Source organism: Campylobacter sp. BCW_4323 (assembly GCF_001763115.1).
Classification (GTDB): Bacteria; Campylobacterota; Campylobacteria; order Campylobacterales; family Campylobacteraceae; genus Campylobacter_D; species Campylobacter_D jejuni.
Genome location: NZ_MJYC01000027.1, coordinates 1 through 57671 on the forward strand (window position 1 = coordinate 1; position 57671 = coordinate 57671).

The window sequence follows — 57671 nt, forward strand, 5'->3', positions numbered from 1 at the left end:
TTACTTGGTTTAGAGATTGGTTGCCTAATTTAAAAACTTCAGTAGAACTTGGAGCTAAGTTTAATATCAATCCTAAAGTAGAAGCTGAGGCTAGATTTGGAAATATAAAAGTAAGTGATGAGTTTGATTTACCAAGAATACAAAAATTTGTAAGCACTTCTTTTATCGTTCCTGTTAATGAAGCTTTCTATTTTAGTTTAAACTATAATGGAATGTTTGATAAAGATGGCAATACCCATACAGGATTTGCTCAGTTTAATTATCTTTGGTAATCTTATAAAAGATCATACCTTAGTTTAATTAGTTTTTACTCTCCTACTTGTTAAAATTTCATCCTGATAATTTTAAAATTATTAGGATGGATGTTTTTTTGGATAATTAAAAATTTAACCGTATATAATAAATGTGATTTTATTACTTCAAATTTATAAATTCAATTAATGAATAAAATTAAGAATGATTTTAAAAATAAAAATTAATATTACAGGGTTTATTAGAATTTTAAGAATTCCAAGATGGAATCTTGAAATTCTTACACTAAAAAATTAAAGTGCTTTTTTTGCGGCCTCTGCAATTTTTGCAAAAGCAGCAGCATCATTCATAGCTAAATCTGCTAGAATTTTTCTATCAAGTTCAATACCTGCTTTTTTAAGTCCATTGATAAATCTTGAATAACTTAAATCATTAAGCCTACAAGCAGCATTGATACGCACAATCCAAAGACGGCGAAAGTCTCTTTTTTTACGGCGTCTATCACGATAAGCATAGACTAGACTTCTTTCTAATTGTTCTTTCGCTTTTCTAAAATGTTTGCGGCGTCCACTATAAAAACCACGTGCTAATTTTAAAACTTTTTTGTGTCTGCGGCGTCTAACAACACCTGTTTTTACTCTTGCCATTTTTATTTCCTTTCATAAAGTGGCGTCCAAATTTGGAGCTTACCCTTGAAATTTTATCTCAGAGGGGAGTTTGAATGACTTTTAGTCAAAAACTTAAATTCCTAGCATTTTTTCAACAGCTTTTACATTTGTGCTATGCACATATTTAGCTGTGCGAAGATCACGCATTCTTTTTGCAGGTTTTTTAGTCAAAATATGACTTCTAAAAGCTGAGCCTCTTTTGATTTTATTTTTACCTACTTTGAAGCGTTTAACTGCGCTTTTAACGCTTTTCATCTTTGGCATACGCTTTCCTTATTTAGATAAATTTTCATTTTTCAAATTAAAAGAAAAGCTAAATACTATCAAATGTTTTCTAATTTTTGACTGAATTTAATTTTTAAAAAACTTGGCACACCTTTTGCTTATAAAAAATCAGCAATATTTTGGAAAGATTTAAAATGACTATAAATTCGGCAAATCCGTATCAAAATTTAACTTTATCTAATCCTTTACAGAATAACTCTGCTCTAAATTTGATTAAAGATAGCAAAGCTTTAGAACAAGAAGGAAATGAAAATAGCTTAGAACAATTAAGTTATATTTTTAATAATACCACTTATGCTAGTGAATTTGGATTTAGAATCAATGAAGAAGGTTTTTTCGATAAAGATTTAAATAAAATTGCCAATATACCAGAATCTTACGATATTAACATTAAAAGCGTTAGAAGTATAGCAAAAGAACTTGCAAAACAAGATGAAATTTTAAATTATAATAAAATTGATCTACCTTATCTTTTAAATAGCTATCATAGTTCATTAAAATCTATAAATTCAGAATTTTTACAAGATGATAATGCTTATTTAAATCGTGATTTTATTTCAAAACTATCATCAGGTTTTTCAACAGATAATGGAGAATTTTTGGGCCAAATTTCAAGAATTTACAACAATCAAGAAGAAATTGATTTAGCATTAAGCAATATCACAAATTTAAATACCTTAATGTTAGATAACAAAATAACTAATTTTCATTTTAATAAAGCCATAGAGAATACTTCTTCTAATGAAATTTTAAAACCTTATTTAACTAAAAATGCAGAAGTATCAAAATCTGGTCTTTTAATGAATTTTATTTACCATGATATAAAAACCCAAAATGAAAAAGAATTTAACTTTTTTATGAAACCTATCACTCTAGAACTGAGCTCTCATCAAAATTTACAAAAAATTCTTAAAGGCGAAATGGATATAGAAGATTACATTAAAAAAGAAAATGAAAAAAAGATGAGTTTTGATCTTTATCTTTATGTTAATGGTATAGATAAAAAAACAAGTACTCAAGACAAACTATCTGTATTTTTTCAACAATATATTAACTACCAAAAAGATATGGATTTAAGAGAATTTGCAAATTCAAGCTCAATATTTCAAATTTATATCGATCAAACTCGCAATGATTTTGATACTCTTAAAAAACAATATCAAAACCAAAGTCAAGACACGCAAAGATTAGAAGAAGTAAATCAACTACGCTCTAATTCTATAGAAAATTTTCTAGAACGTCGCCAAAAACAAGCAAATATAAATAAAATTCTAAACTCTTATATGTCTGTGATGGTTTAAAATAATTTTTATAAAAAATATATAAATTATAAATATTTCAATAATAATAATTTTTATATGAGTAATTAATAAAATTTTAAGTATTATAACATTATAATCCGCTCCCGAAAAAATATAAATATAAAAACAGTCAAAACCATGATTTATAGTGAAAAAATTATTTCAATGAATAATGATCTTTTAGATCATCAACATAAAGAACTTTTTGAAATTTCTAAAAAACTCTCTTTAATGAGCCAACGTCATGTTGAAACAAAAGAATTAAAAATTGTTTTAAGAGAGTTGTTGATAATGATCAATAGACATTTTTCAGATGAAGAAGCCTTTATGAGAGAAATAGAATATCCTTATATCAACCATCATACAAGAATTCACAGAAAAATTATCTTAGAAATTGAAGAAATTATCATCAGTGAAGCTAAATTTGTAAATATAATGACTGAAAAGCTAGATCTCGTTGTTCAAGATTTTATCTTTAAACATACAGTCAAAGAAGATTCAAAAATAGTAAAGTATTACGAAGAAAAATTTAAGAAATAACATTTCTCGTTTTTACTATATAAAATTCACAAAATATTTCACTTTAAAAATTTTACTTTAACATTTTATTTTTGTTATAATTTTTAACCTAATTTTTATAAATTTTTGTTATTATCCGTTTTCGAATAAAGATAAAAAATATCCTAATTAAAGTTAAGGATAAATTAAGGATTTTAAAGTGAAAGTATATTTAGATAACAATGCAACGACGATGCTTGATCCTAATGCTTATGAGTTGATGCTACCTTTTTTAAAGGATATGTATGGAAATCCAAATAGCCTTCATCAATATGGAAGCACAACACATCCTGCTTTAAGAGAAGCTTTGGACAAACTTTATGCAGGGCTTGGAGCAAATGACTTAGATGATATAGTTGTAACCTCCTGTGCAACAGAAAGCATTAACTGGGTGCTTAAGGGTGTGTATTTTGATCATATTTTAGATAAGGAACGTAATGAAGTGATTATTTCTAGCGTAGAACACCCTGCTGTTACTGCTGCTGCTTATTTTTTAAAAAGTCTTGGAGTAAAAGTCATAGAACTCCCTGTAAATGAAGAAGGGGTTTCTACTGTAGAAGATTTACGTAAAGTGATTAGCGATAAAACAGCACTTGTAAGTGTTATGTGGGCAAATAATGAAACAGGTATGATTTTTGATATTAAAGCGATGGCGGAACTTGCACATGAATTTGGCGCTCTTTTTCATACAGATGCTACTCAAGCAGTAGGTAAAATAAAGGTTAATTTAACTCAAGTAGGAGTTGATTTTGCTTCATTTTCGGCACATAAATTTCATGGACCAAAGGGTGTGGGTGGACTTTTTATAAAAAAAGGACTTAAACTTACTCCACTTTTACACGGTGGAGAACACATGGGTGGTCGTAGAAGTGGGACTTTAAATGTGCCTTACATAGTGGCTATGGGCGAGGCTTTGCGTATTGCAAATACTATGCTTGATTTTGAAGATTCTCATATACGCCGTTTAAGAGATAAACTAGAAGATCAAATTTTAGCCTTGCCTGATACAACAGTTGTTGGAAAAAGGGAACACCGTGTGCCTAATACAATCTTAGCAAGTATTAAAGGTGTTGAAGGCGAAGCAATGCTTTGGGATTTAAATAAAAATGGTATAGCAGCAAGTACGGGCTCAGCCTGTGCAAGTGAAGCTTTAGAAAGCAATCCTATTATGGAAGCTATCGGTGCGGAGCATGATTTAGCGCATACAGCTTTAAGACTTTCTTTGTCACGTTTTAACACTGAAGAAGAAATTGATTATGCAGCAAAACAAATTAAAAATGCAACACAGAGATTAAGAGCAATTTCTTGTACTTATGCTTATAATCCAAATAATTACAAATAAGGATGAAAAATGGGAAAAAATAGTTTAATTGGTGGATCCATTTGGGATGAGTATTCACAAAAAGTTCAAGATAGAATGAATAATCCTCAACATATGGGAGAATTTAGCGAAGAAGATGCTAAAGCACGCAATGCAAAATTGATCGTAGCTGATTTTGGTGCAGAAAGTTGCGGCGATGCAGTAAGACTTTTTTGGCTTGTAGATGAAAAAACTGATAAAATTATCGATGCAAAATTTAAAAGTTTTGGTTGTGGTACAGCTATAGCAAGTAGCGATACTATGGTAGATCTTTGCATAGGAAAAACTGTAGATGAAGCAGTAAAAATCACAAATTTAGATGTGGAATTTGCTATGCGTGATAATCCAGAAACTCCAGCTGTTCCACCTCAAAAAATGCACTGTTCGGTTATGGCTTATGATGTAATCAAACAAGCAGCAGCTCATTATAAAGGTATAAGTCCTGAAGATTTTGAAGATCAAATTATAGTTTGTGAGTGCGCTAGAGTAAGTCTTGGAACTATTAAAGAAGTGATTAAACTTAATGATTTGCATAGTGTAGAAGAAATCACACAATATACTAAAGCAGGTGCTTTTTGCAAATCCTGTATCAAGCCAGGCGGACATGAAAAAAGAGATTATTACCTTATAGATATTTTAGCTGAAACCAGAGCCGAGATGGATAGAGAAAAACTCAAAAATACAATGAAAAGTGATGTGGCTTTTGATGAAATGACCGTAGTAGGACAATTAAAAGCAGTTGAAAGTGTTTTAGATGCTGAAATTCGCCCTATGCTTCATAATGATGGTGGAGATTTGGAAGTGATTGATATACAAAAGGCTGAAGGTGCAGCAATTGATGTTTATATTCGTTATCTTGGTGCTTGTAGCGGTTGTTCTAGTGGAAGTGGTGCAACACTTTATGCTATTGAAACGATTTTACAAGAAGAATTAAGTCCAAATATACGCGTTATGCCAGTTTAAAAAATAGCAAGATAAAATCTTGCTATTTTATAGCTTTTGCTTGCAAATCAAGAGGTGGTAAATTTTCTATATAAATACTGCGACTTGGGAAAGCAAAAGTTAAGCCATTTTTTTCGATTATACGCATAAACTCAAGCATTAAGCTTTGTCTAGCTTCCCTAAAATCTTTTGCGCCTATTTTTTTAGTATAAAAATAAAGCTCTATATTAATACTACTATCTGCAAATTCACTTAAAGCCACATAACAAGCATTTTTATAGCCTTCTAAATCGTTAATAGATACAAGATTTTGACGATATTTTGTCGTATGATCACCATATTTTAATGCACTATCCTCATCGTGAGCTACCAAATCACTTGTATCCAAAAATTCTTTCAAATCTTTTACACATTGATCTAATTTTTCAGGAGTAGCATCATAACCAACACCCAAATACATTCTAACATGGCGACCCATGCGCCTTTTACTCCAATTTTTGATATTAGCCCCCATAATAGTTGAATTTGGTAAAAATACGAGACAATTATCAAAAGTTCTAATAGTAGTTTTTCTAAGTCCTATTTCAACTACTGTTCCTTCTATACCTGAAACCTCTACCCAATCTCCTTGATTAAAACTATTATCAAAAAGTAAGAGTATAGAAGCAAAGAAATTTGCAATTATATCTTTCGCTGCTAAAGCAACAGCTAAACCACCAATTCCCAAAGATGCAATAATAGCTGAAATATTAAAACCAAGCTGAGCAAGGATATATAATAAAGCTATGATAATAATAACAAAATATAAAATTTTAATAATTAAATTTACAACTTCTTTTTTTCCACTTTTTTGAGCAAGCTTAGAAACTAGTACCATTCCATAACCATCAAGCATTTTTAAAATAAGCCATGCAATCAAAACCGCATAAATTATGTGGAAAAAATTACTCAAATTAATACTTAAAGGTGCAGGATAAGTTGCTATAGTAAGACAAATCGAAATAGCATAAACGATGAGAAAAAAACTCACTGGTTTTTTAATATTCTCAATAAAAATAACTTTAATATCATCTACATCATTTTTATTTCTATAAAAAAGCCGAACAAGGAAAAAATATACTATATTTGCAAAAAAACGTCTTAAAGATATAAAAAATACTAAAACCAAAGCAGAAATTACTATTTTTCCGATATTAATAAAACCTACCCCAATTGCCTCGTTTATACGATCTATCCAAACTTGAAGCTCAAGTAGTGAAAAAATATAATTACTTTCAAGCAAATCTGCATTTGATCGTAAATACTTAAGAATTTCAGAATAAGAATCTAGAGCGTTACTAATATATCTTTCTTTTAGGGTAATTTTTTCCAATTCTTCTGGATTTGTAATTTTACTTTTAAAACTATCTAAATTTACACTAGAAGAATTTTGTAAATTTTCCATTGCCTTATCAACAGTAGCAATTAAATCTTCACTACTTGCTGTATTTTTAAAAAGTTTTTCCACTTCAAACAAAGAAGAATAAAAACTTTCCACAATGTTAAAATAAACTAGATTAAGAGTGGCATCTGTATAAATGTAAGGCTTATTAATATTCTTTTTTTGAACATCTAGTAATTTTTCTTTTGCTTTTAAAAATCTAACCACTGCCTCTTCATTAATCTTTTGTCCTACTATCATATCGGGTATTTTTGCTAAAATAGTCTTTTTGTCTTTTTCAAATTCACTTAAAATACCATTAAAAGTGCTTGAATTTTCATCATTGTTTTTCTTAAATTCTTTAATTTGATTGTTAAGATCAACATATTTTTCAACTAAAGCATAAATTCCTTCATCTTCTTTACTAATATTCGCATCAATAAATTTAAATTCTTGTGCTCCAAGGTATAAAATAAAAAAACATAAACTAAAAATAATTTTTTTCATTGAACTTTCCTATCTTGTATTAAAGTAAAAATTTTTGCTTTAAAATCATACTCATAAATTTCACCTGTCTCTATAATATAATACCAAGCATGTATTTCTATTTTTCCTTCATCTAAAGCTTCTTGCACGCCTGGATAAGTAAGTATATTTTGCAAAGAATTTACTAAATTTAATTTTTCTGTAAGCCATGAACGCATAGCCAAATCGTCTCTTGCAAAAATCATCACATCTTTTTTTATCGGATCTAACATAGTAAGCCATTTTTTCACGTTAGGAATTTGATTTAACTCTTCATCAGAATAATAAAGAGCATTGCAACCTCCACAATTACTATGGCCACAAACGACGATATTTTTAATATGCAATGAATTTAAAGCATACTCTATTGCTGAAGTTGTCGCCAAGTAATCTTCTCCAACGCGATAAGGTGGAACTATATTTGCAATATTTCGTATTACAAAAAGCTCACCTGGACCCGTATTAGTGATCAAATTTGGAATTACTCTAGAATCAGAACAACCTATAAAAAGAGTATGGGGATTTTGCTTATTTTTTAGACTTTCAAAAAGTTCTTCATGCTCCTTAAAGTCTTCTTGCATAAACTTAATCGCACCGCTAATAAGATTTTCCATAAAACCAACCTAAAACTAAAATCTTGAAATTATAGCAAAATTTCAGCAAAGATTTCATTTAAGCATTAAGATATTATATAAATTAACTTTTTATTTAGTCTAATATGTTAGATTTCGCTCAAGATTTTAAAAAATCTAACAATTTTGCAAGGAGAATTTTATGAGTCTTTATGATAGAGACTACTCAAGATCAAAAGAATTTGAAAATACACGCTCAAGCGAATTAAGTATTTTTATTAAACAAACTTATCAACTTTTTGCTGCTTCATTATTAGCTGCAACAGTAGGTGCGTATGTAGGAATTTTTGCTTTAGCATCATTTTTTATACAATCACAAGTAACTTTTTGGATCCTTTTTGCTGTTGAAATCGGACTTTTATTTGCTTTGCAATGGAAAAAAAGAGAGGCTCCATTAAATCTTGTTTTACTTTTTGGTTTTACTTTCTGCTCAGGTTTAACGCTTACACCTTTACTTATTTCAGTTTTAGCTCTACCAGCTGGAGGAATTATCATCGCTCAAGCTTTTGCTTTAACAACGGTTGCTTTTGCAGGACTTAGTGTATTTGCTATGAATACAAAAAAAGATTTTACTGTTATGGGCAAAGCTTTATTTATAGTATTAATCGTTATTGTAGCAGCATCTTTACTAAACCTTTTCTTCCAAAGCAGTATAGTTAATCTAGCTATTTCAGCAGTAGCTGCAATATTATTTTCATTTTACATTCTTTATGATACGCAAAATATTATCCGCGGAAATTATGAAACTCCAATCGAAGGTGCAGTAGCACTTTATCTTGATTTTGTTAATCTTTTCGTATCTTTACTTAATATCTTAAGAAGCTTCAATAGCAGATAAGTTTTTGTGGGATTTTTCTCACAAAAACTTATCAAGTTTCAAAACTTTTCAAGTTTTATTTAGCTAAAATAATCATTTAAAAATTAACTTTTAGGAATTTTCAATGATCACTCTTTTAATCATTTTACAATTTATCATCGTTGTAGTTATTTGTATAGCAGTTTTACTTCAAAAAAGTTCAAGTATAGGACTTGGAGCTTATAGTGGAAGCAATGAAAGTTTATTTGGCGCCAAAGGACCGGCTGGATTTTTAGCAAAATTTACCTTTGTTATGGGAATTTTACTTATTGCAAATACTATTGGTCTTGGTTATTTATACAATAAAGCTAGCAAGGACTCTCTAGCAGAGAAAATTAAAGTAGAAAACAACACTACTATTCCAAGTGCTCCTATTGCACCTGCTACCCCAAACACAAATTCTATCGCTCCAAGTGCACCACAACTTCCAAGCGATGTTAATTCAAGTAAATAATTAAAGGAAATGATAATGCTAAGTGAAATTTTTAACAAACAAAAAACCCAAAGTGAAAAATCTTTAGAAGCCTTAAAAAAAGACTTCACCACTTTAAGAACTGGAAAAGTTAATACCCATATTTTAGATCATATTACAGTGGATTATTATGGAACTCAAACTCCTTTAAATCAAGTAGCAACTGTTTTAGCAAGTGATGCTTCAACTATTAGCATCACTCCTTGGGAAAAACCTTTACTAAAAACCATAGAAAGCGCTATTGCAGCTGCAAATATCGGCGTAAATCCAAACAATGATGGCGAAAGTGTAAAATTATTTTTCCCTCCGATGACTAGAGAGCAAAGAGAAGAAAATGTAAAACAAGCTAAAGCTATGGGTGAAAAGGCAAAAGTTTCTATAAGAAATATACGCAAAGATGCCAACGATGCAGTTAAAAAACTAGAAAAAGATAAGGCAATAAGCGAAGATGAAGCAAAAAAAGCTTATGATGAAGTGCAAAAACTTACTGACGCCTATACAACAAAAATTGATGAGAGTGTAAAAAGCAAAGAAAGTGAACTTTTAAAGGTTTAACGATGAATTTAGAGCAAATTTATAAAGATTGTGGTGCTTATTTAGAAGGGCATTTTTTACTAAGTTCAGGTAAACATTCACAGTTTTATCTTCAAAGTGCAAAAGTTTTAGAGGATCCAAAATTAGCAGCAAAACTTTGTGATGAACTTGCAAAGATTATTGCAAGCTATAAGATAGAATTTGATAGCATTTGCTCTCCTGCTTTAGGTGGAATTTTAGCAGGTTATGAGCTTGCAAGAGCTTGCAATAAACGTTTTATCTTCACTGAAAGAGTAAATAAAGAAATGACTTTAAGACGTGGTTTTGAAGTAAAAAAGGGTGAAAAATTTGTAATTTGTGAAGATATCATTACTACAGGTGGTAGTGCTTTAGAGAGTGCAAAAATCATTGAAAGTTTAGGTGGCATTGTTGTAGGTTTTGCAGCATTAGCAAATCGTGGTTTTTGTGCGGTAGAAAATTTAAAATCTTCAAGAAAAGATAATGCGAAATTACCTGAAAATTTACCACTCTTTACTCTAGGAAATTTTGAATTTGAAATTTATGATGAAACAAATTGTCCGCTTTGTAAAAAAGGGAGCAAAGCCATAAAACCAGGAAGTCGTGGAAATTAAATGAAAACTAAAGCAAAAATTAGCTCTAGATGGTTAAGATTTAGAGCTTTGCTTATAGATATTTTTCTTATTTATGTTCCTATTTTGTATTTATTTTATTTTATATTAGGCTCTAAAGAAGCTTTTTTAAACAATCATTTTATCACAACTTTATGCACTTTTTTATTTGGTTTGATTCAAGCTATTTTTTTAACAAAAAAGGCACAAAGCCCAGGTCTTAAAGCATATGATTTATATCTTATTGATATAAAAACGGGAAAGAAACTAAGTTTTCTTAGAATTTTACTAAGATATGTGATATTTATTATAAGTTTTGGCTTACTCTTTGGTTTATTTGTCAGTTTTGTAAGAAAAGATCGTTTAAATTTACATGATATTTTAACTCAAAGTTGTATAGCCACCAAAGCATAAAGAAAGGTTAAAAAATGCAAAGAAAAAGAATTTACAATCCAAACTCAAACGAAACCCTAGGAGATCGTAAAGTTTTTGATGGTAACCCACATGGAATTTTAAATTTCACTAAGGCAAAATATACTTGGGCTTTAAAACTTTGGGATTTAATGGAGGCAAATACTTGGTTTCCAAAAGAAGTGGATACAACTAAAGATGCACTTGATTATCGCTGTAATTTAACTGCAGGTGAAAAAAGAATGTATGATTTGGTTTGGAGTCAGCTTATTTCTATGGATAGTTTTCAAACTAATAATTTAGCAGATAATATCAATCCTTACATCACAGCTCCTGAAATCAATGCGGTTTTAGCACGCCAAGCTTATGAAGAGGCAAACCATTCAAAATCTTACGCTGTTATGGTAGAAGCGATTTGCGATAATACAGATTTGATTTATGAAATGGAAAAGCATGATGAAACTTTGCGTGAAAAAAATGACTTTATTTCAAGCATTTATGAAGAATTAGCAGGCGATGTAGATGATAATAAACTTCTTTTGGCTATGGTGGCAAATCAAATTTTAGAAGGAGTATATTTTTATAGTGGCTTTACTGCTATTTACGCACTTGCACGTGCAGGAAAAATGCTAGGTTCAGCACAAATGATCCGCTTTATCCAAAGAGATGAAATTACACATCTTTTATTATTTCAAAATATGATCAATTCAGTACGCAAAGAAAGACCTGATTTGTTCCATGATGAAAATATCAATAAAATTTATGATATGTTTAAAAAAGCTGGAGATCTTGAGATTAAATGGGGTAAATACATCACTCAAAATCAAATCATGGGCTTTACTGATGATATCATAGAAGAATATATCCATTATCTTGTAGATCAAAGATTAAGCGCAATCAATTTAGACAAGTTATACAATGCAAAACATCCTATTAAATGGGTAGATGATTTTTCAAAATTTAACGATCAAAAGAGCAATTTCTTTGAAAGTAAAGTAACGAATTATTCTAAGGGTAGCATAAGCTTTGATGACTTCTAAAACTTCTTTAGCCTTGCTTTGTGATTTTTATGAATTTACAATGTCTCAAGGCTATTTCAAAAACAATAAAAAAGATCAAATTTGTTATTTTGATATATTTTTTAGAAAAATTCCAGATTCAGGATCTTTTGCTATTTTTGCAGGTCTTGAAGATATTTTAGACTTTGTTGAAAATTTGAGTTTTGATGCAGAAGATATAGAATTTTTAAGAAAACAAGGTATTTTTGATACAGAATTTTTAGATTTTTTAGCTAACTTTAAATTTAAAGGTGAAATTTATGCTATGCGTGAAGGAGAAGTGATTTTTCCAAACGAACCTTTGCTATGTATTAAAGCTACAACCATAGAAGCACAGCTTTTAGAAACTTTTTTACTTTTAAGTTTAAACCACCAAAGCCTTATTGCCACCAAAACTAATCGTATCGTGCGTGCAGCTAAAGACAGTAAAATTTTAGAATTTGGCTCACGCAGAGCGCAAGGAAGTGAAGCAGCCTTAAAAGGGGCAAGAGCAGCTTTTATAGGAGGTTGCATAGGAAGTGCTTGTACTTTAGCAGGAAAAATTTATAATATCCCTATCAATGGAACTATGGCACATTCTTGGGTGCAAATGTTTGAAAATGAACTTGAAGCTTTTAAAGCTTATGTGAAAATTTATCCAAAAAATCCTGTTTTTTTGATCGATACTTATGATTGTCTAAATAGCGGACTTAAAAATGCGATTAAAGTTTTTAAAGAATTTGGCATCCAAGAAGGCGGTGTGAGAATAGATTCTGGAAATTTACTTGAGTTAAGTTTGAAAATCAGACAAGAACTTGATCAAGCAGGACTTCAAAAATGCAAAATCATAGCTTCTAACGCCCTTGATGAATGGAGCATTAAAAAACTCAAAGAACAAAACGCACCTATTGATATCTTTGGTGTAGGCGAAAGATTGATCACTGCTTCAAGCGATCCTATTTTTAGTTGCGTTTATAAACTCGCAGCCTTAGAAGATCAAGGCATAAAACCTAAAATCAAAATCAGCGAAAATAACGAAAAATCAACCCTACCTCATTTTAAAAAGCTTTTTAGGGTTTATGATAAAAACACGCAAAAAATCCTTTTTGATGAGCTTTATGTTTTTGATGAAAACCCAAATCAAGATGAAAATTTAGAACGCAAAGAACTTTTAGAATTAGTCTACAAAGAAAAAAGACTTCTTAAAAAGTCATCTTTAAATACTATTCAAGATTATACAAAAGAGCAAATCTCAAAACTCGATGAGAGTTTTTTAGATCTTGATCGTTTTGTGAAATTTGAAGTAAAACTCTCACCTAAACTTCAAAATATCACTGAAGATCTTTTAAAAACTCGTTTTTAAAATCCACATAATTTAAAGCGGATTGTTTTAGAAAGCTTATTTCTTCATCGTTTAATTCACGCACAAATTTTGCAGGATTTCCAAGTATCAAAGAGCGTGGCGGAAATTTTTTACCCTTTGTTACAACGCTTCCAGCACCCACTATGCTATCTTCTTCTATCAAAGCATTATCCATGACAACAGCATTCATTCCGATTAAAACACGATTTTTTATCACACAAGCATGGATAACGCAATTATGTCCTATGGTTACATCATCTCCTATTATTGTAGGAAAACCAGCATCTTTTAACTTTCCTTTTTCATCAAATTCCCTATGCCAAACATGCACCGTGCTAAGATCTTGAATATTGGTTCTTTTGCCAATTTTTATAAAATTAACATCGGCCCTTAAAACACAATTAAACCAAATGCTACTTTCATCTCCTATTTCTATTTCTCCTATGATTTTAGCCCCCTCTGCAACAAAAACATTTTGACCTAGTTTGGGGCTATGATTTTTAAATTTTATAAGCATTTTTTTCCTTTTTATTTAAGTATAGCTAAGTTTAACTCTATTTCAACTTTTTTAGTTACAATTTTTATTTAAATTTATAGGAGAAGTAATGAACGCATTTGAACAAAAAAGATGTCAAAATATGGCTGAAGAAATTGCACAAAAAGTTTTTATCAATGAAGAGCTTTTTAATGCTTTTTGTCAAATTCCGCGTGAAATTTTTTCTCCTTTAAAAGCCCATGCTTATCGCCTTGATGCTTTGCCTTTGGCAAATTCTCAATGGATTAGTTCACCTTTAACTGTAGCTAAAATGACTATGGCTTTAGATTTTAAAAATGCTGATAGTATTTTAGAGATAGGTTGCGGAAGCGGCTATCAAGCTGCGATTTTAAGCAAAGTCATAAGGCGTGTTTTTACCATAGAACGCATAGAAAATTTAGCCAAAAAAGCCGCTCAAACTTTCAGAGAATTAGAACTTTTTAATATCAATGTAAAATTTGATGATGGACAAAATGGCTGGAAAAATTATGCTCCTTATGATAGAATTTTATTTTCTGCTTATGCGACACAAATTCCTGAAATTTTACTCGATCAATTAAGCGATGGCGGGATTTTAGTCGCTCCTATTTTACACAATGGCAAACAATTCATCACACGTCTTAGAAAAAATGGCACAAATTTACAAAAAGAAATTTTAGAAGAATGTTTATTTGTGCCTATAGTAGATGGAAAAGAATAAACTTTTTTTACAAAATTTATTAAAAACTCTTTAGAGCCTTTCTTAACTTTTCACTCATTTCATCAATATGTTCTTTTTGCAAAATCAAAGGAGGTAAAAATCTCAAATCATTCTCCCCACAACTTATCAGTAAAAGTGCATTTTCTTGGCATTTTTGAATGACCTTGGACACTTTTACACTTTTATCAAGACTAAGCCCTTGCATAAACCCTAAGCCTTTGCGTTTTTTACAAAAATCAAATTCTTTTATCAACTCATCTAAACTTTGCTCTAAATAAGGCGTGAGTTTATTGACATTTTCTAAAATTTTTTCTTCTTTAAAAATTTCAAAAACCGCATTCACTCCTGCACAAACCAAAGGATTTCCCCCATAAGTGCTACCATGATCGCCAGCTTCTAAAGAATTGCTTGCTACTTTTTGATTTATTACAAAAGCACCCACACTAAGCCCACAACCTAAGGCCTTAGCTGAAGTCATGATATCAGGCAAAATTTGTGCGTGCTCATAGGCAAAAAATTTTCCACTTCTACCTATGCCACATTGAATTTCATCAGCGATTAATAATATATCTTTTTCATCGCAAAGCTTTCTTAAGGCTTTGTAAAAATCTTTATTTGCAGGATTTATCCCACCTTCTCCTTGCACGCTTTCTAAGATAATGGCACAAGTTTTTTCATTTACTCGTTTTTCAACGCTTGAAATATCATTATATTTTGCAAATTTAACCCCTGAAATTAAAGGTTTAAAAGGCTTTTGATATTTTTCATTAGCAGTAAGCGATAAAGCTCCTAAAGTACGCCCATGAAAAGAATGCTTAAAAGCAATAAATTGTCCACTCTTAATACCTTTGTTAGAGGCATATTTTCTAGCTGTTTTCATCGCTCCTTCTATGCTTTCTGTGCCAGAATTTGTAAAAAAAACACGCTCTAAAGAACTAGCTTTGGCTAAATTTTTAGCTGCAGCGGCTATGTTTTCATTATAATATAAATTGCTAGTATGCAAAAGCTTATCCACTTGCACTTTGATTTTAGCATTAAATTTAACATGATTATATCCTAAAGCACAAACGCCTATACCACTTGAAAAATCAAGATATTTTTTAGCCTTATCATCAAAAAGATAAACCCCCTGCCCTTTTTCTAAAACTATATCAAAACGCTTATAAGTAGGGATAATATGACTTTGTTCTTTATAATCCATTTTCATTCTTTAGCCCACCAAAGTGCCTATACCTTCATCAGTAAAAAACTCAAGCAACAAAGAATGCTTCACGCGCCCATCTAAAATATGCACCTTTTTAACTCCATTTTCACAAGCATCAATGCAAGATTTTAATTTTACATGCATACCGCCTTCTATTTTAGGAGCTAAAATTTTAGCTTGTTCAAGACTGATTTTAGAAATCAAAGAATTTTTATCATTAAAATCCTCATAAAGCCCTGCAGTATCGGTTAAAAAAGCAAGTTTTTCAGCCCTTAAAGCCTTAGCAATCGCACAAGCTGCGTCATCAGCGTTGATATTATAAGTATTAAAATCCTCATCCATACCAATAGGAGCAATGATAGGTAAAAAATCTTTTTCTAAAAGCTCTTCTAAAATTTTAGAATTTACCTTTTGTATCGTGCCAACAAAAGCCAAATTTACATCTTTTTTCACACATTCTAAAAGTGCACCATCTTTACCACAAAGCCCTATGGTTTTAACTCCTAAATTTTGCAAACTATGGACTAAATTTTTATTGATATGATTTAAAACCATATTTGCTACTTCAGTAGTGGCTTTATCACTAACCCTAAGACCGTTTTTAAACTCACTCTTTACACCTAATTTTTCACACATAGCAGAAATATCTTTTCCCCCGCCATGTACAATGATAGGCTTTAAACCCACGAGTTTTAAAAGAGCTATATCTTGCATCACACAATGCTTTAGCTCTTCATCTTCCATAGCTGATCCACCGTATTTTATAAGTATAATCTTAGAATTAAACTTGCGTATATAAGGTAAAGCTTCGATTAAGACATTGGCTTTTTCTAAATATTTTTGCATGATAATTCCTTAAATATTAAAGCTGGTTTGATTATACTCGTTTAAAGAAAGATCGTAATAATTCGCATCTTCTCTTAAAGTAAAACCATAATGTTTCCAAAACTCATTACCCAAATCATTGTTTTTAAAAGCGATTAAGGCGATTTTATTGATTTTTTGAGCTTTTAAGGCCTCAAGACAAAATTTCGTCATCTCGTGTGCTATACCCTTTTTTCTATGATCTTTATGTACACATACATGATAAAATCCCCCTGTGCGTCCATCATGCCCGCAAAGTATGCTTCCTACAATTTCTTCATCAATCACTGCTACAACGCTAAGATTTGGGTTTCTATCTAAAAAATTTTCTATATTTTCTTTGCTATCATCAATGCTTCTTATCCCAAAGCCTTTTATCTCGCACCAAAGCTTATAAACGACTTCATAATCACTTTTTTGCATAGCTCGTATTATCATTTTTATCCTTTACAAATTTGCAAAGAATTTAAGTCCTTCATCTTCATCAAAATCAAACATTAAATTCATATTTTGAACAGCTTGTCCTGCTGCACCTTTAATTAAATTATCAATAGCACCAAGCACAATAACACGCCTTGTGCGTTGATCTATACTAAAATTTATATCCGCAAAATTGCTTGATTTAACCCACCGAGTCTGCGGAAACGACTGCGGCGGTAAAAGCCTTATGAATTTATTGTTTTGATAGTATTTTGTATAAATATCGCATATATCTTGTTCTTGCAAATTCTCTTTTAAATTTGCATAAGCACTGATTAAAATTCCTCTTTGCATAGGTACAAGATGAGGGGTAAATTGTAAAGTGATTTTCTCTTTGGCTGCATAGCTTAAATGTTCTTCAATTTCAGGAGTATGACGGTGTGAAGCCAAACCATAAGCTTTGATATTTTCATTAACTTCACAAAAAAGATTTTCCACCTTTGTACTTCTTCCTGCTCCACTTACTCCACTTTTTGCATCAATAATAACTGAGTTAAAATCAATGATTCTTTCTTTAAAAAGCGGATAAAGACTTAAGATCGAACAAGTGGTATAACAACCTGGATTTGCCACTAAACTTGCTTTTTTTATCTCTTCTTTATAAAGCTCGCAAAGTCCATAAACTGCATTTTGCAAAAGCTCTTGATTAGGATGAGTGAATTTATACCAAAGCTCATAATCTTTAGGATTTTTAAGACGAAAATCTACACTTAAATCAATGATTTTCATCTTTTTTAACAAATTCTCATTTAAAAGCTTAGCGCTAAATTCATGCGGAGTAGCCAAAAACAAAAGATCAAGTTCAAGTTCATCTAAATTTTTATTTTCAAAACATAAATTTAAAGGGATATTAGGATAAAGATCTTGATAATTTTGTCCCACGCTAGAACTCGAACCTAAATAAGAAATTTCAACTTTGGGATGATTAAGCAAAATGCGTACAAGCTCATTACCTGCATAACCACTCGCTCCTAAAATCCCAACTTTTATTTTCATCTTTATCCTTTAAATGTAAAAGGAAGTATTATAAACAAAAAAAGTTAAAAATTTTAACTATTATTCTCTTCAACCTTATCTTTATTGCTCGAAAATCAAAACATCTGAAAAAATAAAATTAATTTAATCATGCAAAATAAAAAATAATTTTAGCAACAAGAATTTAATTTTTAACTAAAATATAAAGTTGTTCATGAAGATGGATATTACGATTTTTAAGATTGCGAGAAGCTCTAAAAGTGTTATATTTTTGTTCTAAAATCCGACATTTTCCAAGAGTACTTAAACGCTTTAAAAAAATTTCTTTTTTTACAAAACCTTCACAATTATAAGAAAGTAAAATCACTCTTGCTTTTAAATCATTAATGAGTTCAAATAAAGCGTCTTGGGCAAATTTTGACTTATTAAAAGTACTACGATTCCAATCTTTTGGAATGCCACTGATTTTAGAAATTTCTTCAGGTTTTTTATAATTTGCGATTAAATTTAACATAAAATAATTAGAACTATAAGGATGTTGATTATAAGGAGGATCAAGATAAACCACATCAAAAAAATCAAGTTCTTTTGCAAGCATGCTTGCATCCTTTTGCATCACTTCAAATTCACAAGAAAAATTTGAAAAAATAGGCATTTTAAGCTCTATTTCTCCTTTAATGCGTTTAAGTGCATTTTGTCCTTCGCCACCAAATTTTCCGATACCATCCTTACCCTTATAAAAACCCTTAAAAACTCCACTAGTATTTGAATGCACACTAGCTTCATAAATTAAAGGGGCTATAAAAAAATGCTTTAATTCTTTTGGAATTTCATTTTCAATTCTTTGTCTCATAGTATCAAGATATAAAGCATTTGTAAAAGTATAAAAAACCCTTTCATTTTTTTTAATATTATCATCATCTTTTGGAGCATAAAGCTCACTGATAAAACCTTTTTGAAAATCTAAATTTTGGGTTAAATTTTTATAACACCTTTTTAGGTTTTGGAGTAAATCTTTGTCTTTATTAGCAAGATAACACTTATTGATAAGTTTTGAATAATCTTCTAAATCATTAGCTAAAATATAACTCGAGTATGCCTTTGCAAAACGACTGACAACACCTGAGCCACTAAACATATCACAAAAACTAAATTTATCCTTGCCGAGTTCTTTTTTAGCTACATTAAAGCCCTTATTTAAAAAACTTAAAAGTGCTCTTTTGTTTCCAAGATAAGTTATGATTTGCTCTTTTAAAAAAAAAGGATTTTCTTTCAAAATTTAAAACCTTTAAAAAGCTTTATCCACAAAAATGGATTAAGCTTTTTTTGGAGTAACAAGCATATTTACATAGCGACCTTCAAAATTTGGCTCTTTATCACGATTAGCTTCATTTTCTATCATGATCCAAATTTTTTTAAGTAAGGCTACACCTGCTTCAGGGGTTGCCATTTCACGACCTTTTAAGAATACACGAAATTTCACATGCTTACCTTGTTCTAAAAATTCTAAAGCATGTTTTACCTTGTAATTAATATCATTTTGAGCAATTTTTACAGAAAGTTTGATTTCTTTTATATCAATCACTTTTTGTTTTTTCTTTGCTTCTTTTTGTTTTTTCTCTTGTTGATAACGGAATTTACCATAGTCCATGATCTTGCAAACAGGTGGCTTAGCATCTGCAGCTATCATTACAAGATCAAGTCCTAAACGATTTGCAATTTCCAAAGCTTCATTGCTACTGATAATACCATAAACCTTACCATCATCGCCAACACATCTGATTTCATCCGCTCTTATTTCTTCATTAAGCAATACTTCTTTTTCCTTACTCAAAAGTGCACCTCACTCATTTTCTCCTTAACTAATTTAATAAATTCGTCCAAACTAAGATTTTTTTGTTCTTTAGCTCTTCTATCTCTTAAAGCAACGCTACGCTTTGTCACCTCATCATCACCTAAAACTAAAATCATAGGCAATTTTTGTTTTTCAGCGATACGAATTTTTTTACTCAAGCTCTCATTTTTTTCATACACCTCACTATCGATATTAAGCTCTAATAATTCTTTTTGAATTTCTTTTGCATAAGCAATATGTGCTTCGCCTATTGGCACTATACCCACAGCAGTTGGTGCGATAAAAAATGGAAACTCACCCGCACAATGCTCGGTTAAAATTCCTATAAATCTTTCAAAAGAACCTAAAATCGCACGATGCAACATTACAGGTTGTTTTTTTTCATTATTGCTATCAGTATATTCGAGTTTAAAACGACTTGGCAGGTTAAAATCAACTTGAATAGTTCCGCATTGCCACTTTCTTTTTAAAGCGTCGGTGATTTTAATATCAATCTTTGGCCCATAAAAAGCCCCGCCACCTTCATCAATACCGTATTTTAAACCTTGTTCATCTAAAGCTTCTTTTAAAGCCTTAGTTGCTACTTCCCAAATTTCATCATCGCCTATGGCTTTTTCAGGTTTAGTTGAAATTTCCATCTCATAGCTAAAATCAAATAATTTCATCAAATTATCCACAAAAGCTAAAATTTCTAAAACCTGCTCTTTAATCTGACTTGGCATACAAAAAATATGTGCATCATCTTGAGTGAATTCTCTCACCCTAAAAAGTCCATGCAAAACCCCACTTTTTTCATGACGATGCACTACGCCATATTCAAAAAATTTCAAAGGCAAATCACGATAACTTCTTACATCACTTTGATAAATTTTAATATGCCCCACACAGTTCATAGGCTTAATGCCATATTCTTGTTCATCAATTTGTGTAAAATACATATTTTCTTTATAGTTTGCATAATGCCCGCTGATTTTCCATGCATCTGCTTTTAAAAGTTCAGGCCCGCGCACAGGTTCATAACCACGTAAACGATGAATTTTATAAAGCATATGTTCAAGTTTAGATCTAAGTCTTGCACCATTACTTAACCAGATAGGAAGACCTCCTCCGATCTCATCATCAAAAGTAAAAAGCTTAAGCTCTGTTCCAAGCTTTCTATGATCGCGTTTTTTAGCTTCTTCGATAATGGTTAAATACTCTTTTAAACTTTCCTTATCTGCAAAAGCAGTTCCATAAATTCGAGTAAGCATTTCTCTTTTTTCATCGCCACCCAAATACGCTCCTGCAACACGAGTGAGTTTAAAAAAGCGTAAAAATTTCGTATTTGGCACATGAGGACCACGACACAAATCTTCAAATTCACCTTGTTTATAAATACTTACAGCTCCATCAGGAATACGCAATAAAACTTCTTGTTTTAAATCATCATTTTGAAATTTAGCCAAAGCTTCGTTTTTTGTGATTTCATATTTTAAAATTTCAATCTTTGCTTCAGCAAGTTCTTTCATCTTTTTTTCAATTTTTACTAAATCTTCTTCGCCAATCTTACTTTCTACACGAAAATCATAATAAAATCCATCTTCTATAACAGGACCAACGAAAAATTTAGCCTCAGGATACAAGCTCTTAATCGCCTGCGCCATTAAGTGTGCGCAAGAATGGCGGATTACTTCTAAACTTTCTTTAGAATTATCAAAATAAATTTCTTTTAAATTTGTATCTTTCACACTTTGAGAGTCAATTATTGTCTCATTGTCCAAATACGCAATAACTTCTTTTTCCATATTTTTAACCCTTTGTTGCTCACTTACCCTGCGAGTGTTTATAAAGTCCTAATTTTAACTTTCTAAGACTTAATTATTTTTGAAATTCAGCTTATTTTTAAAAAATAGTTGCTATCAAGAAAAATTAAAATTTAAAAAGATTAAAAAAAATTTGTGATTTTAAAATATTTGCTTTATAAAGTGCATTTATATTACTTTGTGTAATTATAAACAACTTTGTATATTTAATGCTTTCATTAGCAAAATCAAGATCTTTAACATTTGAAGCCGAATTTAAAAGCGAAATTTCAGTTAAACTAATATTATTTATTGTTGCTTGAAGTTGATTTTGCACACTTCCGATATCTGACCTGATTTTATTAAGATCTTTAATAGCATTTTCACTTACATCCATTAAAGCCATAGCTTTTTTAAGACTTAAACCTTTGCCTTCCATTAAAATAGAATCAAAAATAGAACCATAAAAACCCATTGCATGTTCTTGTTCTAAACTTAAAGTCCCGGTCATTTCTTTTAAACTTACATTGGTCTGATAGAAGCCTTTTAAATCGGTGCTCATCCCAAGCAAACCATTTTGCTCTAAACCATCTTTATTAACGCTAATAGAAATATCAGAAGAACTAGACCCCACCAAAGATAAACGCCCATAATTTTCACATATAGTAGTCATTTTCGCTCCATCAGCTGTACGCTCTTTATTTCCACCAAAACCTAAACTATATGCATCACCTGAAGATCCTTCTGGTTTTGAACCTGTGCTAATTCCTTTTATAGTGCTTACGTTATCAGGCATATCAAAACACAATCTTACTTGACCTTGTTCATTTTCTTCTACAAAGGCTTTAATTCCTGTTTGAGCACTCATTCTATTGAAACACTCTGCTACATCATAAAGAGTATATATTCCATCTGCCTTACCTTCTAATTTAATATTTGGAGTATATCTAGGCTTATCTTCGCCATTATATAATACATACAAAGCTAAACTGGGTGGATTGTCTTCATCCGCAGGTCTTTTAATAAAAGCTTTAGATGAATCAACCCAGTCTCCTCTAACTGTTGTTAATGGTATGCCAAGTTTTGTTCTTACTTCATTACCACTAATTTGCAAAGACTTGCTTTCATCAAGAGGCACAAAAACAATATTCCCATTTTCAATTTTTGCCATTGCTTGTGTTTTATTGGTAATTTTATTAACATTTTTTATAAAATCAGTTATATTAGTTGCACCTTCAACAGCTTCTCCATTTATTATGATACCACCATCACTTGTTGCTTTAAATTTTTCTACCTCAGACACTACCCCTTGGACACTTCTTAAAGATGCTATACCAAATATACCATTAGAACTATCTTTTATAGTAATGCCTCTACCATCTAAAGATTTTAAATTCAAATATCCAAAAGCATCAACACTTGCCTCTACTCCTGTTTCATTTTTAATGGAATTTATAGCTTGAATTAAAGCTCCATTAGAATCTCCATTTTTTATTTCCAATCTTCCAATATTAATACCATTTATACTAAAATCATCCCCAGTATTTCCAGACTTAATTGTATTTGTCCCTTTGGTAATAACATTATAATACGCCCTAACTCCTGTTTTGTCACTTATTTTATTAATTTCATTTGCTAAACTACCAATTCCTTGATTTGTTTCACTACCTATTTCAATATTTGAAATAGTATATTCTTTACCATCTAACATAGAATTAATTTTTACATCAATATTTCCATAATTTCCAGCAATAATATTAGCACTAGTTTCAAAGCGCGTATTTCCTATTTTTTTTGAATTCGTAGAAAGAATACTTGATTGTATAACTTGATTAGAGGTAAATCCAATTTGAAATTTTTTATTGATGAAATTCCCATTAAGTAAACTCATGCCATTATAGTTTGTATTATTAGAAATTGCATCAAACTCTTCCAATAAATGATTAATATCTGACAATAGTATTGCCCTTGTTTTTGAAGTTTGGCCATCCTGAGCTGCTTGGGTTGATTTAGCTTTAATAATATCTAAAATTTTCAATTGCTCATCTATAGCTTTATCTGCAATTTGAAGTATCCCTATAGCATCATTTGCATTATTATTAGCTTGTTTTAAAGTATGTGCATAACTCAAAAGATTATTGCTAATAGACATTCCTGAAGCATCATCTTTAGAAGAGTTGATACGCAAACCAGAACCTAAACGCTCTAAGGATTGATGTAATTGTTGTTGATTTAAATTAGCTTGAGTATAAGCATTTAAAGCATTAACATTGGTATTAATTCTCAACACTAATCACCCTATATTTAAGAATATTTGAAAGTATACCATAGTTTTATTATTTTTATCTTTATAAGTTAAACTCATTTCCTATATTTAAAATCCCACTGTAATATAAATAAAAGAAAATAAGCCCCAAAATAATGCGATAAATTCCAAAAGAGATAAAATTAAATTTAGAAATAAATTTTAAGAAAAATTTTATAACTAAAACTGCAACAATAAAAGCAGTGATAAAACCTATGCTTAAAGGAATTAAAGAATTTGCGTTACTCAGTAATTCAGGCTCTTTATAAATACTATAAGCTGTAGCGATAATCATCGTTGGAATGGCAAGCAAAAAACTAAACTCAGCCGCAACTTTTCTATTAAATCCTAGCAAAAGTCCACCAATAATACTTGCTCCACTTCTTGAAGTTCCAGGAATCATGGCTAAAGATTGAAAAATACCTATACAAAAAGCTTGTTTAAAGCTTATTTCTTCTAAAGAATTGATACGATATTGTTTATTTTTGTGCGCAAGTTCTATAAGAATAAGCACAACACCACCAAAAATGAGCATTCCAACCACAACCCAACCATTAAATAAAGCATTTAAGTATTTTGCCACAAAAAGCCCTATAACTCCAGTAGGAAAAAATCCCACTGCAAGTTTTAACCAAATATCAAGCCCTTGAAACAATTTACGCCAAAATACAAAAATTACCGCCAAAATAGAACCAAGCTGGATAATAATCAAAAAACTTTTCCAAAACTCATCTATATCAATACCTAAAATAGTCGTACCTAAAATCATATGTCCTGTTGAAGAAACAGGTAAAAACTCAGTCAGACCTTCTATAATTCCAAGTATTAAAGCATATAAATTTTCCATTTTAATCCTTGAATGATAATTGCAAAAGAAAAATTATATCAGAATGGATTAAATGGGGTTTTAACCCCAAAAATTAAGCATCTTTTTTAACAATACGCTTAATGAAATATAATACAACTCCCACAAAAAAGATAAGTGCTAAAAGCTCGCTATCATGAAAATTTGTTAAATTTAAAGCTAAAGGATTTTCACTACCACCCATGCTTACTGAAAATACAGTAATTCCTGCGATAATTACCCCAAAAATACTTTCACCCACTATAAGCCCTGAAGCAAAAAGCGTGCCTCTTTGCTCACAACTTGCAAGTTTTTCTTCTTTATGAGAATTTTTTGCATATTTTTTAGTTAAGTATTGCATTACAATATATTTTAAAATTCCGCCTATAACTAAAGGTATATTTACAGCAGGTGGAAGGTAAATACCTATTCCAACGGCTAAAGGTGGCAAAGACATCTTCTGTGTTCTTCTTAAAATTTTATCTATAATAATCATTAAAATTCCTACAAATACACCAAAAGCCATATAACCCCACTCTATATTGTGATGAAAAATTCCTTGAGCGATAGTACTCATTAAATTCGCTTGCGGTGCTGCTAAAGCCGATGAAGCATCCATACCTTCTCTTGGCATTGCCCCAACAAAACCATAGGCTTGATAAAGCAAATTTAAAACAGGAACTATAGCCAAAGCACCAAAAACACAGCCTACAAGTAAAGCAACTTGTTGCTTCCAAGGAGTAGCTCCGACTAAATGCCCTGTCTTTAAATCTTGTAAATTGTCATTCGAAATAGCAGCTGTAGCCAAAATAACACTAGTAGTAAAAATAGCTAACGCTACTGCAAATTTAGAAAGCATAGGATCTTGAAAAAGTTCCACACCTAAAACCAAAAAAACAATAGAAGAAATAATAACACCAATAAGTCCGATTCCAGAAATAGGACTAGAAGAAGATCCTACAAGTCCTGCCATATATCCGCAAGCTGCTGCAACAAAAAAACCTATTAAAACAGAAACTAAAGTTCCAACAAATGAAAATAGCATTTGATAATAAATGCTTAAGTTAGCATCTTCAACAAAACTATAAAAAGTAATAAATAAACCCACAACCATTAAAACAAAAAGTATAAAAATACTTTTTAAAGAAAGATCTATATTTGTTCTTTCATTTTTTTCTTGATTAGTAATTTTAACATTTTTAACAATTTCTTTAATACCTTCAATAACGGGTTTTAAAAGTTCTATTAAAGTCCAAAGCGCTGCTATAGCAATAGCTCCTGTTCCTATAAGCCTTACTTTAGAACTCCATACACTAGAAGCTAAATCTACGGCATTTTTTGCACTATCGAATTCAAAATTTGAAAGATAAGGAGTAAAAATACCCCAAGCTAAAAACATACCTACAAAAAGAGCTATAGCACCTGCTAAACCGACTAAATAACCTGCTCCTAAAAGTGCCAAAGAATATCCCATAGAAAAACCAAAAGCCATTTTATTCCAAATGAAAGCAAAATTACTCTCACTTGCAGTGAGTTTAAAACCATTGCTTAATAAACTAAAAATAGCAGCTATAAAAGAGCCTAATGCTATTTCTTTAATACCTTGTTTTCCTTTTTTATTACTCTGATCTTTATTGGCTACTTTTAAAATTTCAGCTGCGGCCCTACCTTCAGGATAAGCAAGTTTGCTTTCAACTACCATAGCCCTTCTTAATGGTATAGTAAAAAGCACTCCAAGTCCACCACCACAAAGACATATCATAAAAGTTTGCCAAAGTGGAAATTCACTCCAATACCCACACATAAAAAGTCCTGGGATAACAAAAATAACTGATGATAAAGTTCCTGCTGCTGAAGCTTGAGTTTGAACCATATTATTTTCTAAAATATTTGAAGTCTTAAAAAGACTCAAAACCGCCATGGAGATGACCACAGCTGGAATTGATGATGAAAAAGTAAGTCCCACTTTTAACCCCAAATATACATTTGAAGCTGTAAAAATAATAGTTAAAATACTTCCCAAAATCAAACCCCTTAAGGTAAGTTCTGGTAAATTTTGTTTTTTGTACATCATTTCTCCGTTTTAAAATTTACTTTCAACGTTAAAAAATATTCTTATAAGTTTAAATTTATAATTTTTCTCTAAAGCAAAATAAAATAATACAAAAAAACGCTTATATTTTTATAAATTTTTGACTCAAAAATATCATAAAACAATGAACCAATCATTGAAAAATCAAAAGTTTTTTTATTTTAATTATATTATCCCAGCTACCTCAGCAAAAATCAAGCAAATAATACTTATACCCCATATATAAAAAAAGCTTCTTTTGATATGATCTTTAATATTAACCTCTGCTAAACCGCAACCTAGCAAAGTTGCAGGCACAACAGGAGAAATAAATGTCGCACAATTTCTTGCTATCACCATGATAATAGCTATAGTCAAAGGTTCAGCGCCAAAAGCCTTAGTTACACTCAAAACTATAGGCATCACTCCATAAAAATAAGAATCTGTACAAAAAATAATTGCCATTGGAACAGCTAATATCCCTACCATCAAAGGAATATAAGCGCCTAAATAATCTGGAACAAAATTTAAAATCAAAACACCCATTTTCTCCATAATACCACTTTTATCAAATACGCCTATTAATATCCCAGCACCAATTAAAGTAATATACATAAGCATTGCACCAGCACTTGCACGATCTAAAACTTTTTTAGCTATTTTTAAATTAGGATAATTAAGCGGTAAAATTATTGCAAGTCCTATCATAAAGCAAATATAACTAGGAAAAATACCACTAATTAAAAGCCCAATAACCCCAATAGCTACAAGTAAATTTAACCAAAACCATTTTTCATTATGGTGTTCGCTTTTTTCTATATTTAAATTTATTCCCGACAAGTTACCTGCGCCTGCACCTCTTTTTATTTCTATCTTAGCAATCCAAATTGCCAAAAGAAGGGATAATACCAAACCTACAATCTGAATAGGTATAATATGGTGCCAAAGCAAATTTGCATCCATTCCTATATTAGTAGCCGCTCTTAAAGTAGGACCACCCCAAGGAATAACATTCATAACCCCCATAGCCGAAGTAATAATCAATAACATTGAAGTCTTTCTTATACCTAGACGCTCATAAATAGGTAATAATGCAGGTATTCCAATAAGAAAAGTAGAAGCACCTGAACCATCTAAATGCACAGCAGCAGCAATAAAAACAGTAAGAATGCAAACTTGATATACATTAGCTTTCATTTTTGATAAAAATGCATTTAAAATTTTAGTAAAAAAACCACTTGCATTTAAAACACTAAAAAAGAGTATAGAAAAAACAAACAAAGCTGCCGTATCCGTTACGCTTTTGACTCCATCTTTAATAAAAGCAACCAATGTTTTAATATCAAAAACACCTCCTTTAACCCCTAAAGCTGCACCCACGCCAAAACCAAGTTGCTCAAGAATAAGTAAAATACAAGCTACACTAATACTTACACTTATAAAAGCTAATGCTGGAGTAGTATAATCTTTTAGCAAAAGCCAAACTATCAATCCTAATGAGAAAAAACCCAATAAAGCTAAAAAAATTTCCATATCCTATCCTTTTGTATCATTTTTATTCGATAATAAAATAGGATATTTTAAGTCCAACTTATATGTGTTTAAATTTATAGCTTTTTGGAAAAAATATATTTTTTAATGTAACCATTTTAAACAAGAATAAAAAAATAATTTTTAATTATTTTTGATAAAGTATTCACTCTTTTAAATTTACAACTAGAAGTAACGATAGTCAAAATATAATAAGTTGCATAATATTATCAAAACTAAAAAGTCAAAATTTTAACTTCACATTCACTTCACTTAAAAAGTTTATAATGTTATCACTTTACATTGAAGGAGAAATAATTATGAAAAAAAGTATTTTATTCGCATCAGCACTTTTAGCTAGCTCAATGCTTTTTGCAGATAGTCTAAAACTTGAAGGTACTATTGCACAAATTTATGATAACAATAAAACCTTGCTTATTGACTCTATTTATGGCGGACAAATGGCTATAAAAGTTCTACCAAATACCGAAATAGAAATGGATGATTGTGGTATTTTTGGAACAGATAAAGATGGAACTTTTAAAGATTTACAGGTTGGAAATTTTTTAGAAAGTAAAATTTCTTATGGAACACCTGCTACGCCAAATACTCAGGCTATTCCAGTAGCTAGAAAAATTGAAATTCAATGTTATAAAAAAGCTTATTAATATAAATCCCTTAACAAGGGATTTATAAAAATCATTCTTTACTAAACTACTTCATCACTCTTAAATAAAAATTTAAACTCTTTTTTAACAAGCAATTTATAAAATAACACTTATATTTTCATCTAAGGCAAATAATGAAAAAATGGATTTTTATTGTTTTTTGTTTTATATTAGGTTTTATTATTCATATATTTTATATAGGATACACTAACGAACTTTTATTTAATAAATTTATTAAAAACAGCAATCCTGATTATACAATTACAGATATTTACTTCAAAAAAGGTTTTTTAACCTCTAAAGGAAGTTTTACTTTAAATCACTCTCATACACAGCTTTCAACCAAAATCAACCTTAAATTTAATAATTATTTTTTCTTAAATAAAATTATAAAAGGAAATTTTATAAATCCTTTTGATTTTTTAGATGAAGTGTTAAAAAACAATAAATTAGGAACTTTTACTCTCAAATTACACGATAACAACCCTAAAATATTTCTAAATATTAAAGATATAAATTTAAGCAATGAAGGCGGAGATACCATAATAAACGGCGGATATATTGAAGCTTTAATGAATAAAAATTTAGAAATTAAAAACATTAAAATACATTTTGATATGATTGATTTTTCTCAATTTTATACTAAATTTGTATTGCAAAATTTAAATTACGAACAATTTTTTAACAATCCTGTACAATTTTATGAGTTAAATTTATTTAGCGATAGCCAACAAGAGATCAACTTTGATTATCTTGTTCTAAATAATAATAAAATCAATTCTTTTTATAGCAAAAACCAAGTAAATTTTAATGAAGAAAATTCAACAATAAACTTAAACATACAAGGAAAATCTAATGAAATTGATATTGATCTTAAATCTTTATTGGGTCAAAATTTGAATTTTGACAAAACAAAATTTAACATAACCATAAATAAATTTCTTAACTCAAATTTCAATATCTCTCATTTTATTCAAAAAAATCTTGATCTAAAAATACAAAATTTAATTCTTGAAAAAAATCAACAAAATATCAGTCTACAAGGCAATTTAAATATTAACAACTCTTATCAAGCAAAATTACAAGTTATCAGTTCAGATGAGCCTGATGAAATTTTTCCTTGGACAAAAGATTATGGAGGTTTAAATCAATATTTTTTAAAAGAAAATAATAACTTTTTTCTAAATTTATCTTATGATAGCTTAGCCAATCCTCAACTAAAAATTAATGGTAGTGAATTTTCAAATATGGATTTAAATTAATGAGCCTAGCTTTGACCTTTCGCCCTGAAAATTTTGATGATATTTTAGGACAATATGAGCTTATAGAAATTTTCAAAAAATTTACTGCTTTACAAAAACTTCCTCATAGTATTTTTTTTGGAACGGCAGGTTCTGGAAAAACAACTTTTGCTAGAGTTGTAGCCAAAGAATTTGGCTTAGATTTTTATGAATTTGATGGAGGAAATTTTAAACTCGAAGAACTAAGAAAAATTTTAGATAATTATAAAAATAGTCTTTATAAGCCTTTAATTTTTATTGATGAAATTCACCGCCTTAGCAAAACCCAACAAGAAATGCTTTTAATTCCTATGGAAAATTACCGTTTAATTTTAATCGGCGCAAGCACTGAAAATCCCTATTTTGTTTTAAGTTCTGGCATAAGAAGTCGTTCCATGCTTTTCGAATTTAAATCTTTAGGGGTAAAGGAACTTGAAACTTTACTTTTGCGTGTACAAGAAAAAATGAAATTTAGTATTGATAAAGAAGCTAAAGATTTTCTACTTAAAAGTGCTGATGCAAGAGCTATGCTAAATTTGCTTGAATTTGTCTTGGTTTTAGATGAAAAACATATCAGTCTTGAAAATCTTAAAAAACTTCGCAACACCATAAATAGTGAAGGTGTTAGCTCAAAAGATACACATTATATTTTAGCAAGTGCAATGATAAAAAGTTTACGCGGAAGTGACGTTGATGCAGCTATTTATTATCTTGCAAGACTTATTGATGCAGGAGAAAGTGCGGATTTTATCGCTAGGCGTTTGGTGATTTTTTCAAGTGAAGATGTCGGAAATGCCGATCCAAATGCTTTAAATTTAGCAGTTTCGACTCTGGAAGCTGTTAAAAATATAGGTTATCCTGAAGCAAGAATTATCCTAGCCCAATGCGTAGTTTATTTAGCAAGCACAATCAAATCTAATGCAAGCTACAAAGCTATCAATGAAGCTTCAAACTATGTAAAAAATAATGAAGCTTTAGAAATACCTAATTATCTTAACAACAATCATCAAGAAAAACAAGACTATCTTTATCCACATGATTTTGGTGGCTGGGTAGAACAAAAATATCTTAGTAAAAATTTAAAATTTTATCATAGCAAGGGCTTAGGAGAAGAAGCAAAATTGTTAGATAATTTATATAAATTAAAAAATTATAAAGCTTAATTTTATTATTTAAAATTTACAAAATAAATGCTAAAATCAATATTTTATTTTCAAGGAAAAAGATGATTAAAATAGGAATTTATGGCGCTAAAGGACGCATGGGAAAACAAATTGAAGAATGTTTAAAAAGCGAAACGCAAGCACAAATTTCGATACTTTATGATAAGGGTGGAAATTTAGAAGAGCTTTTTGAAAAAAGCGATGTGATTATTGATTTTTCTTCCCCAAGTGGAACTCATGAGCTTTTAAATTATGCAAGAACTATGCCTAAACCTTTGGTAATAGGTACAACAGGACTTGATGAGAAAATTTTACATTTGATGCAAAGTGCTAGTGAAGTGATGCCGATTTTTTATGCGACCAATATGTCTTTAGGTGTTGCAGTTTTAAACTATCTTGCTAGTAAAGCGAGTCAAATGCTAAGAAATTTTGATATAGAAATTTTAGAAATGCATCATCGCCATAAAAAAGATGCCCCAAGTGGTACAGCTATGACTTTAGCCCAAAGTGTAGCAAAAGCTAGAAATTTAGAACTTGAAAAAGTAAGAGTAAGTGGAAGAGATGGCATTATAGGTGAAAGAAGCAAAGATGAGATTGCCGTGATGAGTTTAAGGGGTGGCGATATAGTAGGACGCCATACAGTAGGTTTTTATGAAGATGGAGAATTTTTAGAACTTAATCATACCGCTACTTCAAGGGCGACTTTTGCTAAAGGTGCGATTAAAATCGCTATTTGGCTTAGTAAGCAAGAAGCAAAAATGTATTCAATCAATGATTTTTTAGGAATTTAAAATGTGTGCAGTTGTAGGAGTTATCAATTCAAAAAATGCTAGCACTTATGCGTATTATGCGCTTTTTGCTATGCAACACCGTGGGCAAGAGGCAAGTGGTATTAGTGTGAGTAATGGTAAAAATATTAAGACTATTAAAGCTAAAGGTGAAGTGAGTCAAATTTTTAATCCTGATAATCTAAAAACTTTAGAAGGTGAAATCGCTATAGGGCATAATCGCTATTCTACAGCAGGAAATTCAAGTTTAAATGACGCTCAGCCCATAGCAGCTACTTCGGTTTTAGGTGATATTGCTTTAGCGCATAATGGAAATTTAGTTAATAAAGAAGAAGTAAGATCAAGACTTATTCAAGATGGGGCTATTTTTCAAACCAATATGGATACAGAAAATGTTGTCCATCTTATCGCAAGAAGTAAGCAAGAAAGTCTAAAAGATAGATTTATTGAGAGTTTAAAAGAATGTATAGGGGCTTATTGTTTTGTTTTAGCAAGCAAAGATAAACTTTATGTTGTAAGAGATCCTCATGGAGTACGTCCTTTATCTTTAGGACGTTTAAAAGATGGAGGCTATATAGTTGCTAGTGAAACTTGTGCTTTTGATCTTATAGAGGCTGAATTTATTCGTGATGTTAAACCAGGGGAAATGCTTATTTTTACTCAAGGAAATGATAAATTTGAAAGTATAGAACTTTTTTCTCAAACTCCTAGAATTTGTGCTTTTGAATACATTTATTTTGCTAGACCTGATAGCATAGTAGAAGGTAAAAGCGTGTATGAAGTGCGTAAAAAAATGGGCGAAGCTTTAGCTAAAAAATTTGCTTATAAAGCAGACTTTGTCGTGCCTGTGCCAGATAGTGGAGTAAGTGCAGCTATAGGTTTTGCGCAATATTTACAAATCCCTCTTGAAATGGCAATAGTAAGAAATCATTATGTAGGAAGAACTTTTATAGAGCCAACTCAAGAGCTTAGAAATTTAAAAGTAAAACTAAAGCTTAACCCTATGCGTAAAGTTTTAGAAGGCAAAGAAATCGTAGTCATTGATGATAGTTTGGTGCGTGGCACTACTTCTAAAAAAATCATTTCTTTACTGCGTGCTGCAGGAGCGAGCAAAATCCATCTTGCCATAGCTTGTCCTGAGATCAAATTTCCTGATACTTATGGTATAGATACTCCAACTTTTGAAGAACTTATCAGTGCAAATAAAAATGCTGAAGAAGTACGTGAATATGTAGAAGCTGATACGCTAAGTTTTTTAAGCATAGAAGAATTAACTCAAAGTATAGGCGATGAAAGGAAATATTCTTTAATCAGTTTTGATGGAGATTATTTTATTAAATAATTTTATTTTAAATTAGGATTAGGCAAGGTTGCACTTGCACTTCCTACATTTATATTTTGAGTTGGTGGCAAAGGAGTATTTGGTGTATCAATTTGACTTAAAAGCTCTAAAGTTTGATTAAATTCGAAGCTTTCTTCAGGATTTTGTCCTAAGAATTTTTGCATAAATTCTTTTTTAGAAATAGCTTCATCAAGTTCTTTATCACTTCCTTTTTGATAAGCACCGATGCGAAGCAATACTTCATTTTCTTTTAAAAGCGAGTTTAAACGCTTAAATTTTCTTGCCCAAAGTTTATGCTCAGGACTTATAATGTCACTCATTACCCTTGAAGCAGAGTTTTGTATATTAATAGGAGGATAAATTCCAAAGTCTGTTAATTCACGACTTAAAACAATATGTCCATCTAAGATAGAACGACTTTGATCGGCGATTGGATCACTCATATCATCGCCATCCACCAAAACGGTAAAAAAGGCCGTTATAGTGCCTTTACCTTCTTCTTTACCCGTTCTTTCCATGAGTTGAGGCAAAAGACTTAAAACACTTGGTGGATAACCTTTGGTTGTAGGAGGCTCCCCAAGAGCTAGTCCTATTTCTCTTTGCGCCATAGCAAAACGTGTTACACTATCCATGATAAAAAGTACATCTTTACCTTGTTCTTTAAAGTACTCTGCCACACTCATTGCGCAAAAAGCACCGTATTTACGCATCAAAGCACTATCATCACTTGTAGCAACAATAATCACTGTATCATCGAGCTTTCCACCTAAATTTTTTTGTATAAATTCAGGAATTTCACGCCCCCTTTCTCCTATGAGTGCCACTACCTTTATAGGAGCTTTGGAATTTTTAACTATCATTCCCATAAGAGTGGATTTTCCTACTCCGCTTCCTGCAAAAATACCAAGTTTTTGCCCTACACCACAAGTTAAAAGCGCGTCTATGGTTTTAACACCCACGGGAAAAACTTCTTCTATAAGCCCTCTTTTCATCGCATCAATAGGTGCACGCATTATAGGCATATATTTACTTACTTCTATAGCTCCTTTACCATCTTTTGGACGCATAAAAGGATCTACTACTCTGCCTAAAAGTTCATCGCTAACGCCTATTTGCATACCTGCATCACTTATGAAAGCACGATCACCTATTTTAAAACCTTCTATAAAAGAAAATGGGCTTAAATAGCTAAATTGTTCTTTGATTTCTACAACCATAGCTAGAGTGTTTAAATTTTCATTTTCATTGGAAACTAGCTTTACTATATCTCCAACCCCTGTTTTAAGCCCACGAATTTCTATACTCGTAGCAGAAATTTTTGTAATCTCTCCAAAGATAGCACTTAAATTTTCTTTACCAAGTTTGGAGCGTAGTTTTTCAAGATTCATTAAAATCTTACCTGTTTAGCAGAGTTTATGAGAGAAAAAAATTCCTCTCTGGTTTTTTCATTTTTTAAGAAAATTCCGCGCAAAGCTGAAGTTGTAGTGGTGGAATTAGCTTTTTGCACTCCACGCATTTCAACACACATATGTCTTGCTTCTATGACTACGCCAACACCTTTAGCATCGACATTTTCCATTAAAGCTTGTGCAATTTGTTCGGTGAGTTGTTCTTGAATTTGAAGTCTTCTTGCAAACACCTCTACAAGGCGTGGAATTTTGCTTAAACCTACTACTTTTTTATTAGGGATATAGGCTACATGAGCACGCCCAAAAAAAGGTAAAAGATGATGTTCGCAAAGACTATAAAATTCTATATCACGCACCAAAACCATTTCATTATTAGAGCTTTCAAATAAAGCATCATTTAAAATGTCTTTGACATTTTGCGTATAACCACTAGTAAGAAATTTATAAGCTTTAAAAACACGATTTGGTGTTTTAATAAGCCCTTCACGATTTGGATTTTCTCCTATAATTTCAAGCATAGTTTTAACACAATCTTCAAATTTTTTTTGCAAATTTTTCTCCAAAAATATTTTTATATTTTAATAATAATGTAATATTGCAATTTTATCATAAATTACTTTAAAATTTTATGCAAGTAATAAGGAAAAATTTGCTATCATTGAAAGCAAATTTTATTTTATAAGGAAAAAAACTATGGAAGTAAAGGCAAAGCAACTAGATTCTGTTAATGCGACTGCTAGTGTAAAAATTCCTTCAGGAATGATCAAAAGTGAAGTAGAAAATTTAGCAAAAAAAGCTTCTAAAAGTGTAAAAATGGATGGGTTTAGACCAGGAAAAGTTCCTGTAAGTGCTGTACTTAAAAGATATGAAAGAGAACTCACTCAAGACGCGGAACAAAATCTTTTTAAATCTGCTGTAAATAGTGCTTTACAAGAACTTAAAAAAGAAAGTAAAGAGCTTGTAGGTGAGCCATATTTTGAAAAATTTGATCGTAAAGATGGAGAAATTATTGCTGAGTTAATACTTTCTTTTAAACCTGAAATCAAACTTGAGGGTTATGAAAAACTCATTCCTGAATACCAAACTCCAAAAGTAGGTAAAAAAGAAATTGATGAGAAAAAAGATGAACTTTTAAAGCGTTTTGCTACTCCTGAAGCTATAAAAACAAAAAGAGCTTTAAAAGAAGGTGATTTTGCAAAATTTGATTTTGAAGGTTTTGTAGATGATAAAGCTTTTGAAGGTGGTAAAGCTGAAAATTATGTTTTAGAAATTGGTTCTAAGCAATTTATTCCAGGTTTTGAAGATGGTATGGTAGGAATGAAAATAGGTGAAGAAAAAGATATCAAAGTAACTTTCCCTAAAGAATACGGTGCAGCGCATTTAGCGGGTAAAGATGCCGTATTTAAAGTAAAACTACATGAAATTCAAGAGCTTAAAATTCCAGAACTTGATGAAGAAATGCTTAAAAAACTTTTACCAGGAGAAGAAAAAGCTAGTGTTGAAGTTTTAGATGAAAAATTAAAAGAGCAAATCAAAAATGAAAAGCTTTTTAAACTTGTAAATGACGAATTAAAAGGTAAATTTGCAGATGCTTTGATTGAAAAATATAATTTTGATTTACCTAAAGGCATAGTAGAACAAGAAACTGATATGCAAATGCGTGCAGCTTTTAATACTTTTAGTGAAAAAGAAATCGAAGAGCTTAAAGCAAGTAAAGAAAAATACCAAGAAAAACGTGATTCTTTTAAAGAAGAAGCGCAAAAAAGTGTAAAACTTACTTTTATTATTGATGAGCTTGCAAAATTACGTAAGATTGAGGTAAATGATCAAGAATTGATTCAAGCGATTTATTTTGAAGCATATCGCTATGGTATGAATCCAAAAGAGCATTTAGAAAACTATAAAAAACAAGGAGCTTTACCTGCTGTGAAAATGGCTTTGATTGAAGAAAAACTTTTTAATGATATTTTTATGCCAAAAACAGAAAAATCGGAAAAAGCGAGCAAAAAAGAGAAAGAAGATAAATAATGTTTATTCCTTATGTTATTGAAAAATCTAGTCGTGGTGAAAGAAGTTATGACATTTATTCACGCCTTTTAAAAGATAGAATTATTATGCTAAGTGGCGAAATTCATGATGAACTTGCTGCTTCTATCGTAGCACAACTTCTTTTTTTAGAAGCTGAAGATCCTACAAAAGATATTTATCTTTATATTAATTCTCCAGGCGGTGTCATTACAAGTGGTTTTAGTATTTATGATACTATGAACTATATCAAACCTGATGTTTGTACGATTTGCATAGGACAAGCTGCTTCTATGGGAGCATTTTTGCTTAGTTGTGGCGCAGAAGGAAAGCGTTTTGCTTTGCCTAATTCACGCATTATGATTCATCAACCTTTAGGTGGAGCTAGAGGTCAAGCCACAGATATTGAAATTCAAGCTAAAGAAATTTTAAGACTTAAAACTATACTTAATGATATTTTGGCAAAAAATACTAAGCAAAAAGTTACAAAAATAGCAAAAGATACAGAAAGAGATTTTTTCATGTCAGCACAAGAAGCTAAAGAATATGGACTGATTGATAAGGTTTTGGAAAAAAGTTTTAAATGATTTCTTTGGAGATCATTTAAAACAAAGGTTTTTTAATGGTTAGAAAAATTATCACTTATCCTAATCCTAGACTTTTTTTAAACTCTGAAATTGTAAATAAATTTGATTCAGAACTTCACACCTTGCTTGATGATATGTATGAAACTATGATAGCAAGTAATGGAGTAGGTTTAGCAGCTATTCAAGTGGATATTCCTTTGCGTGCTTTACTTGTGAATATTTTTGATGAAAATGATGAACAAAAAAAAGAAGATTTGCTAGAGATTATTAATCCTGAAATTATTCCTTTAGATGAAGAAATGATCACTTGCACAGAAGGGTGTTTGAGTGTGCCAGATTTTTTCGAAGAAGTAAAACGCTATAATCATATCTTACTTAAATATCAAGATCGCTTTGGAGAATTTAAAGAACTTGAAGCAAAAGGTTTTTTAGCTGTGGCCATTCAACACGAAAATGATCATTTAAATGGACATTTATTTATAGAAAAAATTTCTTTTGTTAAGCGTCAAAAATTCGATAAAGAATTTAAGAAAAAGAAGAAAAATCATAAAAAAGAGAAATGAAAAAACTAAAGTGCATAAGCTTTCATGAAGGCTTAGACATTATAGAAGTAGAATCCACTTTTACAAGAGGTTTGCCAAATTTAAGCATAGTAGGACTTGCAAGTGTAGCGATTAAGGAAAGTATCGAACGCATCAAAGCCACGCTTTTAAGTTGTGATTTTGCTTTTCCTGCTAAAAAAATTACTATCAATCTTAGTCCTTCAGGCATCCCAAAAAAGGGATCTCATTTTGATTTGGCCATTGCTTTATTAATCCTTTTGCAAAATGAAGAATTAGATGACTTTTTTGTAGTAGGAGAATTAGGACTTGATGGAAGTATTAAAAGCACTAACGAGCTTTTTTCTTTGCTTTTGTTTCTCTCTGCTAAAATTAAAAAAGCTAAAATCGTTGTTCCAAAAAGCATAGCTCAAAAAGCTTCCATGATACCAAATTTGGAGGTTTATGGACTTGAAAATTTAAATGAAGCAATAGAGTTTTTTAAAGAAAAAAATTATGAAAATTTTCACTTCTCGCACAATCATCCTTTATTTACAAACCCTTTGCAAATAGAAAATGAAATTTTTTTACAAAATATGGATTTTAAACTTGATTTTAAAGACATCAAAGGGCAGGAAAAAGCTAAAAAAGCTTGTATGATAGCTGCTTTAGGTATGCATAATATCTTATTTGAAGGAAGTCCAGGAAGTGGTAAAAGTATGTGTGCTAAACGCCTTGTTTATATCATGCCTCCTCAAAGTTTAAGTGAAATTTTAATGCAAAATGCTTATATGTCTTTAGATTCAAAAGATTGTGAATTTACTAAAATTCGTGCTTTTCGTCATCCTCATCATACTTCTACAAGAGCAAGTATTTTTGGCGGAGGAACAAAAAATGCTAGAATTGGAGAAGTCGCACTTGCAAATGGTGGAGTATTGTTTTTTGATGAATTTCCACATTTTAACAAGCAAATCATAGAGAGTTTAAGAGAGCCTTTAGAGGATCATAAAATTCATATTTCAAGAGTAAATTCTAAAATCACTTATGAAACAAAATTTAGCTTTATAGCTGCCCAAAATCCTTGTCCTTGCGGAAATTTATTTTCTAAAAATCTTTCTTGTGTTTGTAGTGAAAATGAGATTAAAAAATACAAAAATCACATTTCAGCTCCTATTATGGATAGGATTGATCTTTATGTAGCTATGGATGAGATCAGCAAGGATGATAAAACAAGTATAAGTTCTAAAGAAATGAGTGAAAAAATTTTACAAGCTTTTATTTTTGGTAAAAAACGGGGGCAAAAAGAATTTAATGGGAAATTAAAAGATGAAGATTTAAGTCGTTTTTGTGTATTGGAAAAAGATGCCAAAGATACACTAGATTTAGCAATTTCACGTTATAATCTTTCTTTGCGATCACTCAATAAAATTTTAAAAGTTTCAAGAAGTATAGCGGATTTAGAACAAAGTCTTAATATTAACAAAACCCATATTTTAGAAGCTTTAAGCTTTAGAGCAAGGAATTAAAATGGAAAATAAAAGTATAGCTATCTTTATAGATGCAGAAAATATCCCTGCAAAATACGCTAAAAGTATTTTTGATATCGCTTCAGATTATGGAGAGGTTATCATTAAACGCATTTATGGAGATTGGACTCAAAAAAATATACAAGGTTGGAGAGAGCAAATTGCTGAATATTCTTTAATTGCTATGCAACAATTTAATTTTGCAGCCAACAAAAACTCAAGCGATATGTATTTAATCACTGAAATCATGTCCATATTTTATGAAAAAAACATAGATATTTTTGTTATTGTTTCAAGCGATAGCGATTATACTTCACTCATTCAAAAATTAAGAGAAAATAAAAAACAGGTTATAGGAATGGGGCTTGAAAAATCTATAAAATCCTATGTAAATGCCTTTAGTGAATTTTTTTATTTAGATAAAGATGAGAGTAAAAAAGAAGATATTTTAAGTAAGGATTATTTAAGAGCTTTAATCAATATCACCGAACAGCTCATCGATGAAAAGGGGCGTGCCGAATACGCACTAATACGCACTAATATGAACCGCAAATACTCGGATTTTCATCCGCAAAATTATGGTTTTAAGAATTTTCGTGCTTTGATCCAGAAATTTTTACCTAAAATGAAAAAATTTGAAGAAGAAAGAGAAAAAAATATATATTTTTTGGTGAAAAAAGATTATGAAAGCTATTATTGATAATATAAACATTTTAGAACAAAATGCTATAAATAAAGGCTTAGATGAGCTTATTTTAATGGAAAATGCGGGATTAAATTTAGCCAAACTAATTAAAAAAGAAGCTAAAAAAATCTGCATTCAACGCAAGATTAAAAAAGTAAAAATACTTTTTTTATTAGGCGGGGGTAACAACGCTTCAGATGGCTTAGTGGCTTTAAGAAATTTAAAACACGCTAAAGCTTATAAAGTAGGCTTTAAAGAAAATACGCTTTTTAAAAAACAAGAGCAAATTTTACAAAATTATGCTTTTAAATTTTGTAAAAAAGAACCCGATTTTAAAAAATTTCATATTATCATTGATTGTATTTTAGGCACAGGCTTAAATCGTTGCTTAGATGAAAAAACAAGTTTAATAATTCAAAAAGCTAATCAAAGCAAGGCTTTAAAAATAGCTTGTGATATGCCTACAAATTTGGGATTTTATCCTTGTTTTAAAGCTAATATTACACTTTGCATGGGAGCCTTAAAGGAAATTTTACTTGAAGATTTTGCTAAGGAATTTGTAGGAAGGATTAAAATAGCCAATTTAGGCATTAGCTCTAAGAAATTTTACCCTAATTCTCAAGCTTTTTTGCTTGAAAAAAAAGATTTAAAAACTATAGATAGAAAAATCAACGCTAATAAAGGAAATTTTGGCCATATTTATATAGTTGCCAATGCAAGCGCTGGAACTTTAGCAGGACTTGGAGCCTTAAATTTTGGAGCAGGTCTTGTTTCTTTAGTAGCACAAAAAAGCTTCTCGCCTCTTTTGATGTTAAAAGAAAAAATTGAAAATAATGCAAGTGCTATTGCTTTAGGTATGGGGCTTGAAAATTTGGATTTTCTAAAAGATGAAATTTTGCAAAACACTCCTTTGATCTTGGATGCAAACTGCTTTTTAAGTGAAGCTTTGCTTTGGTATTTAAACAGAAAAGATGTCGTTATAACCCCTCATCCAAAAGAATTTATAAGACTTTATAAAATATGCTTTGATGAGGATTTAAATATAGAAACATTGCAAAAAAATCGCTTTTTCTACGCTAGAAAATTTTCACAAAATTATGATTGTGTTCTTGTTTTAAAAGGAGCAAATCCTATTATTGTACAAAAAGAAAAATTATTTGTTGTAAATTTAGGAAATCAAGCCTTAGCTAAAGGTGGGAGTGGAGATGTTTTAAGTGGAATGATTGCTGCGCATTTAGGTTTTGGTTTTAGTGCTTTAGAAGCAGCAAAAAATGCTACTTTAGCCCATGGACTTGTTGCAAAGAAATATAAATTTAATAAAAATAGCTTTGATGCTTTAAAACTTATCAAAGGATTAAAATGCTTGTAAAATTAGCTGTACTTTTTAGTGGAAATGGAAGTAATTTAGAAAATATTTTAGAAAAACTTCATAAAAAAACTATAGGAGAAAATACCTATGAAGTAGTACTTTGCCTTTGCAATAAAAAAGATGCTTTTGGTATACAAAGGGCAAAAAAATTTGGTCTTGATACTGTGATTGTTGATCATAAGGCTTATAATACTCGTGAAGAATTTGATACGATTTTAGTACAAAAAATCAAAGAAAGTGGAGCAAATCTTACTGTATTAGCAGGTTTTATGAGAATTTTAAGTCCTGTTTTTACAAAAAATATTAAAGCGATCAACCTTCATCCTTCTTTATTGCCACTTTTTAAAGGAGCACATGCGATTAAAGAAAGCTATGAAAGTGATATGAAAGTGGCTGGCGTGAGTGTGCATTGGGTCAATGAAGAACTTGATGGTGGGATGATTATAGCTCAAAAAGCTTTTGAAAAAAGAAATTTGAGTTTTGAAGAATTTGAAGAAAAAATTCATAGCCTAGAACATGAAATTTTACCCTTAAGTGTGATTGAAATTTTTTCTTAAAGAATTAAAGGTATTTGCTCTAAAACTATAAAATATCGCTTTAAAAAAAATTTTAAAATTTTCAAGGAAATTTATGTTTGAATGGATATTTAGTATTGATGCTTGGATTACTTTAGCTACTTTAAGTGCTCTTGAAATTGTACTAGGGATAGATAATATCATTTTTTTAGCTATTTTAGTAAGTAAACTACCTCCTGAACATCGTGATAAAGGACGTATCTTAGGTTTAGCTTTTGCAATGATTACAAGAATTTTACTTCTTTTATCTCTTTTTTGGGTGATGAAACTTGTAACACCTTTGTTTAGTGTATTGGGCAATGAAATTTCAGGTAGAGATCTAGTTCTTTTACTAGGTGGGCTTTTCTTGATTGTAAAGTCTATTAAAGAAATTAAAGAGCAAATTTCTCATCAAGAAGAAAGCCAAAGTCATTTTAAAGCAAGCAATAAACTTTGGATAGTTGTAGCTGAAATTGCTGTGATTGATATAGTATTTTCACTTGATAGTGTTATTACCGCAGTAGGAATTGCTCAAGATGTAACCATCATGATTATCGCTGTTATTATCGCAGTAGCTGTGATGCTTTTTGCTTCTAAACCTATAGCAGATTTTGTTGAAAAATATCCAAGCATTAAAATTTTAGCCTTAGCTTTTTTGGTGCTAATAGGCGTAGTTTTAGTTGCTGAAAGTTTTGATATTCATATTGATAAGGCATATATTTATACTGCTATGGCTTTTGCTTTAGTGGTGCAAATTTTAAATATTTTAGATCAAAGAAAGGAAAAAAATGGCTAAAGATGCTAATGGAACAGAACTTAACGCAGGTGATAGCGTGAGTGTAATAAAAGATCTTAAGGTTAAAGGTGCAAGTACAACTTTAAAACGTGGAACTACTATAAAAAATATTAAGCTCACTTCTAAAGAAGGTGAAATTGAGGCTAGAGTAGATAAATTTGGCGTTATTGTTTTAAAAACTGAATTTTTAAAGAAAATCTAGGCAAAGAATGTGCGAATCTTACTTGTTTTAAGAGGGAATTATTACGCAGGACAAGAAGAATTTATCAAAAATAATAAACTTCAAAATTATACACTTGATTTAAATGCTTTGCGTCTTTTATCAGGAAGCGTTAAAAATATAGTCAGTGAATATAAAATTTTAAATGTTAAAAATGATGAAGATTTGAGTAAAATTTTACTCAAACTTCTAGAAATGCGTATGCAAAAAGGTGAGTTTTGCATCATAAACGCTTACAATGAAACATTAAAAATTTACAAAGACTTAGCTAAACAATATCGCTATAAAATGTATGTTATTGTTTTTGATAGCTCTTTAAAACAATGTCAAGAAAAAAATCTTTTAGAAGCTAAAAAAAATGAATATATCATCCCTTATGCTCTTTTGGAAAAAACTCAAGATTTACTCAAAAAAAATCCAAAAAAATACCCAATTTTAGACTCGAGCGACTGGAAAAAATGTCTTTACCAAATGCCAAATTTAAGCAAATACAAAAAAATTCATCATATAGGAGATTTGCAAGGTTGTTATAGTGTTTTAAAAGAATATATTAAAACAATCAAAGAAGATGAATTTTATATATTTTTGGGAGATTATATCAACAGAGGTATAGAAAATGGCAAAGTAATAAAATTTCTTTTAAAAATTTGCGAAAAAGAAAATGTATGCTTATTAGAAGGAAATCACGAAAGACATCTTATAAAATGGGCTAATGGAGAATTGTCAAATTCCAAAGAATTTAATGAAAATACTTTAAAGGATTTTAGAAAAGAAAAACTTACTCCAAGAGATGCTAGAAAACTCTATCCTCATCTAAAAGAATGTTTATACTACAAATTCCAAAATAAATTCATATTTTGTTCACATGGAGGAGTAAATTTTATACCCTCCAAACCTGAAAAAATAAGTTTTATACCAAGCCATGATTTTATTTATGGTGTAGGTGGATATGAAGACAGTCAAAAAGTGGCAAATCAATTTTGTAATTTCACCTCGGACAATCTTTATCAAATCTTTGGACACAGAAATAAAGAAAAACTTCCTATGAAAATAGCCAAAAGAGTATTTTTATGCGAGGGTAAAATAGATGATGGTGGATATTTACGCGTAGTTACACTAGATAAAAAAGGTTTTGAGTGTATAGAAATTAAAAACCAAATTTACAAAAAGAAATAAGCCTAAAGAGGCTTATTCTTCATCTTTATTTGTTTTTTTAACCACCTTAACACGCTCTATAGAATTCCCATCCATTTTTTTAACTTCATAGTAACAAAGTTCATCTTCAATACGATCTCCTACCATAGGCAAGCGTCCTAAAAGATTAAATACATATCCACCTATAGTAACCTGTTCTAAATCCTCATCATAGTTTATTACAAGCATTTCTTCAACAGTTTCTATATCGCATCGTCCTTGAAATTCATAGATATTTTCAGCAAGTTTTTTATAGCTGTCTTCTTCATGCTCGCTTTTAATTTCGCCAATAATTTCTTCCATGATATCTTCCATGGTTAAAATTCCGGCAGTTCCACCATACTCATCAACTACTAATGCAGTATGAGAGCGTTCTTTATTCATCATTACAAGTACTTTTGAAATGCTAATATTTTCAGGAACCAAAATCAAAGGTTTAACAAAAGTATCTAAATTTTGACTTTTATAGTTTAATTCATTTTGTATTATATCTCGTATGTGTATCATCCCTAAAATAGTATCTTTAGAACCATCAATATAAGGAAAGCGAGTATGTTTATATTCACAAATGATTTGCATATTTTCTTCGTAACTTTTTTGTTTATTTAGACAAATCATATCTTTTCTAGGAGTCATAATCTCTTTAGCAACAGTATCTGAAAAATCAACAGCATTGCGTATGATCTCTGTTTCAAATTCATCTAAAACTCCACCTTTTTGACTCTCACTTGCTATGATTTTAATTTCTTCTTCGCTATGAGTTAGCTCGCTTTCTTTAGCAGGTTTTATTCCAAAAAGTTTCAAACTTATAGCTGCTAAAAAATCGAAAATTTTAATACAAGGCAAAAAGAGTATCCAAAACCAATGAAGCGGTCTAGCTATAAATAAAACCGCTTTATCCGCAACTGCAATAGCTATACTTTTTGGCACAAGTTCTCCTAAAACCACATGTAAAAGAGTAATAATGCTAAAAGCAATAATAAAAGCTAAAGTATGGATAATAACAGTGCTAAAACCAAGATTAATAAGCGGAATTTCTAGCATTTTTGCAATAGCAGGCTCACCTATCCAACCAAGAGCTAGAGAACTTAAAGTGATTCCTAATTGACAAGCACTAAGATAAGTATCAAGTCTTGAAGTAACCTCCAAAGCTTTCTTGGCACCAGCTTTTTTTTCTTTTACCATCTCTTCAAGCTTGGAACGACGTACTTTAACAATACTAAATTCAGACAAAACAAAAAAACCATTTAAAAACACTAGAGCAAGTGCAACAACAACCATAAGTATAGAATATCCTGCATCAAAAGATGCTGTAGAAGTTTGGTTTAAATCCAAAACCTGACTGGGGTCCAATGAAGCTCCTTAAGAAATAAAATATTATTAAACCTTATTATACACAATTAAAAGTAAATTTAATATTTGAATTTTTTCTTGTATCTTATTAAGATAAAAGCTAAGACTTATAAGAAATATTTTTCTCAAATTCTTTTAAACGCTTATGTATACTTCTAAGTTGAGTGATAGTTGTCCAGTTTGTGATAAAAACACTAAAAGAGCTTCGCACTTGATCAAAAGCATTGTTAATCTGCATTACAATACCAAGTCCTATAGCTCCAGCAAAAAGCCCTGGTGCCATGATTAAAAATGGCACTATAACTATCATTTGCTCAAATAAAATGAGCCAAATATTAAAATATCCATAATGTAAAAAAAGTCTTTTATAGTTAAATTTAAGTCCTGTAAAAAGCTCTATCATAGTCTCATTTTTAGCGTATTCTTTGCGATTATCCTCAGCATAAACAAGCTCTTTTCTAAAAGCTGCTTCAGCTTTTTGATTATTGTATTCAAGTCCAGGAAGCTTAATACCTACAAACCATGACACAACCAAGCCTCCTAAAGAAATCAAAAGTGCAATATAAACAAGCAAACCATCAATGTTTTTTAAAAAATAAAAAGAAGAATTTTCACTTAAATTTGCAAATAAAGCTTTACTCACAACATCACTTAAACTCCATAAAATCGGAATAAATGCTACAAGGGTCATCAAAGCTTTTATAAAACTAAGTCCTAAACTCTCTACGATTTTAGAAAAATTATAAGTATCTTCTTGAATTCTTTGTGAACTTCCTTCTATATTATCATCTTTATTTTTCCAAAATTTTAAATAAGAAAAAGTCATAGCCTCACGCCACTTAAAAGCATATACACTAGCAAAATAAATATTAATCGTAGCGATTAAAACATAAGGAATAGCAATAGCTAAAAAAACTAAAATCAAAGCATAAAAATCATTTGCTGAATAATTTGGCTTTTCAATCATAGCCCTAGAGTTGAAAAAATATTCTAATAAATTTTGATAATAATACAATGCACCTTTATTGATAAAATTAGCTTTTTGGAAATTTTGTTCAGCTCTTTGATTAGCCTCTTGGATTAAAGTGGCATTATTTTCGAAATTAGTTTCTATTTTTTGTGTTGAATTTGAATCTAAAATTTCTATTTTAGGTTTTTGCAAGACATTATAAAAATCACTATACCATGAATTTATAGCAACATTAAGACTTGTTTGAATAAAAAGAAAAAACAAGAGTAAAAAAAGTCCTAAATAAGCCCATAAAGCCCATTTTTTACTTGCAAAAAATGAAGAAAACATGCTACCACCTTTTAAAAGAAAAATTTTAATCAACTTTATTTAATCAAGAGTTTATTAAAAATCATAAATTTATCAATATATGTGTCAAAAATAAACCTCTTTATTCTTTAAAGAAATATAAAAATATAAATATTACGTCATATTTACTTTTTAATATTAATATTTCTTATCAAAATATTTAAAAAGGAATTAATGTCTATGAAAAAAATAATTTTATTTTTACTATGCGTTGGCTTTGCTTTTGCTTGCTCTGAACATTCTCATACTGATTTTAAAGATCTTAATAAAACCAAGTATAATTCTCAATAAAGGATAAAATATGAAAAAAATCTTCTTTATGTTTTTAACGGCTTTTTCATTTTTAGGTGCTAGCGAGCTTAATATTTACTCAGCAAGACATTATGATGCTGATTTTGAAATCATAAAAAAATTCGAAGAAAAAACAGGCATTAAGGTCAATCATACTCAAGCTAAAGCTTCAGAACTTATTAAAAGGCTTTCTCTTGAAGGAAATAACTCTCCTGCTGATATTTTCATCACAGCTGATATTTCAAATCTTACAGAAGCTAAAAATTTAGGACTTTTATCTCCTGTTTCATCAAAATATTTAGAAGAATTTATACCTGCTCATTTAAGAGATAAGGATAAAGAATGGTTTGCGATCACAAAAAGAGCAAGAATTATTGCTTACAATAAAAACGCAAATATCGACATTAGCAAAATGAAAAATTATGAAGATTTAGCAAAAAGTGAATTTAAAGGAGAAATTGTCATGAGAAGTGCTACAGCTCCTTATAGCAAAACTCTTTTAGCATCTATTATAGCTAATGATGGAAGCAAAGAGGCTAAAGCATGGGCTAAAGGTGTACTTGAGAATCTTGCGACAAGCCCAAAGGGTGGGGATAGAGATCAAGCCAGACAAGTATTTACAGGCGAAGCTAAATTTGCAGTTATGAATACTTATTATATAGGGCTTTTAAAGAATTCTAAAAATCCAAAAGATGTAGAAGTGGGGAATTCTTTGGGTATTATTTTTCCTAATCAAGATAATAGAGGAACGCATATTAACATTAGCGGTATTGCCATGACAAAATCAAGTAAAAATCAAGATGCGGCTAAAAAATTTATGGAATTTATGTTAAGTCCTGAAATTCAAAAAATTCTTATCGATAGTAATTATGAATTTCCTATAAGAAATGATGTAGAATTAAGCCAAACGATAAAAGATTTTGGAACTTTCAAAGAAGATCAAATCCCTGTGAGCAAGATAGCAGAAAATATTAAAGAAGCTGTTAAAATTTACGATGAAGTCGGTTTTAGATAATGTATAAAACCTTAAAATACTATAAACTCGGGGCAATTTTACTTGCCCTTTTTCTTGCTTTACCTATTTTTGGTATTTTTGCTGAACTTTTTTATATTTTATTTCAAAATTTTAATACAAGCAATTTAACCCAATTTTCATCTATTAAAGAAAATTTGAGTCATTTTTTTGATTATTTATTTTTAAAATTCATCAAAGATACTTTTATAATTAGCGTGGGAGTATTGTGTTTAAGCTTGATTTTGGGTGTGAGTTCTGCTTATTTGATCGCAAATTATGATTTTTATTTCTGTAAAATTTTAGAAAAATTACTCATTTTACCCTTAGCCATACCTGCTTATATTTTAGCCTTTGTTTATGTGGGAATTATGGATTTTCAAGGATTTTTTCACGAAAATTTTGGCTTTAGGATAGATTTTTTCAATCATTACGGTGTTATTTTTGTTTTGGCTATTTCTTTATATCCTTATATTTATTTATTTGCTAAAACAGCTTTTAAAAGTGAAGCTAAAGAGGCTTATGAAGTAGCTAAAATCATGAAATATTCTGAATTTAGAATTTTTACACGCGTGGCACTTTTGAGCGCAAGACCTGCCATTTTTTCTGGAGCTTTATTGGTTTTAATGGAAACTTTAAGTGATTATGGTGCAAGTGCTTATTTGGGGGTGGATACTTTTTCGGCTGGAATTTTTAAACTCTGGTATGATTTGAATGATTCTTATTCTTCTAGTGTTTTATCGGGTATTTTAATGCTTTTTGTATTTTTGATTATGTATGTGGATTATTATTATAAAAATAAACATCATTATAGTTTTAATCAAAATTTAGCTCTTTTTATCAAAAAAAGAAAATTAAATCCTATTAAACAAATTCTATCCTGTATTTATTGTTTTATGATTGCTTTTGTAGGTTTTATTTTACCTTTTATTTGGCTAGTTTATTGGGGGTTAAAAGATCATAAACTTTTTGAATCGCAATTTTATATTATCAGTTTTCAAACTATAATCTTAGCTTTAGTCACTGCTTTAATTACCACTTTTTTAGCTTATTTTTTGATGTTTAGTTCTAGGATAGTTAAAAATCATTTTTTTAATTTATTTATTTTAAAAATAAGTTCTTTGGGTTATTCTATACCTGCTGCTGCTTTAGGGATTAGCATTATAGTGCTTTTTGTATTTTTGGATAAAATTTTTCATATGAGTTTATTGGGAAATTCTTTATTTGTTCTTGTTTTTGCTTATATAATTCGTTTTTTAGCGAGTGCAATTTATTCTTTAGAAGGAGGATATAATAAAATTCATCTAAATATTGATGAGGCAAGTTTAAATTTAAGAGCGAGTTATTTTATTTTATTTTTTAAAATTCACACACCTTTAATGAAACATTTTTTATTTTTAGCTTTTATTATTGTTTTTATTGATACAATTAAAGAACTTCCTTTAAGTAGAATTTTAGCACCTTTTGGCTTTGAAACTTTAAGTGTTAAAGCTTTCTGGTTTGCAAGTGATGAAAGAATTTATGATGCAGCTTTGCCTTCCTTATTTATCGTTTTTCTTTCTTTAATGGTTGTTGTTTGGATGGATAAAATCACAAGGAAAGATGATGTTAGAAATTAAAAATTTATCTAAAAATTTCGGAAAAATACAAGCTTTAGAAAATATCAATCTTCATGTCAAAGAAGGAGAATTTTTAAGCATTTTAGGGGGTAGTGGAAGTGGAAAAAGCACGCTTTTAAGGATTATTGCTAAGCTTGAACAAGCTAGTTCTTATGATTTGTTTTCTTGCAAAGGTGAAGTGGCTTTGATGTTTCAAAATTATGCTTTATTTCCTCATTTAAATGTTGAGAAAAACATACTTTTTGCACTTTACGATAAAAAAGATAAAAATCAAATTTTAAATCATTTGCTTAAAACTTTTGAAATTGAAGATTTAAGATATAAAAAAATCGATGAAATTTCAGGAGGGCAAGCGCAAAGAGTGGCTTTTGCTAGAGCTATAGCAAGAGGATGTAAGCTTTTGCTTTTAGATGAACCTTTTTCTAATTTGGATCAAAATTTAAAACAGGATTTAAGAAGAGAATTGAAAAAAATGATAGAAAATCAAGGCATTACGGCTATTATGGTAACTCATGATATTGAAGATGCTTATTGCATGTCTGATCAAATCGCTTTTTTAGAAAAAGGAAAAATCTTAGCTCATGCAAATCCTAAAGAGCTTTATTTTAAGCCTGATTTTAAAAGTGCGCAAATTTTACCTGATTTAAATATCATAGAAGAAAAACTTGATTTAGAAGATGAATTTTTTGCTTGGATAGCTTCAAAAAATTATATTTTTGGTTATGCAGAGCTTAAAATAGGAAATCGCTTTGAGGCTAAAATTTTACAAAAAGAATTTTTAGGGGCTTTTTATAGACTTAAGTTAAGATATAAAAATATAGAATTTTTTATGTTATTAAGTTCAAATTATAACTTAGAAGAAAAAATAAATTTTGATATTATCAATTTTTAGCTAAAATTCCTAAAAATCTTTTAAGGACAAATTTCATGAAAAATCTTTTAATCATAGGCGCAGGTGGGGTAAGTCGTGTGGCTACTGTAAAATGCGCAATGAATTCTGATACTTTTAGCAAAATCACTTTAGCTAGTAGAACAAAAAGCAAATGTGATGAGATCGCTGCTTTTATCAAAGAGCGTTTAGGGGTTCAAATTGAAACGGCGCAAATTGATGCTGATGATAGCAATGCGGTTGTAGAACTTATCAAGAAAACAGGAGCGCAAATTTTACTCAATGTTGCTTTGCCTTATCAAGATTTGAGTTTAATGGATGCTTGTATAAAAGCAGGGATTGATTATGTAGATACGGCAAATTATGAACATCCTGATTTAGCTAAATTTGAATACAAAGAGCAATGGGCGAGAAATGATGAGTTTAAACAAGCAGGAATTTTAGGACTTTTAGGAAGTGGATTTGATCCTGGTGTAACTAATGTTTTTTGTGCTTATGCACAGCAAAATTTATTTGATGAAATTTCTTATATTGATATTTTAGATTGCAATGCAGGTGATCATGGCTATGCTTTTGCGACCAATTTCAACCCTGAAATCAATCTACGTGAGGTTTCTGCTAAAGGGCGTTATTGGGAAAATGGCAAGTGGATAGAAACAGAGCCTATGGAAATAAAAATGGAGTGGGATTATCCAGAAGTAGGTGTGAAAGATAGCTATTTGCTTTATCATGAAGAACTTGAAAGCTTGGTAAAAAATATCAAAGGTTTAAAAAGAATACGCTTTTTTATGACTTTTGGACAAAGTTATTTAACTCATATGAAATGCCTTGAAAATGTTGGAATGCTAGGGATTAAACCTGTGATGCACCAAGGAAAAGAAATCATTCCTATAGAATTTTTAAAAACCTTACTTCCTGATCCTGCAAGTTTGGGACCACGCACTAAAGGTTATACCAATATAGGTTGTGTGATTCGTGGTAAAAAAGATGGAAAAGACAAGCAAGTTTATATTTATAATGTTTGCAATCATGAAGAATGTTATAAAGAAACTGGTGCACAAGCTGTGAGCTATACTACAGGTGTTCCTGCTATGATAGGTACAAAATTAATCGCTAAAGGGATTTGGCAAGGAAAAGGCGTGTTTAATATGGAAGAATTTGACGCTAAGCCTTTTATGGAAGAGCTGAATTCTCAAGGACTTCCTTGGAAGATTATCGAAATGACTCCAAGCTTAGGAGAGTAAGTGCTAGAGCACTTACTTTTGTCCTATATAAATAAAGTGCTCCACACTGCCTTCAAAATTATATAGATTAATTAATTCATAATCTCCCCAAAATAAAGGTTTAAAAGGTTTAAAATCTTCTTTTAATTCTTCTATGTCTTTAGTAAAGCGTATATATGAAGAACCGCTCAATCTACCACTTGGACATCCTTTTACTTCACGTAAGCCATTATCCATAAGTTCTCCTCTTTCATACATACTATAGCCTTTATCACTCATCATAGTTGCAAATATAATAGCTCCTTCATTGCACAGTTCATAAAATTCTTGCACAGCTTCTTTAAAAGCTTGTTTTGTAAGATAATATAAGCTTTGATTTGCAAATATAAAATCCATTTTTGTATTGAAGAGTTTTTTAAAGCTAGAATTAGGAGATATGATGTGAAAATTTTTAGAATCTAAGCAAGGATCTTTTTCCCAAACTTTTTTTAAACTAGGAACTATATCAATGCCATAAGGCTCTATACCCCCCCCCAGTTATATTTTTAAAATACTTAGAATGCACTCCATTTCCGCAACCAAAATCAAGTAATTTTCCACTTGTTTTGCTTAGTTTGTATTTTAAGATTCTCTCGTAAAATCTTATAACATGACCATCAGGATATTGAAGTCCATAACCTTCTTTGTCATATTTTTGAGTATATGCAGATAAAGAATTATCCATTTTTTGCTCCTTTTCGTATAGAATTTTGACATTAAGCCAAAATTCATTCTAACACAAAAAGGATTAAAATTATTTTACAGGGTGAAGTTCATTTGCATAAAAACTAACTGATCCCATACCTTCTTTTAAAGCCCATTCATAAGCTTTTGCAACAAATTCCCAATTGATATGAGCATAGAATTTCTCTAAATAAGCAGGGCGTGCATTACGATGATCTACATAATAAGCATGTTCCCAAACATCTACAACAAGTAAAGGAACTTTATCTTCAGTAATCGGTGTAGCTGCGTTTGAAGTGCCTACAAATTCTAGCTTTTGATTTTTAGTATTATAAACTAACCAAAACCATCCTGAACCAAAAACTCCTGTAGCACCTTTGATGAATTCAGCTTTGAAATTTTCTAAAGATCCAAATTCTTTTTCTAGTGCCGCTTGTAAATTAGCATCTATACTTTGACATGAACCACCACAACCACAGCCTGTACTTGGCTTAATGCAATCAAAATAAAAATCATGATTATAAACTTGAGCTGCGTTATTAAATACGCCCCCATTTGAAGTTTTGATAATACTTACAAGATCTTTACCTGCAAATTCAGTATCTTTGATAAGATTATTCAGATTTGTAACATAAGTATTGTGATGTTTTCCATGATGATAGCTAAAAGTTTCAGCACTCAAAAAATCACCAAAAGCATTGGTATCATAAGGTAATTTTCTTAATTCAAACATAATTTCTCCTTTATTTTTAGTTTGATATTGAAAATATTACCATAATAATATTAAAAAGAGTAAAAATATCTTAAAAGCTTAGTGGGTAAAATTTCTATTTATTTAATCTAAATAAAATAAGATATATTTATAATATATTTTAATAATAATTTAAATGTATATAAAAAATTATATTTTTTTGAAATATTTTTACAAAAAATATCTATTTGTTGGTTTTTAATAATTACAATTAATTTGCAACTAAAAATTATTCATAAGGAGGAAAATATGAAAAAAGTTGTACTAATCTCAGCATTACTAGGTGCTCTCGCAGCTAATGTTTTTGCAGCTAATACTCCAAGCGATGTGAATCAAACACATACAAAAGCTCATCATTCAAAAGCTAAAGCTGATAAAAAACATGAAGCTAAAACTCACAAAAAAACAAAAGAGCAAACACCAGCTCAATAATGCCCAGCCTTGATATAAGCCTATAATAGACTTATATCAAAAACTATTCGTATTCTACAAAATAAATTATTAATATTTATTAAATTTTAATAGAAAAATGAAAAAATAGTTATTTTAAAAGAAAAATTAAAAAGTGGTGACCCATACGAGACTCGAACTCGTGTTACCGCCGTGAAAGGGCGATGTCCTAACCGCTAGACGAATGGGCCACTTTTAAGGAGTAAAAAATAAAAATGAAATTGAATTATATATATTTATTTCTTAAAATTTAATTAAATATATCAAAATTATGTGATTTTTATCTTTGTTTGATTATAATTTCATCTTCAATTTTTTATAAAATTTTAGGATTTATTATGGATTTTTATAGTCTTATTTTTTTATCCTGTGCTTTAGGAATGGATGCTTTTGCTGTATCACTATGCAAAGGTTTTAGTGTTAAAAAACTACATTTAAAACATTATCTTATTGTTGGAATTTATTTTGGCGGATTTCAAGCCTTGATGCCAACTATTGGTTATTTTATAGGTATAACTTTTGCATCTTTTATTGCGAGTATTGATCATTGGATAGCTTTTATTTTACTTTCTTTAATAGGATTAAAAATGATCAAAGAGTCATTGGAAAATGAAAATTGCGATAGTAATGCCAATCAATTTGGCTTTAAAACCATGCTAGCTTTAGCAATTGCTACGAGTATCGATGCGCTAGCAGTTGGCGTAAGTTTTGCATTTTTAAATGTAAATTTATTATTAGCTATATTTTTAATAGGTATTATTACCTTCATTTTATGCATCATTGCTCTAAAAATAGGAAATAAATTTGGAATTTATCTTAAAAATAAAGCTGAACTTTTAGGCGGATTGGTTTTAATTATATTAGGAGTAAAAATTCTAATAGAACATTTATTTTTCGATTGAAAATTTCATTCTTAAAGTAGCTAAAGCTTTATCAAATTCCAAGGCTTTACTTTGAAATTTTTTATTAAAAGTTCTTTGTCTTTTGGCAAGTTGTGTAGTATGTATCGTGATTAAATTTTCAAGCTCTTTAAAGGAAATTTCTCCATCTAAATATTCTTTACACTCTTTCAAACCTATAGAATTTAATGCTTTAAGTTTATGATCAAATTTAGAAAAAAGAATTTTTGCTTCATCTAAAAGTCCATTATCAAGCATTTCTTTTGTTCTAGTTTTAATACGTTTTTTTAAAATTTCTTTATCCCACGCAAGCTCATAAATTTCTATATCTTTAAGCACCCCAGTTTTTTGTGTTCTTTTTAAAAATTCACTAGGAATTTCTCTTGTTTGTTCATAAATACCCAGCCATTTTTTTAATCTATAAGTATCATTTTTTTCTATTTTATAGTTTGGATCAATATTTAATAAAAGAGCATAAATTTCATCGTTATTTAAAGAACTCTTTGACTCTAAGGTTTTTTCACTTAAACCATCTATCATAGTTTTTAAATAAAATCCAGTTCCACCTACTATAATTAGAGGTAAATTTCTAGCTAAAGCAAATTCTTTTGCTTTTTGATATTCTCTTATGAATAACTCAACATTAAAATGTTCATTCACACTCAATAAATTTACCCCAAAGTATTTTATACTCGCAAGATCATCTTGTGAAGGCTTGGCACTTGCTATATTAATCTCTTTATAAACACAAAGACTATCAAGACTTAAAACAACAGCATCAAATTCTCTTGCTAAAGTATTGGCTATGTATGTTTTTCCACTCGCGGTTGTTCCTATTAATGCTATTTCAAAAAACATTTTAATATTTATCCTAAAATTTATAAAAATTTTAGTAAAATCATAGCAAAAAATATTTTAAAGTAGAAAAATGAACACATTCTGGATAAAATTTAAAGATATTTTAGAACTTGTAGTATTTAAGCATTCTATTTTTGCTTTACCTTTTTTATTTTCCTCTATGATTGTAGCATCAAAACTTGCAAATGACACTGCTTGGTTTGGTTTTAAGGCATTGATTTTAGGCATTATTTGTGCGGTAAGTGCAAGAAATTTTGCCATGGCTACAAATCGTTTAATGGATGAAGATATAGATAAGAATAATCCTCGTTGTGTAAATCGCCCTAATGTCAGTGGAAAAATAGGTAGAAAAAGCGTATGGATTTTTATCATTATTAATGCACTTATTTTTATATCATGTTCTTATTTTATTAATACCTTGGCCTTTTATTTGTCTTTTCCTGTGCTTTTTGTATTGGCTATTTATTCAGCTTTTAAACGCTTTAGTTCTTTAGCACATTTAGTTTTAGGATTTTGTTTAGGACTTGCACCTATTGCAGGAAGTGTTATAATTATGGGTGAAATTCACATTTATAGCGTTATTTTATGTTTAGGTGTAACTTTTTGGACAGCTGGGTTTGATCTGCTTTATTCTTTACAAGATATGGAGTATGATAAAAAAATAGGACTTCACTCTATTCCTGCTAAATTTGGTTCAAAGGCTACTTTATTTATATCAGCTTTTTGTCATATTTTAGCAGTATTATTTTGGCTTCTTTTTGTGTGGGAAGTTTGGGGCGTAGCACTTGGAAAAATAGCACTTATTGGAGTAATTATAAGTGGTATTATTTTAGTCTTGGAACATAAAATTGTTCACAAGAATTTTGCTCATATTGATAGAGCATTTTTCACTCTAAATGGTTATTTAAGTATTATCTTTTTTATTTTTATTTGGATTGATTTATTATGGAATTAACACTTTTTAAAGCAGGATTTGAAGCTCATTTAGAATGTTGTGAAATAGAAAATAACCGTTTTCTTGGAGAATACCTAAAACTTGGAGCAATTTCTCAAATTTTAAAATGGAAAAAACTTGCTTCACGCATTGATTTTGATGAGGGTGAAAAAATTATTTTTGATCTTCTTTTAAGCCTAAAAGAAGATATTTTAAGACTTGAAAATTCTTTAGATAAAAATAAAGAACTTATACCACTTAAGCAAAAAGGGGTAGTAGAATCTTTAAATTTTGAATATCTAAATTTTTTGGATACTATTTTAGAAGAAGATAAAGAATATTATTTAAGATTTGATTTAAATAATCAAAGAATAGCTATTTTTATCAAAGCTCAAAGTCAAACATTGGCAAAAATTATCAAAATTAAGCCTGAAGACAAAATGGCTTTTGATGCTTTTGTTGTTGAAATTCAAAGAAATATGATAAGAAATAAGAAAGGCCAAGAATGAGTGATGATGTACTTTATTTAGTTTTTATAATTGTGCTTTTAATTGCAATGCTAGCCTATATGAATATCAAAGAAAGAGAAAATAATGCAAAAATAGCAAAACTTCAAAATGTGATAGAAGATATTACCAAAGAACTTCATTATTTTCGTAAAGAATTAGGAGTTAAAGATGATAGCGAAGAGGAAGAAGACTATAAAACCTCTCTTTTAAAAGAAGAAATTATGATTGAACTTGATAAACAAATCAGTTCAAAAATCACTCCTGTTTTAAGAACACTAAAAACTATGGAACATATCATAGAAGATTTT

The 57671-nt window shown here is 30.0% G+C and carries 60 protein-coding genes, 1 tRNA gene and 2 pseudogenes (1 of these 63 running past the window's edge); 38 read left to right on the forward strand and 25 right to left on the reverse strand.

What is annotated here, in order from left to right:
• Positions 1-272: pseudogene (locus AJN60_RS01080) on the forward strand (autotransporter outer membrane beta-barrel domain-containing protein); the annotation flags it as partial.
• A gap of 273 nt (positions 273-545) precedes the next feature.
• On the opposite strand, the gene rplT reads toward AJN60_RS01080, so the two are convergent.
• Both rplT and rpmI read right to left on the reverse strand, forming a co-directional pair.
• Entirely contained in the window at positions 546-899 is a 354-nt protein-coding gene (gene rplT, locus AJN60_RS01085; protein WP_002851731.1) for a 50S ribosomal protein L20, read from the reverse strand.
• A gap of 93 nt (positions 900-992) precedes the next feature.
• Entirely contained in the window at positions 993-1184 is a 192-nt protein-coding gene (gene rpmI, locus AJN60_RS01090) for a 50S ribosomal protein L35 (RefSeq protein ID WP_002777995.1), read from the reverse strand.
• 155 nt (positions 1185-1339) lie between these two features.
• Here rpmI and AJN60_RS01095 point away from each other — a divergent pair, with 155 nt between their 5' ends.
• The 4 genes from AJN60_RS01095 to AJN60_RS01110 all read left to right on the forward strand — a co-directional run bounded on the left by AJN60_RS01095 (position 1340) and on the right by AJN60_RS01110 (position 5387).
• A complete protein-coding gene (locus tag AJN60_RS01095; protein WP_070285715.1) occupies positions 1340-2506 on the forward strand; it encodes a hypothetical protein in 1167 nt (388 codons plus the stop codon).
• A gap of 138 nt (positions 2507-2644) precedes the next feature.
• Positions 2645-3046, forward strand: coding sequence for a hemerythrin domain-containing protein (locus AJN60_RS01100; protein ID WP_070233471.1), 402 nt, complete (start codon positions 2645-2647; stop codon positions 3044-3046).
• 178 nt (positions 3047-3224) lie between these two features.
• Positions 3225-4406, forward strand: coding sequence for a NifS family cysteine desulfurase (locus tag AJN60_RS01105; protein WP_002870653.1), 1182 nt, complete (start codon positions 3225-3227; stop codon positions 4404-4406).
• A gap of 9 nt (positions 4407-4415) precedes the next feature.
• Positions 4416-5387, forward strand: a complete 972-nt coding sequence (locus AJN60_RS01110) for an iron-sulfur cluster assembly scaffold protein (protein WP_070285716.1) — start codon at positions 4416-4418, stop codon at positions 5385-5387.
• A 22-nt stretch (positions 5388-5409) separates the two neighbouring features.
• Here the strand turns inward: AJN60_RS01110 and AJN60_RS01115 are convergent, their stop codons facing one another.
• Positions 5410-7293, reverse strand: coding sequence for a mechanosensitive ion channel family protein (locus AJN60_RS01115; protein WP_070285717.1), 1884 nt, complete (start codon positions 7291-7293; stop codon positions 5410-5412).
• Complete coding sequence (locus tag AJN60_RS01120; protein WP_070285718.1) at positions 7290-7925, reverse strand: carbonic anhydrase; 636 nt, start codon at positions 7923-7925, stop codon at positions 7290-7292. The genes AJN60_RS01115 and AJN60_RS01120 overlap by 4 nt, the downstream gene beginning before the upstream one ends.
• A gap of 160 nt (positions 7926-8085) precedes the next feature.
• Between AJN60_RS01120 and AJN60_RS01125 the strand changes: the two genes are divergently transcribed.
• The 7 genes from AJN60_RS01125 to AJN60_RS01155 all read left to right on the forward strand — a co-directional run bounded on the left by AJN60_RS01125 (position 8086) and on the right by AJN60_RS01155 (position 13245).
• Entirely contained in the window at positions 8086-8781 is a 696-nt protein-coding gene (locus AJN60_RS01125) for a Bax inhibitor-1/YccA family protein (protein WP_002851668.1), read from the forward strand.
• Between the two features lie 103 nt (positions 8782-8884).
• Positions 8885-9253 carry a preprotein translocase subunit SecG gene (gene secG, locus AJN60_RS01130; RefSeq protein WP_052859085.1) on the forward strand — a complete coding sequence of 123 codons (369 nt, stop codon included), beginning with the start codon at positions 8885-8887 and terminating at the stop codon, positions 9251-9253.
• Positions 9254-9262: 9 nt separating this feature from the next.
• Positions 9263-9826 carry a ribosome recycling factor gene (frr, locus tag AJN60_RS01135; protein WP_074470019.1) on the forward strand — a complete coding sequence of 188 codons (564 nt, stop codon included), beginning with the start codon at positions 9263-9265 and terminating at the stop codon, positions 9824-9826.
• A gap of 2 nt (positions 9827-9828) precedes the next feature.
• The gene (gene pyrE / locus AJN60_RS01140; RefSeq protein ID WP_070285719.1) at positions 9829-10437 is read left to right on the forward strand and encodes an orotate phosphoribosyltransferase; all 609 of its coding nucleotides are present in this window, start codon (positions 9829-9831) and stop codon (positions 10435-10437) included.
• On the forward strand, positions 10438-10848 hold the full coding sequence (locus AJN60_RS01145; protein ID WP_002870659.1) for an RDD family protein: 411 nt from the start codon (positions 10438-10440) through the stop codon (positions 10846-10848). It abuts the gene before it with no gap.
• A 14-nt stretch (positions 10849-10862) separates the two neighbouring features.
• Complete coding sequence (locus tag AJN60_RS01150) at positions 10863-11885, forward strand: ribonucleotide-diphosphate reductase subunit beta (protein ID WP_070239791.1); 1023 nt, start codon at positions 10863-10865, stop codon at positions 11883-11885.
• Positions 11872-13245, forward strand: a complete 1374-nt coding sequence (locus AJN60_RS01155) for a nicotinate phosphoribosyltransferase (protein WP_079860411.1) — start codon at positions 11872-11874, stop codon at positions 13243-13245. The genes AJN60_RS01150 and AJN60_RS01155 overlap by 14 nt, the downstream gene beginning before the upstream one ends.
• On the opposite strand, the gene AJN60_RS01160 is transcribed toward AJN60_RS01155, so the two are convergent.
• The gene (locus tag AJN60_RS01160; RefSeq protein WP_002861022.1) at positions 13214-13762 is read right to left on the reverse strand and encodes a gamma carbonic anhydrase family protein; all 549 of its coding nucleotides are present in this window, start codon (positions 13760-13762) and stop codon (positions 13214-13216) included. The two genes, AJN60_RS01155 and AJN60_RS01160, sit on opposite strands and share 32 nt — an antisense overlap.
• Positions 13763-13850: 88 nt before the next feature.
• Here AJN60_RS01160 and AJN60_RS01165 point away from each other — a divergent pair, with 88 nt between their 5' ends.
• A complete protein-coding gene (locus AJN60_RS01165) occupies positions 13851-14480 on the forward strand; it encodes a protein-L-isoaspartate(D-aspartate) O-methyltransferase (RefSeq protein WP_002861021.1) in 630 nt (209 codons plus the stop codon).
• Between the two features lie 19 nt (positions 14481-14499).
• Here the strand turns inward: AJN60_RS01165 and AJN60_RS01170 are convergent, their stop codons facing one another.
• The 11 genes from AJN60_RS01170 to AJN60_RS01220 form a co-directional block, all read right to left on the reverse strand.
• A complete protein-coding gene (locus AJN60_RS01170) occupies positions 14500-15687 on the reverse strand; it encodes an aspartate aminotransferase family protein (RefSeq protein WP_079861563.1) in 1188 nt (395 codons plus the stop codon).
• Between the two features lie 3 nt (positions 15688-15690).
• On the reverse strand, positions 15691-16536 hold the full coding sequence (gene argB / locus AJN60_RS01175) for an acetylglutamate kinase (protein WP_079861562.1): 846 nt from the start codon (positions 16534-16536) through the stop codon (positions 15691-15693).
• A gap of 3 nt (positions 16537-16539) precedes the next feature.
• Complete coding sequence (locus AJN60_RS01180; protein ID WP_070285722.1) at positions 16540-16986, reverse strand: GNAT family N-acetyltransferase; 447 nt, start codon at positions 16984-16986, stop codon at positions 16540-16542.
• A gap of 9 nt (positions 16987-16995) precedes the next feature.
• The gene (gene argC, locus AJN60_RS01185) at positions 16996-18024 is read right to left on the reverse strand and encodes an N-acetyl-gamma-glutamyl-phosphate reductase (protein ID WP_070285723.1); all 1029 of its coding nucleotides are present in this window, start codon (positions 18022-18024) and stop codon (positions 16996-16998) included.
• A gap of 163 nt (positions 18025-18187) precedes the next feature.
• The gene (locus AJN60_RS01190) at positions 18188-19279 is read right to left on the reverse strand and encodes a DNA adenine methylase (protein WP_070285724.1); all 1092 of its coding nucleotides are present in this window, start codon (positions 19277-19279) and stop codon (positions 18188-18190) included.
• Positions 19280-19318: 39 nt separating this feature from the next.
• Complete coding sequence (gene infC / locus AJN60_RS01195; RefSeq protein WP_070285725.1) at positions 19319-19837, reverse strand: translation initiation factor IF-3; 519 nt, start codon at positions 19835-19837, stop codon at positions 19319-19321.
• Entirely contained in the window at positions 19834-21642 is a 1809-nt protein-coding gene (gene thrS / locus AJN60_RS01200) for a threonine--tRNA ligase (protein ID WP_070239781.1), read from the reverse strand. The genes infC and thrS overlap by 4 nt, the downstream gene beginning before the upstream one ends.
• Before the next feature lie 124 nt (positions 21643-21766).
• Positions 21767-23929 carry a flagellin N-terminal helical domain-containing protein gene (locus tag AJN60_RS01205; protein ID WP_070285726.1) on the reverse strand — a complete coding sequence of 721 codons (2163 nt, stop codon included), beginning with the start codon at positions 23927-23929 and terminating at the stop codon, positions 21767-21769.
• Positions 23930-23987: 58 nt separating this feature from the next.
• Positions 23988-24791 carry an undecaprenyl-diphosphate phosphatase gene (locus AJN60_RS01210; protein ID WP_070285727.1) on the reverse strand — a complete coding sequence of 268 codons (804 nt, stop codon included), beginning with the start codon at positions 24789-24791 and terminating at the stop codon, positions 23988-23990.
• Positions 24792-24864: 73 nt separating this feature from the next.
• Positions 24865-26862 carry an OPT family oligopeptide transporter gene (locus tag AJN60_RS01215; protein WP_074470014.1) on the reverse strand — a complete coding sequence of 666 codons (1998 nt, stop codon included), beginning with the start codon at positions 26860-26862 and terminating at the stop codon, positions 24865-24867.
• Positions 26863-27045: 183 nt separating this feature from the next.
• Positions 27046-28392, reverse strand: a complete 1347-nt coding sequence (locus AJN60_RS01220; protein WP_070285728.1) for a CitMHS family transporter — start codon at positions 28390-28392, stop codon at positions 27046-27048.
• Positions 28393-28709: 317 nt separating this feature from the next.
• Between AJN60_RS01220 and AJN60_RS01225 the strand changes: the two genes are divergently transcribed.
• The 5 genes from AJN60_RS01225 to purF all read left to right on the forward strand — a co-directional run bounded on the left by AJN60_RS01225 (position 28710) and on the right by purF (position 33630).
• On the forward strand, positions 28710-29057 hold the full coding sequence (locus AJN60_RS01225; protein WP_002851849.1) for a hypothetical protein: 348 nt from the start codon (positions 28710-28712) through the stop codon (positions 29055-29057).
• A gap of 134 nt (positions 29058-29191) precedes the next feature.
• On the forward strand, positions 29192-30319 hold the full coding sequence (locus AJN60_RS01230) for a hypothetical protein (RefSeq protein WP_070285729.1): 1128 nt from the start codon (positions 29192-29194) through the stop codon (positions 30317-30319).
• The gene (locus AJN60_RS01235; RefSeq protein WP_070285730.1) at positions 30319-31500 is read left to right on the forward strand and encodes a replication-associated recombination protein A; all 1182 of its coding nucleotides are present in this window, start codon (positions 30319-30321) and stop codon (positions 31498-31500) included. Before AJN60_RS01230 ends, AJN60_RS01235 begins: the two co-directional genes overlap by 1 nt.
• Before the next feature lie 62 nt (positions 31501-31562).
• On the forward strand, positions 31563-32291 hold the full coding sequence (gene dapB, locus AJN60_RS01240) for a 4-hydroxy-tetrahydrodipicolinate reductase (RefSeq protein WP_052802346.1): 729 nt from the start codon (positions 31563-31565) through the stop codon (positions 32289-32291).
• A 1-nt stretch (position 32292) separates the two neighbouring features.
• Entirely contained in the window at positions 32293-33630 is a 1338-nt protein-coding gene (purF, locus tag AJN60_RS01245) for an amidophosphoribosyltransferase (protein ID WP_002851896.1), read from the forward strand.
• A gap of 2 nt (positions 33631-33632) precedes the next feature.
• On the opposite strand, the gene fliI is transcribed toward purF, so the two are convergent.
• A complete protein-coding gene (fliI, locus tag AJN60_RS01250; protein ID WP_002854283.1) occupies positions 33633-35018 on the reverse strand; it encodes a flagellar protein export ATPase FliI in 1386 nt (461 codons plus the stop codon).
• Complete coding sequence (gene folE / locus AJN60_RS01255) at positions 35018-35590, reverse strand: GTP cyclohydrolase I FolE (RefSeq protein ID WP_070285731.1); 573 nt, start codon at positions 35588-35590, stop codon at positions 35018-35020. The genes fliI and folE overlap by 1 nt, the downstream gene beginning before the upstream one ends.
• 142 nt (positions 35591-35732) lie before the next feature.
• Here folE and tig point away from each other — a divergent pair, with 142 nt between their 5' ends.
• From tig to AJN60_RS01305, 10 genes are all read left to right on the forward strand, one after another.
• Positions 35733-37067, forward strand: coding sequence for a trigger factor (gene tig / locus AJN60_RS01260; protein ID WP_002870675.1), 1335 nt, complete (start codon positions 35733-35735; stop codon positions 37065-37067).
• Positions 37067-37651: an ATP-dependent Clp endopeptidase proteolytic subunit ClpP gene (gene clpP, locus AJN60_RS01265; RefSeq protein WP_002861003.1), complete on the forward strand. Its 585-nt coding sequence runs from the start codon at positions 37067-37069 to the stop codon at positions 37649-37651. The genes tig and clpP overlap by 1 nt, the downstream gene beginning before the upstream one ends.
• A 35-nt stretch (positions 37652-37686) precedes the next feature.
• The gene (gene def, locus AJN60_RS01270; RefSeq protein ID WP_070285732.1) at positions 37687-38214 is read left to right on the forward strand and encodes a peptide deformylase; all 528 of its coding nucleotides are present in this window, start codon (positions 37687-37689) and stop codon (positions 38212-38214) included.
• Positions 38211-39716, forward strand: a complete 1506-nt coding sequence (locus tag AJN60_RS01275; RefSeq protein ID WP_070285733.1) for a YifB family Mg chelatase-like AAA ATPase — start codon at positions 38211-38213, stop codon at positions 39714-39716. Before def ends, AJN60_RS01275 begins: the two co-directional genes overlap by 4 nt.
• Position 39717: 1 nt before the next feature.
• Positions 39718-40416: an NYN domain-containing protein gene (locus AJN60_RS01280; protein ID WP_052949937.1), complete on the forward strand. Its 699-nt coding sequence runs from the start codon at positions 39718-39720 to the stop codon at positions 40414-40416.
• Positions 40400-41770: a bifunctional ADP-dependent NAD(P)H-hydrate dehydratase/NAD(P)H-hydrate epimerase gene (locus tag AJN60_RS01285; RefSeq protein WP_052949935.1), complete on the forward strand. Its 1371-nt coding sequence runs from the start codon at positions 40400-40402 to the stop codon at positions 41768-41770. The genes AJN60_RS01280 and AJN60_RS01285 overlap by 17 nt, the downstream gene beginning before the upstream one ends.
• Positions 41761-42327 (forward strand): phosphoribosylglycinamide formyltransferase, encoded by a 567-nt coding sequence (purN, locus tag AJN60_RS01290; RefSeq protein ID WP_002870679.1) that lies wholly within the window; start codon positions 41761-41763, stop codon positions 42325-42327. Before AJN60_RS01285 ends, purN begins: the two co-directional genes overlap by 10 nt.
• 73 nt (positions 42328-42400) lie before the next feature.
• Positions 42401-43120, forward strand: coding sequence for a TerC family protein (locus tag AJN60_RS01295; protein ID WP_002851673.1), 720 nt, complete (start codon positions 42401-42403; stop codon positions 43118-43120).
• Positions 43113-43322, forward strand: a complete 210-nt coding sequence (locus AJN60_RS01300; protein WP_002857271.1) for an alkylphosphonate utilization protein — start codon at positions 43113-43115, stop codon at positions 43320-43322. Before AJN60_RS01295 ends, AJN60_RS01300 begins: the two co-directional genes overlap by 8 nt.
• A 9-nt stretch (positions 43323-43331) precedes the next feature.
• Positions 43332-44516, forward strand: coding sequence for a metallophosphoesterase (locus AJN60_RS01305; protein WP_070282903.1), 1185 nt, complete (start codon positions 43332-43334; stop codon positions 44514-44516).
• A 12-nt stretch (positions 44517-44528) separates the two neighbouring features.
• On the opposite strand, the gene AJN60_RS01310 is transcribed toward AJN60_RS01305, so the two are convergent.
• A complete protein-coding gene (locus AJN60_RS01310) occupies positions 44529-45887 on the reverse strand; it encodes a hemolysin family protein (protein WP_070285734.1) in 1359 nt (452 codons plus the stop codon).
• A gap of 100 nt (positions 45888-45987) precedes the next feature.
• Positions 45988-47187 carry a putative transporter gene (locus AJN60_RS01315; RefSeq protein ID WP_070285735.1) on the reverse strand — a complete coding sequence of 400 codons (1200 nt, stop codon included), beginning with the start codon at positions 47185-47187 and terminating at the stop codon, positions 45988-45990.
• Between the two features lie 192 nt (positions 47188-47379).
• Here AJN60_RS01315 and AJN60_RS01320 point away from each other — a divergent pair.
• The 5 genes and pseudogenes from AJN60_RS01320 to AJN60_RS01340 all read left to right on the forward strand — a co-directional run bounded on the left by AJN60_RS01320 (position 47380) and on the right by AJN60_RS01340 (position 52260).
• Positions 47380-47510 (forward strand): annotated as a pseudogene (locus tag AJN60_RS01320) (hypothetical protein).
• Complete coding sequence (locus tag AJN60_RS01325; protein WP_070285736.1) at positions 47507-48511, forward strand: Fe(3+) ABC transporter substrate-binding protein; 1005 nt, start codon at positions 47507-47509, stop codon at positions 48509-48511. The pseudogene AJN60_RS01320 and the gene AJN60_RS01325 overlap by 4 nt, the downstream one beginning before the upstream one ends.
• Positions 48511-50127 carry an ABC transporter permease gene (locus AJN60_RS01330; protein ID WP_070285737.1) on the forward strand — a complete coding sequence of 539 codons (1617 nt, stop codon included), beginning with the start codon at positions 48511-48513 and terminating at the stop codon, positions 50125-50127. The genes AJN60_RS01325 and AJN60_RS01330 overlap by 1 nt, the downstream gene beginning before the upstream one ends.
• Complete coding sequence (locus AJN60_RS01335) at positions 50111-51019, forward strand: ABC transporter ATP-binding protein (RefSeq protein ID WP_072223564.1); 909 nt, start codon at positions 50111-50113, stop codon at positions 51017-51019. Before AJN60_RS01330 ends, AJN60_RS01335 begins: the two co-directional genes overlap by 17 nt.
• Before the next feature lie 35 nt (positions 51020-51054).
• Complete coding sequence (locus AJN60_RS01340; RefSeq protein ID WP_002881175.1) at positions 51055-52260, forward strand: saccharopine dehydrogenase family protein; 1206 nt, start codon at positions 51055-51057, stop codon at positions 52258-52260.
• A gap of 12 nt (positions 52261-52272) precedes the next feature.
• Here the strand turns inward: AJN60_RS01340 and AJN60_RS09910 are convergent, their stop codons facing one another.
• The 3 genes from AJN60_RS09910 to sodB all read right to left on the reverse strand — a co-directional run bounded on the left by AJN60_RS09910 (position 52273) and on the right by sodB (position 53695).
• The gene (locus AJN60_RS09910) at positions 52273-52635 is read right to left on the reverse strand and encodes a hypothetical protein (protein WP_002870694.1); all 363 of its coding nucleotides are present in this window, start codon (positions 52633-52635) and stop codon (positions 52273-52275) included.
• 109 nt (positions 52636-52744) lie between these two features.
• Positions 52745-52963, reverse strand: a complete 219-nt coding sequence (locus AJN60_RS09915; protein ID WP_002857297.1) for a hypothetical protein — start codon at positions 52961-52963, stop codon at positions 52745-52747.
• 69 nt (positions 52964-53032) lie between these two features.
• Positions 53033-53695 carry a superoxide dismutase [Fe] gene (gene sodB / locus AJN60_RS01355; RefSeq protein WP_002851662.1) on the reverse strand — a complete coding sequence of 221 codons (663 nt, stop codon included), beginning with the start codon at positions 53693-53695 and terminating at the stop codon, positions 53033-53035.
• A gap of 267 nt (positions 53696-53962) precedes the next feature.
• Here sodB and AJN60_RS01360 point away from each other — a divergent pair, with 267 nt between their 5' ends.
• Positions 53963-54145: a hypothetical protein gene (locus AJN60_RS01360; protein ID WP_070239765.1), complete on the forward strand. Its 183-nt coding sequence runs from the start codon at positions 53963-53965 to the stop codon at positions 54143-54145.
• 134 nt (positions 54146-54279) lie between these two features.
• Here the strand turns inward: AJN60_RS01360 and AJN60_RS01365 are convergent.
• Positions 54280-54354, reverse strand: a tRNA-Glu gene (locus tag AJN60_RS01365).
• A gap of 147 nt (positions 54355-54501) precedes the next feature.
• Here AJN60_RS01365 and AJN60_RS01370 point away from each other — a divergent pair.
• Complete coding sequence (locus tag AJN60_RS01370; protein ID WP_002851996.1) at positions 54502-55065, forward strand: manganese efflux pump MntP; 564 nt, start codon at positions 54502-54504, stop codon at positions 55063-55065.
• On the opposite strand, the gene miaA is transcribed toward AJN60_RS01370, so the two are convergent.
• Positions 55051-55920 (reverse strand): tRNA (adenosine(37)-N6)-dimethylallyltransferase MiaA, encoded by an 870-nt coding sequence (miaA, locus tag AJN60_RS01375; protein ID WP_002857499.1) that lies wholly within the window; start codon positions 55918-55920, stop codon positions 55051-55053. The genes AJN60_RS01370 and miaA overlap by 15 nt on opposite strands.
• 70 nt (positions 55921-55990) lie before the next feature.
• On the opposite strand from miaA, the gene mqnP reads away from it, so the two are divergent.
• The 3 genes in view from mqnP to AJN60_RS01390 are tightly spaced (each overlapping or abutting the next) and all read left to right on the forward strand, a layout consistent with a single transcriptional unit that may run on beyond the window.
• Positions 55991-56875 (forward strand): menaquinone biosynthesis prenyltransferase MqnP, encoded by an 885-nt coding sequence (mqnP, locus tag AJN60_RS01380; RefSeq protein WP_070285738.1) that lies wholly within the window; start codon positions 55991-55993, stop codon positions 56873-56875.
• A complete protein-coding gene (locus AJN60_RS01385) occupies positions 56866-57363 on the forward strand; it encodes a hypothetical protein (protein WP_070285739.1) in 498 nt (165 codons plus the stop codon). Before mqnP ends, AJN60_RS01385 begins: the two co-directional genes overlap by 10 nt.
• Positions 57360-57671: the 5' portion of a hypothetical protein gene (locus AJN60_RS01390; protein ID WP_070285740.1), read on the forward strand. The gene runs 204 nt beyond the window's last position; only the first 312 of its 516 coding nucleotides appear in the window; it begins with the start codon at positions 57360-57362; its stop codon lies beyond the right edge, outside the window. Before AJN60_RS01385 ends, AJN60_RS01390 begins: the two co-directional genes overlap by 4 nt.

What these genes read in the sequence shown, in the direction of transcription:
- AJN60_RS01385 (WP_070285739.1), top strand. Translation starts at nt 56,866, where the DNA reads ATGGAATTAACACTTTTTAAAGCAGGATTTGAAGCTCATTTAGAATGT.
- AJN60_RS01360 (WP_070239765.1), top strand. Translation starts at nt 53,963, where the DNA reads ATGAAAAAAGTTGTACTAATCTCAGCATTACTAGGTGCTCTCGCAGCT.
- AJN60_RS01100 (WP_070233471.1), top strand. Translation starts at nt 2,645, where the DNA reads ATGATTTATAGTGAAAAAATTATTTCAATGAATAATGATCTTTTAGAT.
- argC (WP_070285723.1), bottom strand. Translation starts at nt 18,024, where the DNA reads ATGAAAATAAAAGTTGGGATTTTAGGAGCGAGTGGTTATGCAGGTAAT.
- secG (WP_052859085.1), top strand. Translation starts at nt 8,885, where the DNA reads ATGATCACTCTTTTAATCATTTTACAATTTATCATCGTTGTAGTTATT.
- AJN60_RS01325 (WP_070285736.1), top strand. Translation starts at nt 47,507, where the DNA reads ATGAAAAAAATCTTCTTTATGTTTTTAACGGCTTTTTCATTTTTAGGT.
- AJN60_RS01280 (WP_052949937.1), top strand. Translation starts at nt 39,718, where the DNA reads ATGGAAAATAAAAGTATAGCTATCTTTATAGATGCAGAAAATATCCCT.
- AJN60_RS09910 (WP_002870694.1), bottom strand. Translation starts at nt 52,635, where the DNA reads ATGGATTTTATATTTGCAAATCAAAGCTTATATTATCTTACAAAACAA.
- AJN60_RS01220 (WP_070285728.1), bottom strand. Translation starts at nt 28,392, where the DNA reads ATGGAAATTTTTTTAGCTTTATTGGGTTTTTTCTCATTAGGATTGATA.
- miaA (WP_002857499.1), bottom strand. Translation starts at nt 55,920, where the DNA reads ATGTTTTTTGAAATAGCATTAATAGGAACAACCGCGAGTGGAAAAACA.
- AJN60_RS01340 (WP_002881175.1), top strand. Translation starts at nt 51,055, where the DNA reads ATGAAAAATCTTTTAATCATAGGCGCAGGTGGGGTAAGTCGTGTGGCT.
- AJN60_RS01120 (WP_070285718.1), bottom strand. Translation starts at nt 7,925, where the DNA reads ATGGAAAATCTTATTAGCGGTGCGATTAAGTTTATGCAAGAAGACTTT.
- AJN60_RS01285 (WP_052949935.1), top strand. Translation starts at nt 40,400, where the DNA reads ATGAAAGCTATTATTGATAATATAAACATTTTAGAACAAAATGCTATA.
- AJN60_RS01165 (WP_002861021.1), top strand. Translation starts at nt 13,851, where the DNA reads ATGAACGCATTTGAACAAAAAAGATGTCAAAATATGGCTGAAGAAATT.
- def (WP_070285732.1), top strand. Translation starts at nt 37,687, where the DNA reads ATGGTTAGAAAAATTATCACTTATCCTAATCCTAGACTTTTTTTAAAC.
- sodB (WP_002851662.1), bottom strand. Translation starts at nt 53,695, where the DNA reads ATGTTTGAATTAAGAAAATTACCTTATGATACCAATGCTTTTGGTGAT.
- AJN60_RS01215 (WP_074470014.1), bottom strand. Translation starts at nt 26,862, where the DNA reads ATGATGTACAAAAAACAAAATTTACCAGAACTTACCTTAAGGGGTTTG.
- dapB (WP_052802346.1), top strand. Translation starts at nt 31,563, where the DNA reads ATGATTAAAATAGGAATTTATGGCGCTAAAGGACGCATGGGAAAACAA.
- AJN60_RS01300 (WP_002857271.1), top strand. Translation starts at nt 43,113, where the DNA reads ATGGCTAAAGATGCTAATGGAACAGAACTTAACGCAGGTGATAGCGTG.
- pyrE (WP_070285719.1), top strand. Translation starts at nt 9,829, where the DNA reads ATGAATTTAGAGCAAATTTATAAAGATTGTGGTGCTTATTTAGAAGGG.
- purF (WP_002851896.1), top strand. Translation starts at nt 32,293, where the DNA reads ATGTGTGCAGTTGTAGGAGTTATCAATTCAAAAAATGCTAGCACTTAT.
- AJN60_RS01230 (WP_070285729.1), top strand. Translation starts at nt 29,192, where the DNA reads ATGAAAAAATGGATTTTTATTGTTTTTTGTTTTATATTAGGTTTTATT.
- AJN60_RS01095 (WP_070285715.1), top strand. Translation starts at nt 1,340, where the DNA reads ATGACTATAAATTCGGCAAATCCGTATCAAAATTTAACTTTATCTAAT.
- tig (WP_002870675.1), top strand. Translation starts at nt 35,733, where the DNA reads ATGGAAGTAAAGGCAAAGCAACTAGATTCTGTTAATGCGACTGCTAGT.
- rplT (WP_002851731.1), bottom strand. Translation starts at nt 899, where the DNA reads ATGGCAAGAGTAAAAACAGGTGTTGTTAGACGCCGCAGACACAAAAAA.
- AJN60_RS01225 (WP_002851849.1), top strand. Translation starts at nt 28,710, where the DNA reads ATGAAAAAAAGTATTTTATTCGCATCAGCACTTTTAGCTAGCTCAATG.
- AJN60_RS01180 (WP_070285722.1), bottom strand. Translation starts at nt 16,986, where the DNA reads ATGATAATACGAGCTATGCAAAAAAGTGATTATGAAGTCGTTTATAAG.
- AJN60_RS01370 (WP_002851996.1), top strand. Translation starts at nt 54,502, where the DNA reads ATGGATTTTTATAGTCTTATTTTTTTATCCTGTGCTTTAGGAATGGAT.
- AJN60_RS01210 (WP_070285727.1), bottom strand. Translation starts at nt 24,791, where the DNA reads ATGGAAAATTTATATGCTTTAATACTTGGAATTATAGAAGGTCTGACT.
- AJN60_RS01330 (WP_070285737.1), top strand. Translation starts at nt 48,511, where the DNA reads ATGTATAAAACCTTAAAATACTATAAACTCGGGGCAATTTTACTTGCC.
- AJN60_RS01145 (WP_002870659.1), top strand. Translation starts at nt 10,438, where the DNA reads ATGAAAACTAAAGCAAAAATTAGCTCTAGATGGTTAAGATTTAGAGCT.
- rpmI (WP_002777995.1), bottom strand. Translation starts at nt 1,184, where the DNA reads ATGCCAAAGATGAAAAGCGTTAAAAGCGCAGTTAAACGCTTCAAAGTA.
- AJN60_RS01110 (WP_070285716.1), top strand. Translation starts at nt 4,416, where the DNA reads ATGGGAAAAAATAGTTTAATTGGTGGATCCATTTGGGATGAGTATTCA.
- frr (WP_074470019.1), top strand. Translation starts at nt 9,263, where the DNA reads ATGATAATGCTAAGTGAAATTTTTAACAAACAAAAAACCCAAAGTGAA.
- AJN60_RS01115 (WP_070285717.1), bottom strand. Translation starts at nt 7,293, where the DNA reads ATGAAAAAAATTATTTTTAGTTTATGTTTTTTTATTTTATACCTTGGA.
- AJN60_RS09915 (WP_002857297.1), bottom strand. Translation starts at nt 52,963, where the DNA reads ATGGATAATTCTTTATCTGCATATACTCAAAAATATGACAAAGAAGGT.
- AJN60_RS01150 (WP_070239791.1), top strand. Translation starts at nt 10,863, where the DNA reads ATGCAAAGAAAAAGAATTTACAATCCAAACTCAAACGAAACCCTAGGA.
- AJN60_RS01235 (WP_070285730.1), top strand. Translation starts at nt 30,319, where the DNA reads ATGAGCCTAGCTTTGACCTTTCGCCCTGAAAATTTTGATGATATTTTA.
- purN (WP_002870679.1), top strand. Translation starts at nt 41,761, where the DNA reads ATGCTTGTAAAATTAGCTGTACTTTTTAGTGGAAATGGAAGTAATTTA.
- clpP (WP_002861003.1), top strand. Translation starts at nt 37,067, where the DNA reads ATGTTTATTCCTTATGTTATTGAAAAATCTAGTCGTGGTGAAAGAAGT.
- thrS (WP_070239781.1), bottom strand. Translation starts at nt 21,642, where the DNA reads ATGGAAAAAGAAGTTATTGCGTATTTGGACAATGAGACAATAATTGAC.
- mqnP (WP_070285738.1), top strand. Translation starts at nt 55,991, where the DNA reads ATGAACACATTCTGGATAAAATTTAAAGATATTTTAGAACTTGTAGTA.
- AJN60_RS01170 (WP_079861563.1), bottom strand. Translation starts at nt 15,687, where the DNA reads ATGAAAATGGATTATAAAGAACAAAGTCATATTATCCCTACTTATAAG.
- fliI (WP_002854283.1), bottom strand. Translation starts at nt 35,018, where the DNA reads ATGAATCTTGAAAAACTACGCTCCAAACTTGGTAAAGAAAATTTAAGT.
- AJN60_RS01275 (WP_070285733.1), top strand. Translation starts at nt 38,211, where the DNA reads ATGAAAAAACTAAAGTGCATAAGCTTTCATGAAGGCTTAGACATTATA.
- AJN60_RS01125 (WP_002851668.1), top strand. Translation starts at nt 8,086, where the DNA reads ATGAGTCTTTATGATAGAGACTACTCAAGATCAAAAGAATTTGAAAAT.
- AJN60_RS01315 (WP_070285735.1), bottom strand. Translation starts at nt 47,187, where the DNA reads ATGTTTTCTTCATTTTTTGCAAGTAAAAAATGGGCTTTATGGGCTTAT.
- AJN60_RS01160 (WP_002861022.1), bottom strand. Translation starts at nt 13,762, where the DNA reads ATGCTTATAAAATTTAAAAATCATAGCCCCAAACTAGGTCAAAATGTT.
- AJN60_RS01335 (WP_072223564.1), top strand. Translation starts at nt 50,111, where the DNA reads ATGATGTTAGAAATTAAAAATTTATCTAAAAATTTCGGAAAAATACAA.
- AJN60_RS01295 (WP_002851673.1), top strand. Translation starts at nt 42,401, where the DNA reads ATGTTTGAATGGATATTTAGTATTGATGCTTGGATTACTTTAGCTACT.